Below are 54,070 nucleotides of genomic sequence, written 5' to 3' on the forward strand. Positions count from 1 at the left end.
TATTTTCAATGCCAACTGAGAATCGAAGAAGACGATTGCATACGCCGTTTGCTGTTCTAATTTCTTCAGGAATATCAGCATGTGTTTGCGTTGCTGGATAAGTCATTAAACTTTCTACACCACCAAGACTTTCGGCAAATGTAATTAAGGATAAAGATTGTAAGAATGGATTAATCCAAGCTTCATCTTTAAGGCGGAATGAAATCATGCCGCCTCTTCCTGGATAAAATACATCTGTTACCCCGTCTTCATCGCTTAAATACGCAACAACTGCTTTCGCATTTTCTTCATGTTGTCTCATGCGAAGCGCTAACGTTTTCATACCGCGAATTAATAACCATGAGTCAAATGGGCTTAAAACTGCACCTGATGCATTATGATAATGAGCGATTTCCTCGCAAAGTTCCTTTCCTTTTGCAACGACAAGCCCGCTTAGTACATCGTTATGTCCCCCTAAATATTTCGTTGCGCTATGAAGTACAATGTCAGCACCTTCTGTTAATGGTTGCTGTATATAAGGTGTGTAGAATGTGTTGTCTACAATAAGAAGTAGTCCGTGCCTTTTCGCTACAGTTGCGACAGCAGCAATATCAGTAACTTGCATTAATGGATTAGTTGGAGTTTCTATGAAAATAGCCTTCGTTTCAGTTGTGATAGCTTGCTCAATTTGTTTAATAGACTGTGTATTTACGTATCTACATCGAACATTCCACTTTTTTTCATGCTCAGAAAATAATCGATACGTTCCCCCGTATAAATCTTCAGATACAATAAGTTCGTCTCCAGAGCGGAATAGAGAAAGGACGAGGAGAACAGCCGCCATCCCTGAACTACAGGCATAACCTTGTTCGCCATATTCTAAGTCTGCAATCGCCTGTTCTAAAAGACCGCGAGTTGGATTGCCAGTTCGTGAATAGTCAAAGCCAGTAGATTTACCAATTCCTTCGTGACGATAAGCGGTTGAGAAATAAACTGGTGGATTAACCGTTCCAGTTGTAGTTTCACTACGATTTCCGATTTGTGCTAGTTTGGTTTCGATTGTTGACATGTGAAAATTCCTCCTTTTTAAATTGAAACATTAAGTGAATATAAAATAAAAAAAGCCTTCTAAGAAGAAGGCTTTCGGTTTGAATAGAGTCTTCTTCTCATCTGTCAAATCTTTCACAATTTGCTGGAATTAGCACCTTATTAACAAAATGTTAATGGTTGCTGAGGCGTCACAGGGCCAGTCCCTCTACCTCTCTAGATAAGAATGTTCGTATGAAATTTTTATTATGTTTTTAACTTTACAATAAAAGATAATTGAATTGCAACTTTATTTTAAATAATTTTTATTTTTCCGCAAGTGTCATTGACTTTTACTTTTGTGCATGCTAAATTTATTAAAAAATTAACAAACATTGTTAAAAGGGGAACGCATTTCCTTTTAGCTACATAAATAAAATAATAAAGACAACTCTTATTGAGAGCGGTGGAGGGAAAGGCCCTGTGAAACCCGGCAACCTTCAAACGAAATGTTTGAAACGGTGCTAATACCTGCAAAACGAATGTTTTGCATAATAAGAGGAGGAACAATTATGTCCCCCTCTTCAAAGTGAAGAGGGGGTTTTTATATTGATAGAAATGAGGGAGATTCGTGAAATTACTAGATTTATTATCAAAAGGAATTGTAATAGGTGATGGTGCGGTTGGAACGTTATTGCATTCACATGGTTTGCAAAGTAGCTTTGAAGAATTGAACGTATCTGATCCAGATCTAATTATATCCATTCATAAACAATATGTAGCTGCTGGAGCAGATGTAATTCAAACGAATACGTATGGAGCAAATGAGGCGAAATTACGTATGTATGGTTTAGAAAATCAAGTTACAAAAATTAATAGAGCGGCAGTGAAATTGGCGAAAGCATCTGTGACAGATAAAAATGCAATTTTAGGAACAATTGGTGGTATGAAACATATCGGAGCTGTTACAACGACTGATATGGAAAGGGAGTTTATGTTACTTGAACAGGCGGGGGCTTTACTAGAAGAACAGGTTGATGGATTACTATTAGAAACTTTTTATGATGAATTTGAATTACTTCATGCTGTTAAAGTGTTGCGTAAGCAAACGAATATTCCGATTGTTGCGCAATTAGCGTTACATGAAGCAGGTACGACTCAAAATGGAAATGATGTCAATGAAATATTAAAGCAGTTTATAGATTACGGTGCAAATGTTGTTGGATTGAATTGTCAACTGGGGCCGCTTCATATGACGGAAGCTTTCAAAATGATATCGATTCCGCAAAATGGCTATTTATCAGCATACCCAAATGCAGGTCTCCCGAATTATGTAGAGGGACGTTACGTATATGAGGGAAGCCCAGCTTATTTTGAAGCGATGACACCGAAATTTATTGAGCAAGGTATTCGGTTATTGGGTGGCTGTTGTGGTACGACTCCAGAACATATTCAAAGTATGAAGCGCGCTGTTGCGAATATTACCCCTGTAATAGAAAAAGAAACGATTCAAAGGCCAAAAGTCGTTCATACGCATGAGAAACGTTCGAAGGCTCACGTCACTCTAGCAGAGAAAGCAAAAAAACAAACGACAGTTGTAGTGGAATTAGATCCACCGAAAACGTTAGATACACAGCGTTTTTTTGAAGGAGCAAGAGCGTTAAAAAGAGCGGGAGCAGATGCTATTACTCTAGCAGATAATTCATTAGCATCGCCTCGTGTCTCTAATATGGCGATGGGTGCGTTATTAACGAAGCATGATATCCCAGTATTGACGCATTTAACGTGTAGAGATCATAACGTCATTGGACTACAATCTCATTTGTTAGGTTTATCGGCGTTAGGGATGGAAGAAGTGTTAGCTTTAACTGGTGATCCAGCGCGCGTTGGTGATTTTCCCGGTGCCACTTCTGTATATGATTTATCCTCTATTGAGCTTATTAAAATGATTAAAGAAATGAACGATGGACGTTCAATTTTAGGGAAATCAATTGGACCGGCGACAAGGTTTTCTGTAGGCGGCGCATTTAATCCTCACGTGAGGCACTTAAAAGCAGCGGTTAAGCGAATGGAGCGAAAAATAGATGCTGGAGCGGAGTATTTTTTAACTCAGCCAATTTACGATATCAAGTTAATTGAAGAAGTGTATGAAGCGACAAAGCATTTGGAACAACCTATTTTTATTGGAATTATGCCGTTAGTAAGTAAGCGGAATGCAGATTTTCTTCATTTTGAGGTGCCGGGTATTACTCTTCCTGAAGAAATAAGAGAGAGAATGGATGGACATGAAACGAAAGAGGCAGCAATTGAGGAAGGGATTCGCATTTCACAAGAATTGATCGATGCGGCGATGAAATATTTTAATGGTATTTATCTTATTACACCATTTTTAAAGTATGAAATTACAGAACATCTTGTTAAATATGTAAGAGAAAAGCAAGAAGTGAAAGAAGGTATTAATTGATGAAGTGTATAGAAGAAAAATTGAAAAATAGCATTTTAATATTAGATGGTGCAATGGGGACAATGATTCAGCAAGAGGATTTAACTGCTGAAGATTTCGGAGGAGAAGAGTACGAGGGCTGTAATGAATATTTAGTGGAAACAAGACCAGACGTTATTTTAAAGATTCATAAAGCTTATATTGAAGCTGGAGCGGATATTATTGAAACAAATACATTTGGGGCAACGAATATTGTACTAAGTGATTATGAGCTGTCTCATTTAGATGAAGAACTAAATGAAAAGGCAGCACTTTTGGCGAAGCAAGCTGTTAAAGAAAGCGGGAAGGAAGTATATGTTGCGGGAGCGATGGGACCAACAACGAAAGCAATTAGTGTTACTGGTGGTGTGACTTTTGAAGAATTGATTGAGGCTTATACAAGGCAGGCACGAGGATTATTAAAAGGAGAAGTTGATGTATTACTCGTTGAGACGAGTCAAGATATGCGTAACGTGAAAGCAGCTTATATTGGAATTCAAGCCGCTTTTGAAGAACTAAAAAAAACGGTTCCTATTATGATTTCAGGTACGATTGAGCCAATGGGAACGACTCTGGCTGGGCAAACAATTGAAGCTTTTTATTTATCAGTAGAACATATGAAACCATTATCTGTTGGGTTAAACTGTGCGACTGGTCCGGAGTTTATGAGGGACCATATTCGTTCACTATCTGATTTATCGGAGTGTTACATTTCTTGTTATCCAAATGCAGGTCTTCCTGATGAAGATGGACATTACCATGAATCTCCATCTTCTCTTGCTGAAAAGGTGAAGCGATTTGCTGAAGAAGGATGGATTAATATTATTGGTGGTTGTTGTGGCACGACACCAGAACATATAAAAGCAATGAAATCCGCGCTAGCATCTCTTAAGCCTCGTGACCACCATGAGAGAGAAGGACATGGAATTAGTGGATTAGAAGCACTGCAATATGATGAGTCTATGAGACCGTTATTTGTAGGTGAAAGAACGAATGTTATTGGGTCACGTAAATTTAAACGATTAGTAGCAGAAGGGAAATTTGAAGAGGCTGCTGAAGTGGCAAGAGCGCAAGTGAAGAAAAATGCTCATATTATTGATATTTGTATGGCAGATCCTGATCGCGATGAAATAGAAGATATGGAAAACTTCTTAGCAGAAGTTACGAAAGTTTTAAAAGTACCGATTATGATTGATTCAACAGATGAAAATGTGATGGAACGAGCTCTTACTTATATTCAAGGAAAAGCTGTTATTAATTCAATTAATTTAGAAGATGGAGAAGAACGATTTAAAAAAGTGACACCGCTTCTTCAGAAGTATGGTGCTGCTATAGTTGTAGGAACAATTGATGAAGACGGTATGGCGGTTAGTGCGGAACGAAAGATAGAAATTGCGAAAAGAAGCTATGAATTACTTACAAAGAAGTATGGGATACGCCCGTCAGATATTATTTTTGATGCACTTGTGTTTCCGGTAGGGACAGGTGATGAAGAATATATTGGTTCAGCGGCAGCGACTATAGAAGGAATTCGCCTTATTAAAGAAGCGTTACCAGAGTGTTTAACGATTTTAGGGGTAAGTAACATATCATTTGGTTTACCACCGGCTGGACGTGAAGTATTAAATTCAGTCTTTTTATATCATGCTACGAAAGCAGGGTTAGATTACGCAATTGTGAATACGGAAAAATTAGAACGCTATGCGTCAATTCCACAGGAAGAAAAACGCCTTGCAGATGCATTACTGTTTGAAACGACGAAAGAGACGTTAGAAGAATTTACAAACTTTTACCGAGTTGCTAAAAAGAAAGATATCGTTGTGCAAGAAACGTTAACGCTTGATGAAAGACTAGCAAATTATATTGTAGAAGGTACGAAACAAGGATTACACGAGGATTTAAGTCTTGCGCTTGAAGAAGGAAGAAAACCTCTTGATATTATTAACGGTCCGCTTATGACAGGGATGGATGAGGTAGGACGACTATTTAATAATAATGAACTTATTGTTGCTGAAGTATTGCAAAGTGCTGAAAGTATGAAAGCTGCTGTAAGCTATTTAGAGCCACATATGGAATCTAGTGATAGTGCGAAAAAAGGGAAAGTATTATTAGCAACTGTAAAAGGTGACGTGCATGATATTGGGAAAAATCTCGTTGAAATTATTTTAGCAAATAACGGATATGAGATTATTAATTTAGGAATTAATGTACGTTCGGATCGAATTGTTCAAGAAGTACAAGAAAAGAAGCCGGATATTATAGGCCTTTCAGGTTTATTAGTAAAATCAGCGCAACAAATGGTAACGACTGCTGAAGATTTAAAAGCAGCAAATATTGATGTTCCCATTGTTGTAGGTGGTGCAGCGTTAACGAGAAAGTTTACAGATAATCGGATTTCACCATCATATAAAGGGCTCGTTTGTTATGCGAGTGATGCGATGACGGGGCTCGATATTATTAATAAGCTTCAAAAAGAAGAAGAGCGTGAGAAGATGAAACAGGATAAAAAAGAACGTCATCTTCATATCGTAAAAAAAGAGGAGAAGAAAGTAGAAATTCCAGCAGTAATTGAGCCATTACCGAAGGCTGAAGTTATCGTGCCTGATTCAACAAAACGAATTGTATTACGCGATATTCCGGCCCTTCATCTCGCTCCATTTTTAAATAGACAAATGCTACTTGGGCATCACCTTGGATTAAAAGGGAATGTGAAGAAGCTTTTGAAAGAGGGAGATAAGAGAGCACATGAATTAAATGATTTAATAGATGAATTATTGCAGGAAGGACAATCTTGGTTAAAGCCGAAAGCAGTGTATCAATTTTTCCCAGCGCAAAGCGACGGACAAAACATTGTAATATATGATCCAGAAGATCATATGCGTGTTATAGAGCGTTTCACATTCCCTAGACAAGGAAAGGCTCCCTATCGTACTTTAGGTGATTATTTGCGCCCAATAGGAGATGAGATGGACTATGTTGCTTTCTTATCTGTTACGGTTGGGGAAGGAGTTCGGGACATTGCAGAAGAGTGGAAGGCGAAAGGTGATTACCTACGTAGTCATGCCATTCAATCGTTAGCGCTTGAATTAGCGGAAGGACTTGCTGAAAAAACACATATGCTCATTCGTGACCGCTGGGGCATTCCGGACTCACCGGAACTGACGATGGAAGAACGTTTCCGTACGAAATATAGAGGAATACGAGTGTCATTTGGTTATCCGGCGTGTCCAGAACTTGCAGATCAAGAAAAGCTATTTCGCTTAATTCATCCAGAGGAAATAGGTATTTCATTAACAGAAGGATTCATGATGGAGCCAGAAGCGTCTGTAACGGCTATGGTATTTTCTCACCCTGAGGCAAGATATTTTAGTGTATTATAGTCTAGAAGGGGGAGACGTATGAAGAAAATAGTCTTTACAGGTGGCGGTTCGGCAGGACATGTAACACCTAATTTAGCCATTATCCCATATTTACAGGAAGACAACTGGGATATCTCTTATATTGGTTCTCATCAAGGTATTGAGAAAACGATTATAGAAAAGGAAGGCATTCCCTACTATAGTATTTCGAGTGGAAAGCTACGTCGTTATTTTGATTTGAAAAATATAAAAGATCCTTTTCTTGTAATGAAGGGTGTTATGGATGCGTATGTAAGGATTCGAAAACTAAAACCAGATGTGATTTTTTCAAAAGGCGGTTTCGTATCTGTACCAGTCGTAATTGGAGGATGGCTAAATAGAGTACCAGTTTTATTACATGAATCTGATATGACACCAGGACTAGCAAATAAAATTGCGCTTCGTTTTGCTTCGAAAATATTTGTTACGTTTGAAGAAGCAGCGAAACATTTACCGAAAGAAAAAGTAATATATACGGGATCTCCTGTACGTGAAGAAGTGCTGAAGGGAAATCGTGAAAAAGGTTTAGCGTTTTTAGGTTTTTCACGTAAAAAGCCAGTTATTACGATTATGGGAGGCAGCTTGGGCGCGAAAAAAATTAATGATACGGCTCGAGAAGCATTACCAGAACTTCTTAAAAAATATCAAATTGTTCACCTTTGCGGAAAAGGTAACCTTGACGAAAGTTTACAAAATAAAGAAGGATATAGACAATTTGAATATGTACATGGAGAACTGCCAGACATATTAGCGGTAACAGATTTTGTTATTTCACGCGCGGGCTCCAACGCAATTTTTGAATTTTTAACATTACAAAAGCCGATGGTTTTAATTCCATTATCGAAATTTGCAAGCCGTGGAGATCAAATATTAAATGCAGAGTCCTTTGAAAGGCAAGGGTATGCCTCCGTATTATATGAAGAAGATGTAACTGTAAAATCTCTTATAAAGTATGTCGAAGAATTGAATCAAAATAATGAAAAGTATAAAACAGCACTAAAAAAATATAATGGAAAAGAAGCAATTAAAACAATCATTCAAAATATTTCAGAGGCATGATGAAACAATCATGCCTCTTTTAGTAGGGTGAAAGATTCCAAGAATTGATATTTTTATGTTACAATAAAGTGAAACTTTAATCAGTTGGGTTCATCCCACATCTAACTTCTTTACTGTTACTGAATTTTGAGGAGGGAGTCTTACTGCCCTCAAATAGCGGGATAACAAATGGGTTAATAGGGAAATTCCAATTAATGAGGCGTGAAAATACGAATGGATTAGGAGTGACTGTGTTGGAGCTAAGTCTCTATGAAAATACTGCACTTATTATATGCTTTGTGTTGTACGTTGGTAGTGTTATTGTTTATATTTCAAGGAAATTTTCGCAAGAAAGAGAGCTTGAAAAGTCAGAGATAACAGCTGAACTAGAAATGTTAGCTGATGAAAGTTATAAAAAACAAAAAATAAAAGAAGACCATGAAGCATCCCATCATTTAAACGCAAATAAGTTTTAAAGATGGGGATTTTTTTTGAAGTTGTTCTTTATTATAGCTATAACAAATAACGCTAAAAAGGAGTTTCCCCATACATAATGAAGGAGTGTATATAAATGAATTTTTATATCGCCTCAGGTTTCCAAAATAAACATCTTGTACATTCCGTAGCAAATGAACTGAAACATGCAGGATGGCACCATACATATGATTGGACCAAAAACGAAAGAGCAGCGAATGAAGAACGATTAAGAGAAATTGGTCAGGCAGAACGAAATGCTGTAAAAGAAGCGGATGTATTTTTACTTATATTAGATGGTGGAAACGGGAGCCATACAGAGTTTGGAATGGCGATTGCACTAGAGAAAACGATATATGTATATCATGCAGGAAACCCGCTCCAAACAACGTTCTATCACTTGCCAGAAATAAATATTTTTGAAGGAGATGTAGCTGAGTTTGCATCTTATGTTATGAATCATGTGAAATAATAGTAACTACCTAAAAGGTTATAAAAGTGATCTTTTGGGTACAGTGATGATAAGAAACGTATATAAAGGAGTACATAATATGAAATTAGAAAATGGATGGGAAACGAGCTTTTTAGAAGTCGTACAAAATAGTGAATTTAAGAAAGAGGCACTTCTTAGTCAATTGCTTTGTCAGGATAGTGAAGAAGTAGAAGAGCTTGTGGATGATTACGGCTACGAAGAACTTGTTGAACGTGAACATGATGATGAGTTAGCTGAAATCTTAGGAGAAGAACTTTTTAGTGAGATGGAACGCCAAGTATTCTTATCTTCAAATCCAGAAGAAAAACTTATTTCATTCGTCAATGGATTAGGTTTTCATGTGCTAGATTGGATCGTTCTTCTTGAAACAGAATTTGGCATTGATAGTGCAAACTTTACATCAGATGCTGTGAAGGTGTTAGAAAAGCGTTTCAGACAGTTTCCATACATAGAGGACAAGACAATTTTTGATATGACATTTGGAGAATCGATGGATGTATTAGAATCTGTTACAGGATTACAACTAAAGGAAAAGATGAACGTATAATGAAAAAAGAACGTGATTGGATCACGTTCTTTTTTTACATAATAATAATTTTATCATCTAGTTTTGTCTGCCCGGTAAGAAGTGCGTTTAAATATTCCACTTTTCTTATACAAGCTTGTATATGTCTTTCAATCTCTTGTAACTCTGCTTGGTGATGCGTTTCAATCGGATGAATTTGTACGTTGAATTTTTCAAATTGACTACTATATGTTATTTCTGCATAGCCGCTCATAATATCGGTTTCGTTATGAAATAAAAATTGCTTCGTTTTGTCACAGAATGATACATCCTGAAAGCCATATACTTTTAATGCTTCAATTACTTTTTTAATCATTTTTGTATTCATTTTTTAACCCTCTTTACGAAGTTCTACTTATATATTATAACATAAAAAATTACATAGAAAGCGCTTCCAAGTGTATTTTATTATAAACTTTACGTTTCAATCACAAAAATGAAACAAAGAAAAAATAATTGTAAAGAAGGAAGGACTCTTTTATTGTTTCGTCATATATATAGAGAAATAGTGCAATGAAAGGAAATTTTCCGAGGTGGAGATCGTATTTCCAATTTGAGCGCAGTAAAAGAGGTGAGAATTTTGAACTTTGATATTGTAGGACAAAAAGCATATATAAAAGATGGACCGCATCGGAACCGAATTGGAATTGTAAAGAAAAACGAGACAAAATTAGCATCGCAGTTTGCTATTGTAATTGGAGAACAAATCATTGATGTAGAGCTCAAGGATATCGTGTTAGTTGGAGTAGACGTAGGACAATTTCATAAATGGTGCGAACAAAATGGTTATTTGTGAAAAGGACGGGCTGTGAGATAATGAAATATATTTGAGGAAAGAGGATATGTTATTATATTCTCTTTTTCTATGTTTAAGGAGGCGAAAATGAAATATAAAGAACAGGAGTTTACGTTGGAGTTAAAAGAGAACATTCAATGTATGGAGAAGGAAATAGAGCGAATATCACTTAAACTGCATAAAGAGTATGCGCATTTATACATAGAAAAACACATGGAATTAGATATGGGATTTGCAAGAGAAAAAGAGAATCCCTTTGAGGTGGGTTATTATTCATCAGTTGCCATAGCTATATTAGATGAAGAAAAAGAGATGATTGAATTTCACTATATTCCAATTTGGAAATGCGAAAGAATCTTGTTAGGAATGTCAATTCAATCAAACATTTTTGGGAGTAAGAAAGTAGGGGAACTTGTTGATGAATCTTGTTATGAGATTGAGGAGGAGTTAAAAGAGCAACTAGAAGAATACTTGGAGTAAGAATTCTCAAGATAAAATCTATAAAGAGGGAACGGAATAAAAAAGACGCTAACAATTGTATGTTAGCGTCTTTTTTTCATTATGAAGCAATTTCACCAGTTTTTGTATCATCTTGATTGTACGTATCTTGATCTAATTCACCAAGCCATTTACTTGAAATAAGACCTGCTGTCATAGAACCACTTACGTTAAGAGCTGTACGCCCCATATCGATTAATGGCTCAACCGAGATAACTAGAGCAACAATACCGATTGGTAAGTTCATTGTAGATAGTACGATTAAAGCTGCGAATGTTGCGCCGCCACCAACTCCGGCAACACCGAATGAGCTAATAGCGATAACAGCGATTAAAGTTAAAATAAATTGTGGTTGTAATGGATCAATTCCTACAGTTGGAGCGACCATCATTGCAAGCATTGCTGGATAAATACCTGCGCAACCGTTTTGTCCGATAGATACCCCAAATGAAGCTGCGAAGTTTGCAATTCCTTCGGAAATACCAAGCTTTTCTTTTTGAGCTTCAATATTTAATGGCATCGCACCAGCACTAGAGCGAGATGTGAATGCAAAAGTTAGTACAGGGAACACTTTTTTCAAATATTGAATTGGATTTAAACCAGACAATGCAATTAATAATAAGTGAATGATAAACATTACGATAAGTGCTACGTAAGAGGCTAACACGAAGTTACCAAGTTTTAAAATAGCATTTATATCGCTACCAGCAACTGTTTTTGCCATAAGAGCTAATACGCCGTATGGAGTAAGGCGTAAAATTAATGTTACCATACGCATTACGATTGCATATACAGCATCAAGCATTTTCTTAAATAGTTCTGCTTGTTCTGGATATTTTCGTTTTACACCTATAAAGGCAATGCCGATAAAGGCTGCAAATATTACGACAGAAATTGTTGATGTTGGACGAGCGCCTGTTAAATCAAGAAACGGATTTGTAGGTAATAGCTCTAATAATTTATCTGGAATTGTTGTCTTTTCAATAGAAGTAAATCTTTCTTCAACTAGTTTCAGACGAGCAGATTCTGCATCACCTTGTTGCAAGCCTGTTGCAGATACATCAAATCCTGCACTTGCAGCGATACCGACAGCTGCAGCGATTCCTGTAGTAAGAATTAAAATTCCGATAATAAGACCACTGATTTTACCAAGGTTTTTCGTTAACTGTAATTTTGTAAAGGCTGAAATAATAGATACTAAAATAAGTGGCATAACGATCATTTGAAGTAATTTCACATAACCGTTACCGATTAAGCCAAACCAAGTATTTGATTCAATAATTACTTTAGAAGTTGGTTCATAAATAAATTGTAATATAAGACCGAATATAATTCCGACTCCTAAAGCAGTAAATACACGTTTATTAAAAGATACATGCTTACGTTGCATATAATATAATACGCCAACTAAAATGAGCATGACTGCAACGTTAATTCCGACAAGCAGTGTATTCATGTTGATTCCCCCTAATTCCAATCTGTTATATAGAATATAAGGCAATAAAACCTATAAGTCAACTAGGAAATTCCGGAATTAAAAAAAGATGGCAAAATGCCATCTTTTAATGTCCAGCCCCAGGGACAAGTAAAAACGTCGTGTAGTATGTAAATCCTATGAAGAAAACAGTTAAATATGCCCCAAATACGTATATATACATACGCTCTGTTAATTTTAAATAGCTTAAAAGTACGAAGAAACCTGTTTGTCCTAAAAATAGTAGTGCGGTCTGTTGCATATCCCCTACGTAAAACATAACCGAGAAAATTCCAGTCCAAAAGCCGAGAACGCGAAACATGCGCTCCATGCCATCTCCCTCCTTTTCTAAAAAAAGTAAACCTCACCTCATTATAGTTTATTTTTCTTACTATTGTAAATATTCATTCATATAAAAAGAAGCCAATTATTATTGGCTTCTTTTTATATGAGAAATTAAATTGTTAGTTTATAATTACAAGATTTACATCCATCTAATAGACTATCATTTCGAGTTAATTCCATGTTAGGGAATAGGATTTCAAAAATTCCTTTCATCATATCTCCGTGCATGTTACAAATTTCAGTTGGATGATGAACAGCAACTTCTTTAAATGGACAATTGTGTACATCATAGAAAATTTTTGTTCCATCTGCACTTAATTCAAATGCAGGTGATAAGCCAGCTGTTGAGAAAGCTTCTTTTGCAATTTGAACTTTTTGTTCCACTGTTAAAGCATCTTCACTCACATTTAAACGTTGCATATGTTGTTGCATTAATTCAGCTCCGAATTGTTTTCCTGTTTCGTATAGCGCTTTCTCACCAGCAGCGCCAAGGCTAAGTAAAGAATTAAATGCGATTCTTGCTAACAATTGATAATCACGGAATGGAAATTGTAATTGGATAACATCTTCAGATAAGACATACAATCTGCTCGGTCTTCCGCCTTTTCCAGTTTTCTTCGTTTCCGATTTTAGCATATGAACATCTTCTAATTTAGATAAATGTAAACGCGCTACGTTTGGATGAATATCGAATTCATCTGCAATTTCTTGTACCGTTACGTAACTATGTTTTTGCGAAATATATTTATAAATGTAATAACGAGTTGGGTCAGATAATACACCTGTAATTTTTAAAGCTTGTTCCATGAGGATCTCCACCTTTATCACTTTATCCAAGATAATAACATTATAATACAGATAAACATTATTATAGGTAATTTCAGACAATAATTCGGAAATTGTTCATAATTTCACAAACATATTTTTCCTTTTTACTCTATTGAAAATACAAAAGTCCAAATTTTTATTGTGCATGTTTTCATGCTATATACATAGTGAGGAGGGAAAAGTGATGAATGGGATTGAAATTTTTGCGAATACAATTTTAAAAGAAGCGTGTAGGGTACAAGCGTCAGATTTACATATTGTGCCCCGGCAGAAGGATGTAGCAGTGCAACTACGTATAGGAAAAGATTTAATGACGAGCCAGTGTATTGAAAAGGAGTTTGGAGAAAAACTTGTCTCACATTTCAAATTTTTAGCATCTATGGACATAGGAGAGAAACGGAAGCCACAGAATGGTTCGTTGTATTTGCAAATTGATGGACAAGAAGTGTATTTACGCCTTTCAACACTTCCAACAGTATATCAAGAAAGTCTCGTTATTCGCCTTCATTTACAAGCATCTGTTCAGCCCTTATCACATCTTTCGTTATTTCCAAGTACGGCAGCAAAACTACTCTCGTTTTTACGATATTCACAGGGGCTACTCGTGTTTACTGGACCGACTGGATCTGGGAAGACGACGACAATGTATGCATTATTAGAAGTAATTAGAAGAAAGAAAACACGTCGCATCATTACACTTGAAGATCCTGTTGAAAAAAGAAGTGACGATGTATTACAAATTCAAATAAATGAAAAAGCGGGTCTCACATATGAAACAGGATTAAAGGCTATTTTACGTCATGATCCAGATATTATTTTAGTCGGTGAAATCCGGGATGAGGAAACAGCAAAAATAGCTATAAGAGCAAGTTTGACAGGACATTTAGTAATGACAACGCTGCATACGAATGATGCGAAAGGAGCAATCATTCGTTTCATGGATTATGGTATAACGAGGCAAGAGATCGAACAGTCTTTATTGGCTGTAGCTGCACAGCGACTTGTCGAATTGAAGTGTCCGTTTTGCAGAGGAAAGTGCTCAACTTTATGTAAATCAATGAGGCAAGTAAGGCAAGCAAGCATTTATGAGCTACTATATGGACATGAGTTAAAACAAGCACTTAAAGAAGCAGATGGAGAATGTGTTACTTACAAACATGAGACTTTAGAATCGTCAATACGAAAAGGATATGCTTTAGGTTTTTTAGAAGAAGATGTTTATGTTTAAGAAAACTTGGAGTTTAAGTGATCAAGTAGTATTGTTGAAACGTTTAGGAGAATTATTAGAAAAAGGCTACTCTCTTTTACAAGCATTAGAATTTTTACAGTTTCAATTACCTGTAGAAAAGAAAGTACAATTGCAGCGCATGATTGAGGGGTTAAAAGATGGGGAAAGTCTACACGATTCTTTTCATCAGTTAAAGTTTCATCAGGACATGTTAAGTTATCTATTTTATGCCGAGCAACATGGTGATATTTCTTTTGCTTTGCAACAAGGAAGTGCACTTCTTTATAAGAAAGATAAGTATAGGAGAGACATGATGAAAATAATGCAGTATCCTATGTTCTTGATGTTTTTTCTACTAATCATGCTTTTTATTTTTAACCTCATTTTATTACCTCAGGTTGAAATGGTTTATAGTTCGTTCGGTTCTAATACACCACTACTTACAGAACAAATTTTAAGTGCAATAAAACTGCTACCATACATTATTTTAACCGCTATTTTAACTATTATTATTGGATGTAGTTTATACATGTTGTATTTTAGGAAACTTCCACATATTAGACAGGTAAAAATCATGCTTCGTATTCCTCTCATCAAAACATTTCTTATTTTAAAGCATTCACATTATTTTGCTACTCAGTTGAGTGGTTTATTAAATGGTGGACTATCAGTATGCGAAGCTTTAACAATAATGATGGAGCAAAGATATCATCCGTTCTTTCAATATGAAGCGAATCGGATTGAAAGACAATTAATTGGAGGAGAACAGTTACAATCTATCATTGCTAAAAGTGGGTATTACGAGAAAGAACTTTCTTATGTTATTACGCATGGACAAGCAAATGGCAATTTAGGGATTGAATTAGGTGACTATAGCGATCTTATTATGGAAAAGATGGAACGAAAAATTAAACATATGTTAGTTATCATTCAGCCTATTTTATTTACATGTATTGGAGGAATCGTTGTCCTTATGTATTTAGCGATGATTATGCCGATGTTTCAAATGATGAATTCTATTTAGGGGGCATTTGTATGCAGAATGAGGAAGGATTTACTCTGTTAGAGATGCTATTAGTAATGGTTGTCATAACTATATTATTACTATTAATTATTCCAAATGTAGTTACACAGCGTTCATCGGTCCAAGGAAAAGGGTGTGCAGCTTACATGAAATCTATAGAAGCGCAAATACAAGTATATCAATTACAACATAATAAAATTCCATCGTTAAAAGAACTGGCAGATGAAAAGTATATTACAACTGATAAGTGTCCGAATGGCGAATCTATTCATATATCAGATGATGGCACAGTATCAATTAGGGCATTGTGAAACAACAAGGGTTTACTTTTTTAGAAATGTTACTCGTTTTATTTGTTATTTCTGTATTAAGTATAGTTACGTATTTTAGTGTTCATTCCTTATACGAGCGACAAAAAGTTGAACAATTTTTGAGACAGTTTTCAAATGATATTTTGTATATGCAGCAATTAGCGATAAACCGTCAAAAGCACTACACATTACGTTGGCATAAAGATAGAAATATGTATGCTATAAAAGAGTCAGGTACAAAGTATTATATCGTTAAGCGAGAGTATGAAGAAGATATACAAATTGATTTGCATACGTTTCCAAATCCGATGACATATAATCCAAGTGGAAATATTAATAGAGGTGGTACGATTATAATTTCGTATAGAAATTATAAATATGAAATTGTATTTCAGCTTGGAAGAGGGAGATTTACGTATCGTGAAATGTCAAAAAGGATCCATAATGGCTGAAATGATTGTATCGTTAAGTGTTTTAATGATGGCTGTATCGTTACTACTACCGCAAACAGTATTAGTTATGCAAGAAAGAAAAAATATACAAATTCGTTATAAGGCAACTGGATTATTAAAAAAAGAAGCAGCTATATATATGTATGGAAATGAAGAAAAGCGAATAATAGAAAAGAATATAAATGGAATTGTGTATTACACATATTGGGGAGGAAATGAAGTTTGTACCATGTGGAAAGATGTGAAAGACAGAATGATGGAACAATGCTTTTATGTAGGAGAAAAAATAAATTAGAATTTGGTTTTTCATTAATAGAAATGATTGTATGTCTGTTTCTATTATCAATATTTTTTTTGCTCTTTCCCCGCCTACATTTCATTGAAATGGAAAATAAACAGTCGAAAGGGTTAAATGATTGGGAGTGGGATGTGTATTTAGGGCAAATGCAATTGGAGTTTCGTGAAGTATCATCTGGAGAACAGCTAGCATTTGAAAATGGAGAAAGTATTTTACAATTCCGATCGCGTAATGGGAGTGAAGTATCGTATGAAAAAGAGAATAGTCGTCTTATAAGAAAGGTAAATAGGCGCGGGAGGGAAGTTGTTTTACAAAATATTGGAACGGTTTCTTACAAACTAACACCTCATGTACTCATTATAAATGTGAAAGATACTAGTGGGAAAATATATGAAGGTGTAGTTATGCGATATAGCGAAATAGGAATAAACGTATGAGAAAGCAAAAGGGATTTACAATGCCTGGAACGATTATCTTTCTTATTTTATTAACTTCTTTTTTTATATACGAAACAAATATGTTGTTTACAGATAAAAATTTTTATATAGGAATAGAACAAAAATTTTTATTGGATGAATTACTTAACCGATCTATTACAGATATAAAAAAAGACTTACAGCAAAAAGAAAAAGAAGATACATTTTTCTTTCAGTATGAAAAGGGAGAAGCGAGTGGAAATTATGTCTTTGAAAATGATTTAATTCTCGTTGCTTTGCAGTGTACACTCAAACAGGAAGCTTTCTATACGGTGAGTTTTCGGTATAGAAAAAAGGATGGGAAAATAGTCGATTGGATAGAAAGATAATATGTAAAATATATATATAGATAAACCAGGATTTCCTATTGTAAATTGAATTGATTTTTTAGAAGAAATGGATAAATATAATGATTAAAAGTTTAAATTTTCTCAAAAAAGAGAAAGGTAGAAAGAATATGATATATTCATGCTATCCAATCATTATTTTTAGGGAGAATAGGGAAATGACAAACAACAATCAAATAGGTGAAAATAAGGAACAAACTATTTTTGATCATAAAGGAAATACGATTATGACAGAAGATAGAGAAATACACATTATTTCAAAATTCGAAGAACCTCTTATTGTCGTATTAGCAAATGTACTAAGTAATGAAGAATGTGACGAATTGATTGAAATGTCTAAAAATAAAATGGAGCGTTCTAAAATTGGTTCATCACGTGATGTAAATGATATTCGAACAAGTAGCGGTGCATTTCTGGAAGACAATGAACTTACTTCAAAGATTGAAAAACGAATTTCATCTATCATGAATGTTCCGGTGGCGCACGGAGAAGGATTGCACATTTTAAATTATGAAGTGGATCAACAATATAAAGCACACTATGATTATTTTGCGGAACATAGTAGATCAGCTGCTAACAATCGTATTAGTACGCTTGTAATGTATTTAAATGATGTAGAAGAAGGCGGAGAAACGTACTTCCCAAAATTAAATCTTTCTGTACACCCTAGAAAGGGAATGGCAGTATACTTTGAGTATTTTTATCAAGATCAATCACTAAACGAGCTTACGTTACACGGAGGGGCACCTGTAACGAAAGGCGAGAAATGGATTGCAACGCAGTGGGTGAGAAGAGGTACTTATAAGTAAAAGCGAGTGTTACGTTTTGTTCTTTATAGTATAAGAACAAAACGTTTTTTTATTAAACAAAGTAGCATCTTTCGTTATAATAACAATTAATAAATGACGATTGAGAGGACAAGAAATGAAATCTATATACATAACCGGCTACATGGGAGCAGGGAAAACAACAATTGGAAAAGCGTTAAGTAAAGAACTTCAAATGGATGTTGTAGATACTGATCAAAAAATCGAAGAGAAGCAAGAGAAGGCAATTCGAAAAATTTTTGCCGAAGAAGGCGAAATGGCTTTTCGGGAATATGAAAGCGAAATGTTACGTGCGCTACCAATCCATAATGTTATTATTACAACTGGTGGGGGAATTATTGAACGAGCGGAAAATCGCAAGTGGATGAAAGAGAACGGAACTGTCGTGTATTTATATTGTGATCCGCATGTAATTGCAGAAAGGCTTCGGGAAGATACGACACGTCCACTATTTCAAAAGAAAGATATAGATGCATTCGTAAAGAAATTTGAATCACGCCGAGCTTATTATGAAGAGGCTCATATTCATATCGATACGACAAATAAGTCTGTAAAGCAAATTATGAATGAATTAAAGGAAAAGATTAATGTATAAAAAAGTGGACATACTAATCAAGTAGAGGTGATGATAATATGTCTACTAATGATTATGTTCGCTTTGTGACGCAGCAGTTTGTGTCGTATATGGATGCTCCAAAAGAAGATCGAAAACAAAAGAAAGAACAACGCCGTGCTGAAAAAGAGCCATTTATGAATAAGTGGTTTGGTGTTATGCCGCTGAGTGCTGCTTTGTTTTACCGAAATGTAAAAAGTAAAAGAAAAAAATCAAGTTAAATTTTAGTCATATGTTTAGCAAACCAAAAATCCCCTAGTGTCTTATTACACTAGGGGATTTTTATTTACTGCACGGATTCTTGTTCTTCCGTAACGGCATGTATTTTATTGTTCACCCATACGAATCCTATTCCGATACAAATAGAAATGCCCCAGCCGACAGCGGTCATAATCGCTCTCATTTCACCATAGCCATCTACACCAAAAACAGAGATGAAATAAATTTTTAAAAAGCTTTTTAATATAAATTGCAGTCCGAAAAATAACGTTAAATATTGCAGTGCTGGATATATACGACTATCACGATAAAGCTCACGACTTTTATCGCGGTCATGGCCTTGCAGCGCTGCAATATCCGCAGCGAAATATAACATAAGTGGTTTTTTTATGAAAATTGTACAGATGACGATAATACCGAGTACGATGTGATAATATGCATCATTCCACAACATTCGTTCAGCTGACCCAGATAATAAATCTACCGTTGTATTAGAAATGAGTGTAATTAAAATAAAGAACCCTGTCACGTTAAACTGTTTTTCTTTTTTAAAGGTATACAGTGTATAAATAATCCCCGGCACAGAGGAAAGTAACATCGCGTAATAAGGATCGATATAAGGTTTTGCAAATTTCCAAATGAGGAATGGGATTACGAGATAAAAGACAAGATCTAATATAGCTTTTTTATTTTGATTCATACAAAGCCTCCTTAAGTCATACATATATTTTATAATATAATTTCTGAAAATTGTATAAGGTTTAATGGGAAAAGAAAAAATATATCAATTTTCGAGGGGTTAGTAGATTGAAAAAAATTGCCCCTAGCGTAGTAAGTTTTTTTAATATATAATAAAGGAAACGCTTTCATTTTGATTTGTTCACAAAATGGACGGAAAATCACATATTTACTATCGATATGTTGCTTTATAATGAAACTAATTAAATATACATGCATACAATATTGTGAAATAAATAACATAAATAATCTATATAAATGTAAACGTTATCAAAAGAGAGAGGTGGAGACAATGAGTAAATTTTTCTTCAATCATAATCCAGCAACAGTAGAGGATGGAAGGCTTGTTAAATATGCTGAAATTATTTATGGAGAAGGTGGCCGTTCTGTATTAGAAAATTTAATGGTGAAGGCATCTATCAGATTGCGTGATCGTTATCCGAATAAATCTGACGAGCAGATCTCGAACCTAGTAAATAAAGGCATCCATGATATGTTTCAAAAATATGTGAGCGAGTAAGAGTGGCCAATGGCTGCTCTTATTTTTTTGTATAAGGATTGTAACTCTAGCTGAAAATAAACATGTATTCTGAAAAACGTAAAAAGGAGTGGGAAAGATGAGCAATGGAATTGGACGTTCGAAAGAAAATCTTCCAACTGATGCAAATCATGTGAGCGCGAAGGATCGTGCGCATCAAAAACGCATGGCAAAGCAAAAACAACAAGAGCGTAATGAGGATAGAGAATAACTCGAAATAAAGCTCCTTCTAAAGCAGAAGGAGCTTTATTTTGATAGAAAATGATTCGCGGTAACATAAAAGAGTCCACCGTTAATAATTTGCACTGTAATACGTGGTTCATACTGTTCTTGCAGAGCTTGTTTTTCAATTTCATAGCTCTCAGGAAGTTCGTCACTTTCTTCATAAAAACGGTTTAAAAGGTCTAAATCATGATTCCAACGCACTCTTGCTTCTTTTGCCCACGTATGGTCATCTTCTGCAATTATATTTTTTAAAGCGTCTTCTATACGTTGTAAACCACTTTGCGGTTTAATGATAGGCGAGAGCGTAAAACAAAAATCAGGTATTTTTGGTGTAAGTTTAATGTTTGTTAATGTTTCATGAAAGTTTGCCATCATTGTTCCAGAAATGAGATGAATACCAATCGAGTGAAGGATGTCTTTTTTTCGATCACATTGATAGGAAACTTTTATATTAATACCGAGCCAAGGGTGGAGCGGTGTATGTGTTGCCCCATTATGTCTTACATCCTCATATAAACGTATGTATGAGCCTAATTCTTTTGTCGTTTGGAAAATTTGATGTAGACGTGGTGAACCGTAGTGAATAAGCTCACCATCATTTTCTTCATTTTCTGGATTTGTAATAAGAGTAAGGCGCATCGGATTCGGTACGCCTCCTGTTTTCTCAAGATAGTGCCAATAAAAAGGGCGATTCATTAATAATTTATCCATCTCAATTGTTAACTGTACATCTAATAAATGAGGAGAACGTTCTAAAATTTCACAGTTATTCGCCTCAAAGAAATTGTATAAGTAATTATGAATTTCATGTTGCTGCATAGCCTTGCACCTCAGCTTCATTTCGTTTCGCAAAGTCGATAATAGATGTTAAGTTTTCCATCTTAATTCTAATTTCACCTTCGCTTTTTGATTGCGCGAAAATTTCTTGAATGTGCGCGTCGATGTTTTTCATATTAATTCTCGTTAAAATTTCATCGAGTTCACCAATAACACGCTCGAATAAGTTGATTTTTTCATATAACAGTTTCAGAATATGTTCTTCAACAGTATGCTTTGTAGCTAAGTTATAAATATGAACATCATTTTTTTGACCGAGACGGTGAATACGTCCGATTCTTTGCTCAAGACGCATTGGATTCCATGGCAAATCATAATTGATCATATGGCTACAAAACTGTAAGTTAATCCCTTCACCACCAGCTTCAGTTGCAATTAATACTTGTGCGTGGTTTTGGAAAAGCTCCTTCATCCAATCTTTCTTCCCGCGTTTAAACCCGCCGCGGAATGGAACGGAAGAAATACCGTGTTGTTGTAAAAACCATTGTAAGTACATTTGTGACGCTCGATATTCTGTGAAGATAACGACTTTATCGTCAATTTCTTTTATAAGCTCAAGAGCTTTATTTGCTTTTGAGTTGAAAGGAATATGATTAATTTTGTCCATTAGCACATCGATATGTGGATCTTTTATATAATGTTCGTTTTCTTTCTGTCTTTTTTCTACATGCTTTTTCAATGAATAGTAAACAGCCTCACGACTACTACACGCTTCCCGTTTTAAAGTTAACGATGAGAAAGCAGATGTGAAGGCGTCTTGTCCTCGCCAATTCTCGATATCATTATATAGAGCTTGTTCTTGTTCATTAAACTCAACAAAAATTGTACGTACATGTCTCTTCGGCCAATCGATACCGGTATTATGTCGTCTATTTCGCACCATTACTTTATTAATGAGAGCTTTTAAGTCTTCATCTGATTCGGCTGAACGATTTTTGGAAGCGTAATATTCTTCAAAGTTGGATTGATTGCCTAAATGTCCTGGCTTTAATAAAGAAACAAGGTTAAAAATTTCATCAATCTTATTTTGAACAGGAGTAGCGGTTAGTAATAAACAAAACTTCTTTTTTAATCGTTGTGCAAATTCATAGTTTTTTGTTTTATTATTTTTCAGTTTATGTGCTTCATCGATAATAATAAGGTCATATTCTAAGTTCAAAACGATATCGCGATGTGGTGAACGTTTCGCAGTATCAATTGATGATACGATTACGTCAGCTTGTTCCCACGAGTAGCTTTTCTTTTGTGCTACAGCGGGAATGAAAAACTTTGTATTCAGTTCGTATGCCCATTGTGATACGAGAGAGGCTGGGACAAGTATAAGTACCTTTTTCACAAGCCCGCGGACCATGTATTCTTTCAAAATAAGTCCAGCTTCAATAGTTTTTCCAAGGCCTACTTCATCTGCTAGAATCGCTTTACCGTTCATTTGTTCAATCACATTTTGAGCGACTTCTAATTGATGCGGAAGCGGCGTGAAATGGGATAAATGTTTCGGTGCTTGTAGTCCATCAAAAGTAGGAACAAGTAACGATTTTTCTGTTTCATAAGCTAAGTGATATAAATCCCAGTTTGTCCAAGGACCATCTTCGTCAATTCTATTCAAAAAATTGTTTTGCCACGTCCGATCTACGGAAATATCGACATTCATTACGACTCTCCCACCTTTTATAAACTAAAGTAATTATTTTTTAATGTATGATGATTTGCCTTAAAAGAAGGCATAATTATCGTTATTAAAGGCTATATGATAGACAATAATAAAGTATTAAATCTCAAAAGCTGTATTTATTGTGTTTTAACATAAAAAATTCTAAATTATTTTTTATGCTAGAATATTGATGAAATATAGCGAATGATGTTAGGATAATGGTGTGAAATGTGTGGAATCTTTCGTATTTTATCCAAGAAAGTGATTTTTTATTTACGCTTTCATAAAAAAATATAATGAGATTCCGTATATCCTATCTTTTCAGAATGAAAATGTTTAGAAAAGGGAAGCAACTTTTATTGATTTGTCAAAGCATAAGGGGGAGAGAGCATGATTACATTACAACGTACACCGTTATTTGATGTATACGCGAAGTATGGTGGGAAAACAATCGACTTCGGTGGTTGGGAATTACCAGTTCAATTTTCAAGCATTAAAGAAGAACACGAAGCTGTACGTACAGCTGCAGGTTTGTTCGATGTATCTCATATGGGAGAAGTTGAAGTAAAAGGTGTAGATAGTTTAGCATTTTTACAACGTGTTGTTACAAATGACGTATCTACCTTAAAGGTAGGGGGCGCACAATATACAGCTATGTGCTACGAAAATGGTGGTACAGTAGATGATTTATTAATCTACAAACGTGGTGAAGAAGACTATTTATTAGTAATCAATGCATCAAATATCGAGAAAGATTACGAATGGCTAGCAAGTCATGTAATTGGCGATGCGACAGTAGTCAATGTTTCTAGTGAAGTTGCACAGCTTGCAATTCAAGGACCAAAAGCAGAAGGCATTTTACAAAAAGTTGTGTCAGAAGATTTGAAAGAAATTAAGTTCTTTAAATTTAAAAACGATATTCTTGTAGATGGAATTCCAGCACTTGTATCTCGTACAGGTTACACAGGTGAAGATGGATTCGAAATTTACTGTAAGAGTGAAGATGCTGCAAAACTTTGGGAGAAACTTCTTGAAGTTGGAGCAGAAGAGGGCTTAAAAGCATGTGGTTTAGGTGCTCGTGATACACTTCGATTCGAAGCAACATTACCACTTTATGGACAAGAATTATCAAAAGATATTACACCGATTGAGGCTGGAATTGGCTTTGCGGTAAAAACAAATAAAGAAGCAGACTTCTTTGGAAAAGCAACGTTAAAAGAGCAAAAAGAAAACGGTGCGCCTCGTAAATTAGTCGGCATCGAAGTAATCGAACGTGGAATTCCTCGTACGCATTACCCTGTATTTATTGGTGAAGAAAAAATTGGGGAAGTAACGAGTGGTACACAATCTCCAACGTTAAAGAAAAGCATTGGTTTAGCACTAATTGATGTAAAATACGCAGCAGTTGATACAGAAGTAGAAATTGAAATTCGTAATAAACGCGTCAAAGCAGTAGTTGTTCCAACACCATTTTACAAACGTTCAAAGTAACGGGGAGAGGGGTAGATTTCATGTTGCATCGTTATCTTCCAATGACAGAAGAAGACAAAAAAGAAATGTTACAAACGATCGGCGTTCAAACGATCGATGAATTATTCTCTGATATTCCAGAGAGTGTTCGTTTTAAAGGGGATTTAAAAATTAAAGAAGCAAAATCAGAGCCAGAGCTTTTAAAAGAGCTATCTCAAATGGCTAGTAAAAATGCTAACTTAAAAGAATACGCTTCTTTCTTAGGAGCAGGCGTATACGATCATTATGCTCCAGTAATTGTAGATCATGTTATTTCTCGCTCAGAATTTTATACAGCTTACACACCATACCAACCGGAAATTTCACAAGGGGAATTACAAGCAATCTTTGAATTCCAAACAATGATTTGTGAATTAACAGGAATGGATGTAGCAAACTCTTCTATGTATGACGGGGGGACAGCTTTAGCTGAAGCGGCAATGTTAGCAGCTGGCCATACTCGCAAAAAGAAAATTCTTGTATCTAGCGCGGTTCATCCAGAATCAAGAGCAGTGCTTGAAACGTATGCAAAAGGTCAAAATCTTGAAGTTGTTGAAATTAATCATAAAGATGGTGTAACAGATTTAGACGTATTACAAAGTGAAGTAGATGATACAGTTGCTTGTGTAATCGTTCAATATCCAAACTTCTTCGGACAAGTTGAAAAATTAGCTGATATTGAAAAAATCGTTCATCAACAAAAATCATTATTTATCGTTTCTTCAAATCCATTATCATTAGGTGCATTAACACCACCAGGGAAATTTGGTGCTGATATTGTAATCGGTGATGCACAACCATTCGGTATTCCAACGCAGTTTGGTGGACCGCACTGTGGTTACTTTGCAACAACGAAAGCATTTATGCGTAAAATTCCAGGACGTCTTGTTGGACAAACTGTAGATTCAGATGGTAAACGTGGATTTGTATTAACGTTACAAGCACGTGAACAGCATATTCGTCGTGATAAAGCGACATCTAACATTTGTTCAAACCAAGCGTTAAATGCATTAGCAGCTTCTGTTGCAATGACGGCACTTGGCAAACAAGGTGTGAAAGAAATGGCACGTCAAAACATTTCTAAAGCACAATATGCAAAACGTCAATTTGAAGCGAAAGGCTTCACAGTAACATTTGCTGGACCATTCTTCAATGAGTTTGTTGTAGATTGCAAACGTCCAGTGAAAGAAGTAAACGATGCATTATTACAAAAGAATATTATCGGCGGTTACGATCTAGGCCGTGATTATAAAGAGCATGAAAACCATATGCTTGTAGCAGTAACTGAGCTTCGTACAAAAGAGGAAATTGACACACTTGTAAACGAAATGGGGGCTATCCAATGAAGAACCAAGACCAAGCACTTATCTTTGAAGTGAGTAAAGAAGGACGCATAGGATATAGCTTACCCAAATTAGATGTAGAAGAAGTGAAACTAGAAGATGTGTTTGAGAGCGATTATATTCGAGTAGAAGATGCAGAGCTACCAGAAGTATCTGAACTTGATATTATGCGCCACTATACAGCACTTTCAAACCGTAACCACGGTGTGGATTCTGGATTCTATCCACTTGGATCTTGTACGATGAAATATAATCCGAAAATTAATGAGAGTGTAGCTCGTTTCGCAGGATTTGCAAATATTCATCCGTTGCAAGATGAAAAGACAGTACAAGGTGCAATGGAATTAATGTACGACTTACAAGAGCATTTAATTGAAATTACAGGTATGGATACTGTTACTTTACAACCAGCAGCTGGTGCACACGGAGAATGGACAGGTTTAATGTTAATTCGTGCATACCATGAAGCGAATGGTGACTTTAACCGTACGAAAGTAATTGTGCCTGACTCTGCTCACGGAACGAACCCAGCATCTGCAACTGTAGCTGGTTTTGAAACAATTACAGTAAAATCAAATGAAAATGGCCTTGTTGACTTAGAAGACTTAAAACGTGTTGTAAACGAAGAAACAGCAGCACTTATGTTAACAAATCCTAATACATTAGGTCTATTCGAAGAAAATATTTTAGAAATGGCAGAAATCGTCCATAATGCAGGCGGTAAATTATACTATGATGGTGCAAACTTAAATGCGGTATTAAGCCAAGCACGCCCAGGAGATATGGGATTTGACGTTGTGCATTTAAACCTTCATAAAACATTTACAGGTCCTCACGGCGGTGGTGGCCCAGGTTCTGGTCCAGTAGGTGTGAAAGCTGATTTAATTCCGTACTTACCAAAACCGATTTTAGAGAAAACCGAAAATGGTTATCACTTCAACTACGACCGTCCAGAAGCAATTGGTCGTGTGAAACCATTCTATGGTAACTTCGGAATTAACGTTCGTGCATACACGTATATTCGCTCTATGGGGCCAGATGGATTGCGTGCAGTAACTGAGTATGCGGTATTAAATGCGAACTATATGATGAGAAGATTAGCGCCATTCTACGATCTTCCATTCGATAGACATTGTAAACATGAATTTGTATTATCAGGTCGTCGTCAAAAGAAACTTGGTGTACGTACATTAGATATTGCAAAACGTCTGCTTGATTTCGGTTATCATCCACCAACAATTTACTTCCCATTAAATGTGGAAGAATGTATTATGATTGAGCCGACAGAAACAGAATCAAAAGAAACATTAGATGGTTTCATTGATAAGATGATTCAAATCGCTAAAGAAGTAGAAGAAAATCCAGAAGTTGTACAAGAAGCACCGCATACGACAGTCATTAAACGTTTAGACGAAACGATGGCTGCACGTAAACCAGTTTTACGTTATGCGAAGCCAGCTCCTGTACAAGTTTGATTAAAATAACAAAGGAAGAACTCGCTGAGGCGGGTTCTTTTTTTGTATGGATAATTTGTCCCGCATTAACGGACAGTAAACTCCCAACTCAAAACTTAGCTGGTGCAAAGAAGCCAGGTGGGAGATAAACTGTCCGTAAATCCCCACTGATTAAAGTTTCACTTTATGCAGAAATAGTGAAGAAAATGTTAAAAAAATATGTTTTTTGTTTCCTAATGGTGTAAAGGTGTAGTTTTATAGGTAGTTTTGTTGAAAAAGTCGGTTTGATAAAAGTATTTATTTTTGTTAGAATTTTATTGAAATTAAGAAGATGTGATGAGGCAAAGATTACTCATTTTTATGTATATGTGAAAAAACGAACAAGACGGGGGTGAAATTTTGGGATATCGATGTTATAGAATGGTATACCATTTAGAAAATGGAGAAACAATTAAAGATGTAAAAGAATTTTGCTATCGAGACCAAGGAAAAGTGTTAGAAAGAGTAGCAAATCGTGTAATGGATAATAGAGAAGTGACGGCGATTGATAAACAAGGAACAATCATTTCAATAGCATGTGAGGACATTGTAAAGGTGGAACTTGATTACATAACAGAAAGTTAACCTTGAGTCATATCGAATTATTCGATAAAATAAACTGTTGAATGGTGAAGTGAGAAGAGAGGAGTTTATCATGGGTAGTACAAGACACTTTTATATGTTTATCTTAGCGTTTGTTCTTGTTGTGGCATTAACGATTTACTTAATCGTTGACAGCAGCTGGTACAACACAGTTCATCCGGCATTCCTTCTGTTTATGTATATAGGAATTGCAGTAGTAAGTTTCGGAATGAGAGACGAGATGTTAGATCGCTTTGAAAAGTGATACATATACGAAAGACCAACAGGAAAATGTTGGTCTTTTTTTCTTGCTAAAAATAGGATTGTGTGTATATACTGTATATATAAGGTATATACAGTATATACACAAACTGGAGGAAAACATGAATATTATTATTTCGAATTCTTCCCAAGACCCTATTTATGTGCAAATAAGAAAACAATTAAGCCAGCTTATTTTAAATGGCGGTTTAAAGGGTGGAGATCAATTACCGTCTATTCGTAGCTTAGCGAAGGAATTACAAATTAGTGTCATTACAACGAAGCGTGCATACGAGGAGCTTGAAAAAGAAGGATATATAGAAACTGTTGCTGGGAAGGGGACTTATGTTTCACGTAAAAATAATGAACTATTAAAAGAACAAAGGCTTCGCCTATTGGAAAGTAAAGCGGAAGAGATTGTGAATGAAAGTAAAGCGTTGCAGCTTTCACTTGAAGAATTACAGCAGATGATTGCGTTTTTATATAAGGGGGAATGAGAGAGATGTTAGAGTTAAAAAACGTTTGTAAAAGTTATGAAGGTTTCGCAGTGAAAAATATAAGTTTTACGTTACCACGCGGATATATTATGGGGTTTGTCGGACCGAATGGGGCCGGGAAAAGTACGACGATCAAAATGATTATGAATTTAATTAAAAAAGATAACGGAGATATAAAAATTTTTGGCAAGGACAATAAGAAAGCTGAAAAGGAAATAAAACAAAATATCGGCTTTGTATATGATGAAAATCATTATTACGAAGATTTAACGTGTGAACAAATGAAGCGTATTATTGCACCGTTATATAAAAAGTGGGACGAAGAGCAGTATCAATCGTATATGCATAGATTACAAGTTCCAAAGTATAAAAAAATTAAAGAATTATCAAAAGGAATGAAAATGAAATTTGCGATTGCAATCGCACTTTCGCACCACGCAGAGTTTATTATTATGGACGAACCGACAGCAGGGTTAGATCCAGTTGTTCGAAGTGAATTACTTGATATGTTGCAAGAAATTGTAATGGAAGATGAAGTATCCGTATTATTCTCAACGCACATTACAACAGATTTAGAGCGCATTGCAGATTATGTTACGTTCATCAATGATGGAGAAATTATATTTACTGGTGAAAAAGAAGACTTAATGGAGAACTACGTAATCGTAAAAGGAAGTAATGATTTATTAGACCGAGAAGGAAAAGAACTATTTGTTGGATTACGAAAAAATAAGTTTGGTTTTGAAGGTTTAGCGAAGGATAAACAAGGAATTATCGATTGGTTTGGAAATGAGGTTGTACTAGAAAAGCCTACATTAGATGACATTATCGTTTACACTGCGAAAGGGAGAGGTGCCTATGCGTCAGCTAATCTATAAAGATTTGTTCTTTTTTCGGGTTATGTGGTTAGTGTATTTTATTATGCCTCTTGTTTTCTTTGGATTAGATCCAGATGGTGAATTGTTATTTCCAATGAGTTGCTTACTCATAACGATATCATCTTCTATGATACTAATAGCGATGGATGAAAAAAATAAAAGTGATGTTATTATAAATAGTTTACCTGTTGGACGAAAGGATATCATTATTGCTAGATATATTTCGGGTGTAATATTTATTGTAGGTGGCATGATTTCTACTACGCTAGTTGTTTTTCTTATAAGAGGTATCGCTGTCATTGGTGATATTGGAGCTTATCATCCCAATTTGTATATTGAAATTCCTTGGTATGTAGTAGTCAGAGGTGCTGTATATTCTTTAGTTTATATTACAGCATTATTCCCGAGTTATTATGGGACAAAATCAAAAGTAGTACGTGGAATATTTACAGGTGGAGCCGCTGGAATAGGTGTTATTGTTGGAATGTTTATTGGTGACGGAGAAAGTGCTACGGCATCATTCATTAATTGGATTATGAATCCATTACATTTTGGCATATTTATAGTTGGATTAATCACACTAGCTAGTGTCTATATCGTTTCTATGCTTCTTACAATTAAAATTTATGAAACGCGTGATTTATAGAGAGGAGAATTCATATGCAACAGTTGATTTTGAAGGAGTTTTTTTTACAGAAGAAGATGTTTCCTTTCTATTTTTTAATCCCTATTTTATCTATTTTTAAGAATTCTGTCGAACCAATGGGGATTGCAATAGGAGTATTTATAACATGTAGTACGATTATATATATTTCTTTTTATTATGACGAGAAAAGTAAAGCAGAAAAAGTATTAGTGAGTTTGCCTATAACGAGAAAAGAGATAATTATAGCTAAATATATTTCAAGCACATTATTTATTATGGCTGGTTTGAGTGTAACTTTTATAGTCGTAATATTAGGGAATATTTTATTGAACAGAGATATAGTTATGCCTGGATATGCAATATTTTCAGCAATAGTAGCAACTTTGATTTATTGTGCAGTAACGATACCGACTAATTACATTGGGGGATATAAAGTTATTACTGTCTTGAATTTGATTATGCTTTTTCCTTTAATGGGTATGATTGGTCTTATGTGCAATATTTTTGGTGATAAAACAATTATGTTAAAAGTACTTCACTCTCAAGAGGCTACACAAGCAATGGGTGTTCTTAGTATCGGAGTATTAGTGAGTATATTCGTATCCATGTTCCTCTCAATGAAAATGTTTCAGGAGGCAGAGTTATAGAAGGGACATTTTCATATTAGGAGGTGTAATACATGATCAAGCAACTAATTTTAAAAGATTTCATCATTCAATGGAAATTTTTAATTTGGTACATACTGTATCCTGTTTTCTTTTATATGGCCTTAACAGATACGGAAAATTTATTCATCATTATGTCAGTAATTATTACAATTGGGGCAACAGTAAAAACATTTGAAGCAGATAGTAAAAATGAGAGTGAAGTTATAGTAAATAGTTTACCAATATTGAGAAAACAAATTGTGTATGCGAAATATATAGTAGCAATAATTATTCTTTTTATAAGTGTAACGGTCGGTTGTTTCACGATAGGAATGAAGAGCGAGGTTAACTTATTTGAATTTATTGAAACGACAATGGTTGCTAGTATTAGCTTTATTTTAGTGTATTTAAGCTTTGTTCTACCAATATCTTTTTGGTTAGGATATAAAAAAACTATTCTTATTACAATAGTAATATTCATGGCGCCGATTGTTATTTTAGAAACTTTGTTTCAAATCAACTTGGAACAAATTCAATTATATAACAGCATGTTATTCGTTAGTTCAATATGCATGTTCATAATATCTATCTTTGTTTCAGTAAAAATATATAAAAAAAGAGAATTTTAAAAGGTGCCTTAAAAAAAGGCACCTTCTTCAATAACGACAATACGAGAGCAGTAGTTTATAAAAAGAAACGCTATTTGGTACATCTTTTGGAGTATGTAATATAAAGCTGAAAACGATGATGAGAATAAGAAATAGGAAAAATAAAAATAGGATTTGCTTATGTATAGAATTTTGCATATTATCCACTCCTTTTTTAGGGTAGTATGTCCAAAAGAAAGGAGTGTATGAAAAATTTTAGGAGGGGAGAATGATGAACAAAAGAAAATGGTTATATAGAATAGGAATATTTTTATTTTCAATCGGTCTCATATTAGCAAATGTTTACTCGAATATACCACCGTTATTTCCAAGTTTACATAAAGGGGGTAGTATAAATATTGCCATAGTTGGTCTGTTTTGTCTTATCACATCTAACTTCTACAGAAAGTCTGAATGAATATAAAAAAGGACAGTTACTCTTTTTCAGAAGTACTGTCCTTTTTAAATAACTTATTCCATAGTTTGGCGATACTCCATATAATGACGATTGCAATGGAGGCGATAATAGACCAAACAATCGATATAATTTCAAGTGTCATGTTAGGAAGGAATGTGAGAATGGATAATACTTTATGAAACAATGATTCTATTATATGAAAACTTATTTGTAATAGAATGACGATACAAAGTGTGATCCATGCTAATATTTTCTTTCCTTGCTCTTTCCACATGACATTCACCTCACGTTAGCTTAATAGTTTTAAGCCAACAGCGCCGCATAAAATGCAGCTTAAGAAAGCAAGACGACGCCAATCCGCTGATTCTCGGAAAATAAGGATGCCTAGAAGTGCGCTTCCGGCAGTTCCAATTCCAGTCCAAATCGCGTAAGCAGTTCCCATCGGTAATGTGTTCATCGCAAGAGATAAGAAGAAGAAGCTTACGCCGAAGTTAGCGATCAAGATAACTTTTGGTGCCCAGCCTTTCTTTTCAGTGGCTACTTTCATAAAGAGTACACCAATAATTTCACAAATACCAGCTAGAATTAAAAATACCCAAGCCATTTTATGCAGCCTCCTTCGCTTCTTTTTCTTCTGTTACTCGTTTTAAACCAATTACTCCGAAGAAGATTAAACCGATTAATAAAACTTTTACGATAGAGAAAGGTTCTCCGAAAACGAAAATCTCAGTAAGAACGATTCCACCAGCTCCAATACCTGTAAAGACTGCGTATACAGTGCCGACAGGTAAATCTTTATAAGCTCTAAATAATAAGACGAAACTAATTGTAATTAATAGAGCAACACCAGCCCATTCAAGTGGTGCTTCCGCGTGTTTTAATCCAATCACCCAAAAGATTTCAATAATACCAGCTAAGATTACATAAATCCATGCCATTTGTCATTTCTCCTTCCTACCAGTCGTTAGGTAAAGGGCTTAAAAACGACGCATTGCAAAGGAGCAATCCGTCAGTTTGAAAGGCCTCGCCAAAATACTTGCCAAGAGGCGTTTAAACGAGTCTCAAAGCGATTTAAACCTGCGAATAGTAGTTCAACCATAAGTCCGTCCAGTAAGCATAGGAAAGCTTCTAGAGCGTCTTTCACTTCAATGTTATGCAGTTCACTTTGCTCGTTTGCCTGTTTAAATATAGGGAATAAAAGTTTTCCGACGTTTTCAATGTGCGCATTCGCTTTTTCGATAATTTGTTCGCGAAATGCATCAGGCGGAAAATAAGAAGTTCGTAACCAAAACATTGATTCTTCACTTTCACCAAATCGTTTTGCGTAGCCCTTTAGTAATTGTAAGAGCAATTCTTCAGTAGACGAATTTGAAAATTTTTCGATATCGTCAGTGAAGCTTTGTAAATCTTTTTGAAGAGCGGATTCTAAGCATATAAAATATAGCTCTTCTTTTCCTTTAAAGTGTGCGTAAATCGATGGCTTTTTAATCCCAACTTCTTGAGCAATATTTGCTAATGAAGTTCCTTCGTAGCCGTAGCGTGCGAAATGAGAAAGTGCTACAGCTTTAATGCGGTTTGCTGTCATTTTTATCCCCTACCTACCGTTCGTTAGGTTCATTATATGAGATGGAAAATATAAAGTCAATAGGTGAAGAGCTGAAAAAGAGCGTTATAGGTAACGCTCTTTTTAGACAGTCTCTCGCTCAATTAAATGGAATGAAAGCTCTTTTGCACTGCCGACAATTTGCTCGCTTTGAATCTGCTTATGAAATAAAGAAAAAGCATGTGAGCCCATTGCGAGACCGGGATGTTCAATTGTGGAAATTTCTAATGCCTTTGAAATTTCATGATTATCAAATCCAAGGATAGCAAGGTCTTCAGGTACTCGAATACCATGTTTTCGAGCCTCTGTTAATAAACCAGCTGCAACTTGATCGTTCGCTGTGAAAATAGCAGTTGGACGATTTGTCATATTTAAAATACGATGGAGTATTTGTGCTCCGTCCTGCATTGTATAGCATTGGTGGAAAATCCATTCAGGATGCAACGTTTTCCCTTCGTTACGAAGTGTATCGGCGAACGCTTTTTCTCGCTCTATGGAATTTACACTTGTTTTTCTTGCTAAACAAATTCCGATTTTTTCATGGCCTCTACTTAGTAAATAGGCAGTACCGAGACGGAAACCTTCATAATGATCTACGTAGATGGATGAAATGAGGGGATGCTTCATTTTTTCACATGAAATAATAGGGGCAAATTTTGCAAAAGGTTCGATTTGTTCCCAAGAGCTCGTTCGGGAGCAAATAATCATCCCATCAAATTGTTTCATTTTCATCATTTCAAGAACACGAATTTCTTCAATGCTATCGTAGTTCGTTTGACATAAATTAATGTGATAGCCAGCAGCTAACGCTTCGTTTCCGATTCCTTCAATAATGGTACTGAAGTAGGGGAGGTTAATGAAAGGAAGCATAACGCCAATTGTATATGTTTTCCCTCTTATTAAATGGACAGCATTTATATTTTTTGCGTAGTTTAATTCTTCAACAGCATCTAGAACACGCTTACGCTTTTCTTCTTTTACGTAAGGGTGATTATTCAGGACACGAGAAACAGTTGATATCGATACACCAGCAGTTTTAGCAATTTGTTTTATATTGGCCATATGTATCACCTCTTTCCCTTATTATAAAGGGAAAATAATAAGAAAGAAAAAATCTTGACCTGAAAAGCTTTTCACAAACTATGGTATTAATAAGACTTCTTTTTATTCGCGTAACCTTTTCACTTGGGCGTAAGAATGATAGGGGTCTTTTTTGTTTGCAAAAAGTGTTGTCAAAATGTGTGAGAATAACGTGGAAAGTTTTCAAAGGTGGAGTTTGGTGACAAAGCGAATATGAAGAGAATATCAACGCTTCGTTCGTTAAGAGAGCGGTATGAAAGGGCGGAAACAAATTGAAAAAAAGAATCATTTGTTTCGTGTTTTCTAGTTTCATGCTTAGTTCGTGTTCATTTCAACAAACGATGCAAGAAGAAAAACACTTTGTGGGAACAACAGGAGGAGCTATGGATCGTGTTACGGATCCTATTCCGCTAAAGGAACTCCCAAAATATTTTCCGGTGAAGTTTAAAGTTCCAACGTTTTTACCGTACGACATTACAAGTGATGTGAAGGGGGAAGTAAGAACGCTTGGGAAAAAGAACACTGTCTTAACGATTAAATATAAACAGAAGGAGTCAGGTAGAAATGAGTATATTGAGTTAAATGTCGCGAACTTTCCTTATAGTTTTCCGGATCTTGTGGAAGAGAAGCGATTTCAAGAACAAATGAAACTGAATAATGGAACGTCTGCTTATTTTAAAAATAAAGATGATTATGAACGTGGTGACGAATTTGCTACGCTTATATGGAAAGAGAAAGGAATTGAATATCAACTGCTGTATCGGAATGTAGAAGAGAACGATGAAAAGGTAATCAAGCAGAATTTATTATACATTGCGAATAAGATGAAATGAAAAAACTAGCTGATTTATTCAGCTAGTTTTTTGTATGTTATTATTTCTTTTTAATTTTGCCTGTCCAAGATTTAAATCCACCTTGTAATTGGTAGAAATCTTTGTAGCCTTGTTTTTTTAAGTATTGCGCTGCACGACCTGTACGGAATCCGCTTTGGCAATATAAGTAAACAGGTTGATCTTTACGAAGTTCTTTATGGCGAAGGCGAATTTGTGATAACGGAATGTTACGTGCACCTAAAATATGCCCTGCGTTATATTCGTCTGCTTCACGAATATCGATAAGCTGTGCTTTACGGTAGCCAGCGCGAAATTCTTCTTCTGTAAGAGTTTTAATTAATTTTTTCTGATAGAAGTACATCCATACAGTGTAGCCGATAAATGCTACGATTACGGCTAATAAAATAATCCAAGTTGTTGACACGATTCTATCGCTCCCTTTTTTCTTATCCTACTTTCAATATTATAATGCCCATATGTATTTATGCAACAGATTCATTTGCATATAAGAAGAAATTTCGTATTCTTTCACAAATTTTGTCGAATTTGGTAGACTAGAGAATGTGAAAAATAATTGGTTATATGAGGTGCAGGATGGGAAAAGAAAAATGGTGTTATATTAACTCTGGTCAATGTTCACCGGCATTTAATATGGCGTTAGATGAATGTTTATTAAATTGGCAAAGTGACAAGAAAATGCCACCAACAATTCGTTTTTATGAATGGGAAGTACCAACATTAACAGTTGGATATTTTCAACGTGTTGAAAAAGATATTAATATGGATGTAGTTAACGAAAAGAAATATGGATTCGTTCGTCGTCAAACAGGCGGCAGGGGTGTACTACATGACAAAGAGTTAACGTATAGTGTTATTGTGTCTGAAGATCATCCGAATATGCCGAAAACAGTTACAGAAGCGTATCGTGTTATTTCGCAAGGTTTATTAGATGGTTTTAAGGCATTAGGGTTAGAAGCCTATTATGCAGTTCCAAAAACAGAAGCAGATCGTGAAAATTTAAAAAATCCACGTTCAGGCGTATGTTTTGATGCACCATCTTGGTATGAAATTGTAGTGGAAGGACGAAAAATTGCTGGTAGTGCTCAAACACGTCAAAAAGGTGTTATTTTACAGCATGGATCGATTCCATTAGAAATTGATTTAGATGAACTATATGATCTATTTTTATTCCCAAATGAACGTGTGAAGGAACGTATGAAGAGTATGTTCTCTTCTAAAGCAGTAGCAATTAATGAATTAACAGACCGTACATTTACGATAGAGCAGTTAATTAAAGCGTTTGAAGTTGGCTTTGAAAAAGGATTAGATGTAGAACTTGTTCCATATGAATTAACAGAAGAACAGTTACATGAAGTTCAAACGTTAGCGAAAGAAAAGTATGAAAGTAATGAGTGGAATTATAAAAAATAAGAGATGGCGATAGCCACCTCTTATTTTTTTATAGTAAATTAAGTACTTTTTCTACTTTGATTCCTTTATCTTGTAAAGAACGAAGGCGACTTACAACGTCCATAATTTCTTTGTCAAATGTAACGCTAATACCTTGGCTTTGTAGTTCTTCTTTTAAGCTTTCAATAGAATCATCTATGTCGATGCCAAGCTCGTAATCTTGACAAACTTCAATTGTCTTTTTCACGAGTTTAACATAATTTTCTTGTAGTTTTGAATTTGTTTCAGTCAAAGCAGGCTGCTTCGGTTTTGCAGGAGCAACCGGTGCTGTCTCTTGCTTTGTAACTGGAGTAGGGACTGCTTTTTTCACAGGCGTTGGAGTAACTAGTTCTACAGCTGCTTCTACGCTTACTGGCTTCGGTGTCGGTACTGGAGTAGGCTTAGCCATAGCAGGTGTTTCCACACGCGTAACAGGCTTAGGAGCAGGTGTAATTGCTTTTGGAGCTTCTACAACTACTTCTTTTTTCGGTGCTGCTTCTACCTGTGTTTCTTCTTGCTCGGCAGCTTCTTTATTTTCTTTACTCCACATAACGCGTTCAATTTCTAGAGAAACATTGTTTTTGTTCATCGCTGTTAATGTAACTTTACCAACTTCAGCGTTTCCAGTGAAATCAACAATTTTATAAATAACACTCTTGTTCCAATCCACGTTTCCGCTCAAAAATAATTCTTCGTTACATTTCGGCGTTAAGCCCTCGATTTTAATTTCTGCGTTTACACCGTTTTCACTATATACCATAATTAGCGAAGCATTTACATCTTCGTCTGCTAACATTAGTTCACGTACCATTTTGCCGGTGCGTACTTGCGTTTTCTTCTTAACTGACATCTAATTTCTCCTCTCAAAAATTCAGTAATAATAAAAAAATCGTATAACGAAAAATAATTGCTCACGAAGATTTATGATACCGATAATAAAAGCATCACGTCAACAATTAACTTTAATTATTTTGCATTTTTCTTATTTTCTTTATGAAATTTTTCAATTTGTAAAATTAGACAGAAGAAAAAACAGCCTTTTGAAGGGCTGTTAAAAATTTGATTTTTTGTATAGTAGTTTATATAAAATAAAAAATAAGATTGCGATTAAGACGTTTTGCCAAAAGGTTAGATGATAAATGAGATAAGGTTGCTTTTGAAAATAAATATTTAAGAATACAGCGGAACAAAATGGAGTAGCAAATGCGAATCCAAATAGAATTTTTCTTTTCCAATTCATTTTCTGATCAAAGGAGTAACGCTTTAATAAATATAAAATAAATAATATACCTAGTATAATTATTGAAACAGACAAAGTAGTTCCAAGGATGCTAAAAGGCGGACTTGATAATGTATTATTTTTTTCAAAGAGAAACATAAAAAATGAAATAATTGCATTTATGCCAAACTGTATAGCAAGAAGTAAGCTAACAGAAAATCCAATTAAAGAAGTTTTTTCTAACTTTGTTTGGGTTGGTAAAGCTGATATAAGTTCATCACAATAAGATTGTAAGTCATCACCAAAAATGTCATAAGCATTTTTATTTTCTACTTGTGCTTCGATAAGATGATCTAATATTTCTAACAAAAGTTCTTCTACTTGATGTTCGGGTACATTAGATAACCGAAGATATACTAGCATATCACCATAAGCAATTTCGTTTTCGGAAGTTAGAAGCTCACGTTTTTTATTATTCAATTCAATCATGTCTTGTGCATTCATCCCTATCACTCCCCCTGTAATAAGTTATTTACCGTAGTAGAAACCATCCCCCAGCTTTGTTTAAATTCTTCAAGCTGTTCTAATCCTTTATCGGTTACGTGATAATATTTTCGCTTTGGACCGAGTGAGGAAGCTTTTAATGTTCCTTCAATCAACTTTTCTTTTTGCATACGTAACAATAATGGATATATGCTTCCTTCGCTTACAAATGTAAATCCGTGTTTATTTAATTTTGTACTCAGTTCATATCCGTACACTTCTTCTTGTGAAATGATGTATAGGATGCACCCTTCGAGCACGCCTTTTAACATTTGGCTGTGCATGATTTCACCACCTTTTATTCAGGTAACTTGCGTTGCAAGGTAGCTGGTATCCAAATTATAACATTCAGTAACTTGCAACGCAAGTTACTGGGGTGGAAAACTTTAATGTCCCCCATACTAACGAGAGGGCGAAAAGCATATGAGACCATTTATGCCAAAGCTCGTTTACTTTGAACGAAAGGCACTTGAATATCCACTTGGTTTTATAGTTGCGCCAATTTAAATGCATGAAGAATGGGAAGAAGGAACCGTAAACTATTTGAGCGACAAAGATATGACGATACCAAATTTAATGTTTGAATTGATTCAGCATCGTTTTCCAAAACCATCGGAAAATATGTATATAAAAAGGATGATGCAGCAGTATTAAAAGAAACGATAAGAGGTTATATAAATGAGTTTTTTCCTAATGCAGAAATACAATATTTTACTTAAGGGGGGTCTGTATGCAAATACAGATTCTTTTTTGTTTTATATATTTAGGCTCGTTTTCAACTTGTCACGTTATTCTTTCTGGTGTATCATTTTATTGATTGCTTCGTACGGAATAAGCAAAATGAACTTGGATGGAGGAAACCGATGCCTACCCCTAGTATGGAAGATTATATTGAACAAATTTATTTGTTGATTGATGAAAAGGGTTACGCCCGCGTATCTGATATTGCTGAAGCGCTTAGTGTACATCCATCCTCTGTAACAAAAATGGTGCAAAAATTAGACAAAGATGAATATCTAATTTATGAAAAATATAGAGGGCTTGTATTAACAACAAAAGGTAAAAAAATCGGAGAACGTCTCGTATATCGTCATGACTTGCTAGAGCAATTTATGCGTATTATCGGTGTGGATGAAAGTAAAATTTACAATGATGTAGAAGGAATTGAACATCATTTAAGTTGGGAAGCAATTGATCGCATTGGTGATTTAGTGGAATACTTTGAACAAGATGCAGTCCGAGTGGAAACACTTCGTGGTGTTCAAAGAGCAAATGAAGAGAAAAGTAATTAAGGGGAACGTATGGCGTTTCCTTTTTTATTTCAATTCGAAAAGGATGGGAGAATTATGAAAGCAATTATTTTTGATTTTGATGGATTAATTGTGGACACAGAAACGATATGGTTTCACTCTTTCAGAGATGCTGTTCGTGAATACGGCGGGGAACTACCTTTAGAGGAATTTGCGAAATGTATTGGAACAACAGATGAGGTACTTTATACATATTTAAATGATCAATTAAAAGAGAAGTTTAACAAAAGTGCATTAAAAGAAAAAGTGGCAACTTTACATAAAGAGAAAATGAGAATACCAGAAGCTCGTGACGGGGTAAAAGAATATTTAGAAGAAGCGAAAGAAATGGGATTGAAAATCGCACTGGCTTCTAGTTCGTCTAGAGAATGGGTTATTCATTTTTTAGAAGAGCTACAGATTCGAGAATATTTTGAAGTGATTAAAACGAGAGAAGATGTTGAGAAGGTAAAACCAGATCCAGCTCTTTATCGAGTTGCAATAGAAGAATTAGGAATTAAGCCGTCTGAAGCTGTTGTATTTGAAGATTCATTAAATGGATTGAGAGCAGCGGTTGCAGCGGGATTAACGTGCGTTGTTGTACCTAATGATGTGACACGGAATTTACCATTTGAAAATCATCATCTTCGAATTGAAAGTATGAGAGAGAAAAGTTTAAAAGAAGTGCTTCAAAGTATAAAAAAAGACCGTATTTCCTAAAAGGAAGCACGGTCTTTCTTTTTGCTTTTTTTGCCTTCAATGACAGTTAAATGAGACTGTTTTCTTTTTCGTTTCAAAGTGGGAGAATTCCCTTTTTTGCTTTTGTCATTAGAAGTATTTGACTTAAAGAAAGAATTGCCTAGGGGTGCTACATTTTGTTTCCCATGTTTGCGGTTCGATTGTTTTGCCGCACGCTTATATGAGCTTTGTGAATTTGCAGAACCATTGGAATTTGTAAACATCTTGTATAGCAAGTAAAAGATACCGACAACAAGTAACATGTACCCGATATTTCTTAATACACCCATGGGATTTGTAATAACAGATGAAACAAGGCCGAATATTGCCAATCCGATAATAAGCACAAATATAGCGAAAGTAAACGAACGACCGTTCATAAGGGACACCTCCTAAAAACGTATATTAAAATTAGTATATTAACGATGAGGAAAGGAGTTGAACACCATTTTTAAATAATTATTGTTTGTTCTCTAAACGTAATAATTCTTCAAACGATGCAATTGCTACTTCCACTTGATCATCTGTTGGTTCTTTCGTTGTTAATAGTTGTAGCCATAATCCAGGATATCCAAGTACGCGTAATACAGGAATATCTCGTAATCGATTTGTAAATTGCAATACTTCAAAAGAAATACCAAGTACAACTGGAATTAATAAAATTCGGTTTATAACTCGTGCCCAAAGAGGATCTGTAGGGACTAGGAAATAAACGAACATTCCAATAATGACTGTAAATATAATAAAGCTACTGCCGCATCTATAATGGAGACGAGTTTGCTTTTGAACGTTTTCTACAGTCAGAGGAAGGTTATTCTCGTAAGCATTGATTACCTTATGCTCTGCACCGTGATACTGAAATACCCGCTTAATAAGTGGGGTTAAAGAAATAAAGTATATATAGCTCAATAATAGCATGAGCTTAATGACACTTTCGACAATAATTTGCCCAGTATGAGATGGGAAAATCGGTCTCGTTAATTCAGCTAATAGTGCAGGAACTGCTGTGAAAATGACTTTACCGAATATAAAAGATAAAACGCCAACAGCTGCAACTCCTAATACCATCGTTAATTTTGATTGTTCTTCTTTTTTATTTGCAATTTGTTCATCATCTTCTGGGTGGACGTCAAATCGTTCTGAAGCGAAGTTTAAATGTTTTGCTCCATTCGCACTTGCATCCACAATAGCGGCAATCCCTCGTAAAAATGGAAATTTTTTTAGGGTAGATAGTACTTTATTACGAACGCGTGGTAATCGATAAAATTCAATCGATTTATCTTTACGACGAACCGCTGTAACAGTATATTCTCTACCGCCAAACATAACTCCTTCTATGACCGCTTGCCCGCCATATATTTGTTTTGACTCTTCTGTCATGTTAACACCAACCTGTATTTGTTTCTCTCTTATGTAGAAAAAGAGGCAATTGTCATACTGGGTTCTGTCGTTTTGAAATAAGACAATCACCGAGTTTCCTTTATTTTATCGGCAAATACAAGTAGATGACAAGGGAAAATGTTATGAGAGTCGGACATTTCTTATTCTTTTTATAGACAAATTTCGCAGGATTTAAACATGCTTCAAAATAGTTTCGGGCATACTATTGAGCGGAGGTGTCGATGTGAGTCAAGAACAATTAGGAACAAGGAATTTTGTGCAGATTGGTTTGTTTGGTGGAATCTTTTGGGGCGGGATATGGTATTTCCTTCATATATTTTCATTCACGGAGGCGGGCCCGAATTATTTCCTTTTACCATTTGCGTTTGGAAGTTGGAAAGAGGGTGTATGGGGCAATGTGTTCGGAATAGTGTGTATGGGACTTCTTTCAATTTTAATTGCCTTTTTGTATAAAGCATTTTTTGCAAAGTTTGAAGGGATTATAGCGGGAATTATTTATGGGCTATTTTGGTGGGCACTACTGTTTTTGGGGATGGGTTTAATGGCTCCTGTTATTAAAAGTGCGCTCCATTTACCAAAAGAGACAATTGTGACGACAATATGTATTTTTATATTGTATGGTGTGTTTATAGCATATTCTGTTTCTTACGCAGTAAATAGCAATAAAGCAGAACAAGAAGGGTAAGAGAAGACGAACTATTCAAATAAGTAACTCCTATGTTAAAATATTGTATAGATATTTAATATTAAGGAGTTTTAAGAATATGAAAAAGTTACTCCTCGTAAACGGTCCTAACCTAAATCGCCTCGGTGTTCGTGAGGTAAATGTATATGGAAAGGGCACGCTAACGACACTTGAAGCAGATATGAAGCAAGAAGCAGAAACAATGGGAGTGGAGTTAGAATGTTTCCAATCGAATCATGAAGGTGCCATTATCGACATTATTCATGAAGCGGAAGATATATATGAAGGGATCATTTTAAATCCGGGAGCATTTACGCATTATAGCTATGCGATTCGTGATGCCATTGCGAGCATTTCGATTCCTGTTATTGAAGTACATATTTCTAACATTCATCAGCGTGAATCGTTCCGTCATGAATCTGTGACGGCAGCTGTTTGTGCAGGTCAAATTGTAGGATTTGGTTTTTATGGCTATAAGTTAGCGTTATTTGCATTAATGGAGAAATTGAGGGAGGCATAAAGTAATGGAGAAAATTGAAAGATTACGAAGTGCATTTGATGAGGCTGGTATTGACGGTATTTTGTTAACAAATGAACATAGTCGTAGATATATGGCTAACTTCACAGGAACAGCAGGCGTTGTTCTTATTTCAAAAGGTCGTGCTCAATTTATTACAGATTTCCGTTACGTCGAGCAGGCAAGTAAACAAGCGGTTGGATATGAGGTTGTACAGCACGCAGGATTGATCATTGATGAAGTGGCAAAGCAAGTGAAAGAGCTTGGAATTCAAAAGCTTGGTTTTGAGCAAGATACTCTTACATATAGTTCTTATTCAGTGCATAAGGAAGCGATTGATGCTGAATTTATCCCGACTTCTGGACTTGTAGAAAAGTTACGCTTGATAAAGACTGATTCAGAGATTAAGATATTAAAGGAAGCTGCACAGATTGCAGATGCTGCCTTTGAGCATATTCTATCATTCATTCGCCCGGGAGTATCTGAAATTGAAGTGTCAAATGAACTTGAATTTTTCATGAGAAAACAAGGAGCAACATCTTCTTCGTTTGATATTATCGTTGCTTCAGGTCTTCGTTCGGCATTACCGCACGGCGTGGCATCTGAAAAAGTGATAGAAACAGGAGATTTCGTTACATTAGACTTCGGCGCTTATTACAAAGGATATTGCTCTGATATTACTCGTACGATTGCAGTCGGTGAACCATCTGATAAATTAAAAGAAATTTATAATATCGTTTTAGAAGCACAACTACGTGGTGTGAACGGTATTAAAGCTGGTTTAACAGGTCGCGAGGCTGATGCGCTAACGCGTGACTACATAACGGAAAAAGGATATGGTGAATACTTTGGACACTCTACTGGTCATGGAATAGGTCTTGAAATCCATGAAGCACCAGGTTTAGCATTCCGTTCTCATACAGTACTTGAACCAGGTATGGCTGTAACAGTAGAACCAGGTATTTATATTCCAGGTATTGGCGGCGTACGTATTGAAGATGATATCATTGTGACAAGTGAAGGTAATGAAGTAATTACGAAATCACCAAAAGAACTTATTATTTTGTAATACACAGGAGGATTTTTTTACATGATTTCAGTAAACGATTTTCGTACAGGTTTAACAATTTCAGTGGACAATGCCCTTTGGCAAGTACTTGATTTCCAACACGTAAAGCCAGGTAAAGGTGCTGCATTCGTTCGTTCTAAACTACGTAATCTTCGCACAGGTTCTGTTCAAGAGAAAACATTCCGTGCAGGTGAGAAAGTAGAAAAAGCACACATCGAAAACCGTCGTATGCAATACTTATACGCAAGCGGTGAGGCTCACGTATTTATGGATAACGGAACTTATGAGCAAATCGAACTTGGTGAAAAACAAATCGAGCGCGAGCTTAAATTCCTAAAAGAAAACATGGAAGTAGCAATCATGACTTACCAAGGCGAAGTACTTGGTGTTGAACTTCCAAACACAGTTGAATTACAAGTTACAGAAACAGAGCCTGGTATTAAAGGTGATACTGCTTCTAACGTAACAAAACCAGCTACATTGGAAACTGGTCTTGTTGTACAAGTACCAATCTTCATTAACGAAGGCGAAATGCTTATCATCAACACTGGTGAAGGTAAATACGTTTCTCGTGCATAGTAAAAAAGCACTCGTGATAATTCACGAGTGCTTTTTTATAGGAAATAGGGTAGATAGTAAATAGCTGTTATTATAAAACTGACTAAAACAAGTGAAAGAGTACCCATAATAGATGGAGTCAAAACAATTTGAAATGGTTTTATTTCGCCAGTCTCAACGCCAGTTAATGTTTTACTTATTGCGTGATCTGTAATGTTATTTCTATGGTTACTCATAATAATTAACCACATAATTGCAAATATTGCTAAACTACCAAGGAAAAAGGTCTCTATAAATGACCAACCGACCAATAATGAAAAAAGATAAATAAGAGCTAATTCTACTACAACGGTTAAACTAACTTTCAATGCCTTCATATTTTTCCCCCTCATTCTTTAATTTCAACCAGTTTAAAAAATTTTCACGTGACACGACATGCAGAGAGCAAGGTGACTTTACTTCTTTCTCTAGTGCAGCGTGTTCGTCTGGAAACTTGTTTTCCACATGCAATGAAATATAAGGTAGTTTTTCTTGTGCTTTTAAAGAGCGGATATTATTCGTTTTAGCACCAGCAAATACGTAGGAAAGTTGTAAGTCTAAAAAGGCGATTTTAAAGATTTCTTTTTTAGCAGCCTCGTTATAGCCTTTTCCCCAGTACGGATAGCCGAGCCAACTACCAATGTGAGATTGCTTTTTCTCATTATTAATATGTTTAAGTGTGGTGAGGCCAATTATTTCATTTTCTTCATTCACAATCATTCTCGATAAGGATTTCTTTTGACGCTCTTCTTCTATTGCGAAAAGAAGAAATGTTTTCGTGTCTTCGATATTTTCTACCGTTATCCCCAATGCATTTTTTATATGTGGATCACTTGATAGCTCGAAAATCACATTTGTATAGCATAAATCTAGTGGTAATAAAGTGACGTGCTGCATGGTTTAAACCTCTTTTAAACTAAATATACCATAATATACCGTTAAACAATATGAATATTCAGATTTTAATTCAGACTTTAGAGAAAAATTATGTTTTTACTTCTGAAATAGACAACCTCTGCATATGGTTGTACAAATATATTCTTTTTTAGAATACGAAGTTAGTAACTGTTACGGGAGAAGGTGGAAGAATGAAACAGTGGCTAGCGGCAATGGAAACATCCGTGCTTGTTATGGGGGCACTTCGATTATTTTCAGGTAGTGCGGAGATATTTGCTGCTTTGCTTATGCTTTATGTGAATGATGCGAAGAAAGCGTTGTTTATAAATGGTATGTTGGCGTTTGTTGGACCTACCGTATTAATTTTAACAATGACAATTGGGATAGCGAGTGTAGCAAGTGAAATTTCTTTCTTGAAGCTCTTTTTTCTAGCGCTTGGAATTTGCTGTATTTTTATCGCATTACTGAAATAGTAAGTCGAGTATAGTGGGGAGAAGCCGATGAAAGAGGTATTAGAAGTTTTACCAAAAACGATGAAGTACTTAATTGAAGAATGTAAGCAATACGATGCTTTAGAGGAAATTCGTGTTCGAATTGGAAGGCCGCTAGAGTGTATTGCACACGGAAAGGTGTTTTTTTATGACTATATCACTACTGCAGAGGATGCTATTTACTTATTGAATAAGTTAAGTCAATTCTCAATTTATACGATGGAAGAGGAATTAAAACGTGGGTATGTGACGCTTCGCGGAGGGCATAGAATCGGGTTAGCAGGAAAAGTCATTACAGAAAAAAGCGCAGTGAAAATGATTCGTGATGTCTCTTCCTTTAATATTCGTATTGCTCGTCAAAAAATAGGGATTGCTGAACCGCTTTTGCCATATTTGTATGAAAAAAGGTGGTTAAACACGATGGTAATTGGCCCTCCCCAAACGGGAAAAACGACACTCTTAAGAGATGTAGCACGTTGCATGAGTCAAGGGGTAAGTGCTTCGGAAATTCCTTCCTGTAAAGTGGGGATCGTTGATGAACGGTCAGAAATTGCTGGTTGTGTGAAAGGGATCCCGCAATATGATTTTGGTACCCGAGTCGATGTGTTAGACGCATGTCCAAAGGCAGAAGGAATGATGATGATGATTCGTTCTATGAGTCCTGATATTTTGATCGTAGATGAAATTGGCCGTAAAGAAGATAGTGAAGCAATTATGGAGGCAGTGCATGCAGGTGTCCAGCTTTTTATAAGCGCACACGGATTTTCCTATGAGGATGTTGTGAGACGTCCATCGCTCAAGGCAGTGCTAGAGCTTGGTATATTTGATAGGTTTGTGGAGTTGTCAAAAGCGAGGGGTCCAGGAACGGTTATGCAGGTGAAAGATAAATATGGAAAACCAGTGTTATCAAATAGAAAGGCTGAGGGCGTATGGTGAAAATATTTGGTGCAGTGTTAATCGTTGCGGTCAGCACCTTTTTCGGGTTTTCGTACGCTAAAAGATACAGTGAGAGACCGAGGCAACTTAGGTTATTAAAATCAGCACTTCAATCATTAGAGGCAGAAATTATGTATGGACACACACCTTTATCTGAGGCTGCCGAGCGATTAGTTAAACAAATGCCAAAGCCATTAAATTGGATATTTCAAAGTTTCGCTAAAAAACTAGAAAGTGGAGAACAAACAGTAAGGGAAGCTTGGATAGGTAGTTTGAAAGAGAATTGGAAGTTGACGGCTTTTCAACAAACCGAGTATGAAATACTGCAGCAATTTGGTGAAACGCTCGGGCAACATGATCGTGAATCACAACAAAAACATATTCGCTTATGTATTACACATTTGGAGAGAGAAGAAGAGGAAGCGAAAGCTTTACAACTGCAATACGAAAAAATGATTAAGAGCTTAGGGGTACTAGCAGGGCTACTTATTGTAATTTTACTGCTATAGGGGGGAGAAAGGCGATGTCCATTGATGTTGGATTAATATTTCAAATCGCCGGAATCGGCATTGTTTTAGCTTTCATTCATACTGTACTAAAAGAATTGAAGCGTGAGGATATTGCAAATTGGGTTATCCTTGTCGGTTTTGTCGTCATTTTATTTCATGTTGCATTTTTAATTAATACGCTATTCGACAAGATTAAAAGTGTCTTTCTCTTCCAGTAAAGGAGGCGGTTCGAATCGAAATTATACAAATTGTCGGATTAGGCCTCGTTGCTACGTTTTTAGCTGCTGTTTTGAACCAGCATAAATCTAGTATTACATCTTTATTTATTGTGTTCGTAGGTAGCGTGATGTTTCTTATTTTAATCGATCAAATTCATTCTATTTTACAAATGATTGAGAGAGTAGCGAGTGAAGCGAAAGTTAGCAACGTCTACGTGGAAACGTTACTAAAAATTATTGGAATTGCTTATATTGCCGAGTTTGGAGCTCAAATTACAAAAGATGCTGGTCAAGGTGCCATCGCTTCGAAAATTGAACTTGCTGGGAAAATCTTAATTCTCGTTATGGCAATTCCTATTTTGACGGTTGTAATTGAAACTATTCTCGGATTTTTACCGACGGGATAAGGGGGAGTGAATGTTGAGGAGGTTTGGAGCTAAGCTGCTATTTGCTTGCTTCCTTTTCTTTTCTTTACCGGTTGTTGTACAAGCTTCTCCTGTAGAAACAAACGTCGTTGATCAACAATTGGATAAGCTCGGAATTGAAGATGTGAAGCAATTTTGGGACGGGCTTGTTACAAAATATGGTGGCTATTTGCCAGAGAGTCAAAAAGGGAGTTTTATGGAGTTTGTAAAGGGAGAAAAAGAATTCTCTCTAAAAGAGTGGATGATAGGGTTATTAAAATATTTATTTCATGAGCTTGCAGCTAATGGAAAACTGCTTGGCACACTCATTATGCTCACAATCTTTAGTGCATTGTTGCAATCACTGCAATCCGCTTTTTCAAAAAGTAGTGTAAGTAAAATTGCTGATGCTGTTGTATATATGGTACTTATTATTTTTGCTTTAAATAGTTTTTATGTCGTTATGACATATGCAAGAGAAACGATACAAACAATGGTAGATTTCATATTAGCGCTATTGCCAATTTTATTGGCGCTTATAGCGACTGGTGGCGGGGTTGTATCTGTATCTTTCTTTCATCCGATTATCATTTTCTTAATGAATACAAGCGGGCTTCTTATGAATTATATCGTTCTACCGCTTTTATTACTGGCAACGATATTAAGTATTGTAAGTACAATGAGTGATCAATATAAAGTTACAAAATTGTCCAAGCTTCTGCAAAACGTTAGCGTTGGGATTATCGGTATCTTCTTAACGATTTTTTTAGGGGTATTATCTGTACAAGGAACAGCGACAGCCGTTGCTGATGGCATAGCTGTGAAAACTGCTAAATTTGTAACAGGAAACTTCATTCCAGTAGTTGGAAGAATGTTTACGGAAGCGGCAGATACTGTTATTAGCGCATCAGGATTATTGAAAAACACAGTCGGAATTATTGGGCTCGTCATTTTATGCTTAATTGTTGCTTTTCCTGCGATTCAAATTTTCTGTATTGCATTTATTTATAAATTCGCAGCAGCAGTATTACAACCGGTTGGCGGCGGAGCAATTATTCAATGTTTAGACATTATTGGAAGAAGCATCATTTACGTATTTGCTTGCTTAGCTATCGTATCATTTATGTTCTTTTTAAGTATTACAATTATTATTGCTGCGGGGAATATTACACTTATGATGCGGTAGGAGGTGAAGAGTATGCAATTTGTTACAGAGTGGATCAGAAATATTATCGTTTTTTTGCTCTTAGCGACAATGCTTCATCTTATTCTTCCAAATTCGAATTTGCAAAAATACGTTAAATTTGTTGTAAGTCTTTTGTTAGTCGTATTAATTTTAACACCCCTTTTTAAACTATTGCAGACAGATGTAAATGAAGTAATTGCAAATTTTAATAAAGAAAAGTACGTAGCAGAAGGATCTGTAAAAAATTCAATAGATTCGAAGAAAAAAGAAATACAAGCTCTAACACGTGCATATAGTTTAGAAGAGATGGCTACCAAAATGAAAAAAGAAGTAGGAAAAGAGTTTGAGAAAAAGTATGGTATGACTGTCTCTGAAATACAAATAGTCGCAGCAGAAAATATAGAAGAAGTAAAGTCAGCGAAAGATATTCAATCTGTTGTTGTGACGTTGAAAGAAAAAGAACGTAGTAAAAATGATGCAATCGAAACAGTAAAGCCAATTGAAATTAACACGAAAGAGCCTCCAAAAAAAGTGGAAGAAACGAATGGAGAAATGAAAGATTTCTTTTCAAGCAGGTGGCAACTAGAGGGTAAACAAATCCAAGTTCAAGTGGAAGGGAGGACAGGTAGAGTAAATGGACAATAAAGATAAAAATTCGAAGTTCTCATTTTTCCGAAACTTATTGAATGGGGATCAAAAAGAAAGCAACGAGAAGGGTAAAAAGGTAACACCTAAGTTTTTACTTGTCCTACTCATACTTGGAATTTTGCTTATGTTTTCTAGTAGTCTCTTTTCAAGTAAAAAAGAAGAAGTACCTGTATTTAAAGAACAAAAAACTCAAAACCAAGAAAAAGACGTACCAACTTTCGGACAAAAAAGTAATGATAGTATGTCAAATGTAGAAAAATATGAAAAAGCGTATGAACAAGAATTAAAAACTGCTTTAGAAGAAATAGCAGGAGTAAAAGACGTAACGATTAAAGTGAATTTAGATTCATCTGAAGAAAAAATTTTAGAAAAAAATACAGTGAAACGCTCACAAACAACAGGTGAAACAGATAAAACAGGCGGTAAGAGAGAAGTAGAGGACGAGTCTCTTGATGAAAAGACTGTCATTATACGTGAAGGGGATAAAGAAACTCCTGTTGTTTTACGAACAGAGAAGCCGAAAGTACGTGGTGTTCTTGTAGTAGCAAAGGGAGTGGATAATATACAAGTTAAAGCAATGGTAAAAGAAGCTGTGATAAGGCTGCTAGATGTACCGGCCCATCGCGTTTCAGTTTCACCGAAAAATTGATAGGGAGGAAATAAAGTGTTAAAAAAACAAACAGTTTGGTTATTAACGATGTTAAGTTTAGTTGTTGTACTATCTGTGTATTACGTGACAACTCCTGACAAAATGAATACAGCATCGCCAGCAACAGGTGAAAAGATTGGACAAGAAAAACAAGGTACTGATAAAGCAGTAACAAACGAAGCGCCTAAAGAAACTCCGAAAAAAGAAAATACAAGCAAAGAAACAACAAATAAAGAAACAGACAAAAAAGAAAATGCAAAAAAAGAAACAAGTAAAAAAGAGGGCAATGTATCAGTTCAATCAAGTGATGAGAATTTCACAGCTTTACGTATGCAAATGGAAGATCAGCGTAGTGAACAAAAAGCAAAATTACAAGAAGTGATGAGTTCAACAAAAGCTTCAGCAACAGAAAAGAATAAAGCGAAAGAAAATTTTGATGCCATTACGACAATGGAAACGAAGCAAGAATTACTTGAGACAGTAATTAAATCTCAAGGAGGATATCCAGATGCTCTTGTAAGAGCTGATGGTACTGATATTAGAGTAACGGTTAAAGCGGCAAAACATTCACAGAAAGAAGCAAATAAAATTATTCAACTTGTAAGAAGTGAAGGCGGATCAAAAGATGTAGGTGTGAAATTTGATCCACCAGCGAAATAAGTGAAACCTTAATCCGTAGGGATTTCCCTACGGATTATTATCTTTTACTAAGCAAAGGGTATGCAAATAGTAAAATAGAGTATGTAAGTAAACGTGTGTATAGAAAAAAGCTATCATTTTCGATAGCTTTTTTCTATTTCGTCTTTGTAATTATTTTTACTATGTTCAACTCGGAATGGAGAAACACGTTGTGAGTAAAAGATTAATGGTTCATGGTACTGATGATTACTTTTTCCGGATTTGACGTGGATGCAAAGAACGCATGCCCAAACGATTACGGCAGGTAAAAAGAGAATGAGCCATATCATATTTCCACACCTCGACACAATATATTTTCTACACTTTGAACATACTATTCTTATATGAAGGAATGATGAATGGCGTGTAAACAAAAAAATAATATTTGGTAAAAATATGTTGTTGACTATAGATGTGTGAAGAGTGTAGAGGGGATGGCATGTTTGCTGTGTAACGTTTTGAAAAAGTAGTGAATGTTTTTTAAGAAGTGGTCTTGCCAATTTCGTGTGAAACTTGGTATTATTACTAGGTATTAAATTTTTGTTGGAATAATATTTTTACAGGAGTTTCGATTTATTATAAAGAAATATAAATTGGAATGTTTAAAAAATTTATCGTAAGATGGAAATAGTAAATATTTCTATTAGTTAATGAAATATATTTTCTAATAGAATACATCGTATTTTTACAGTCAATCTAGTTTTCGTGACGAGAATCTGTAAAAACGGGACAAACAAGAGTATGGGAGTGGATTTTACATGTTTAAAATTCAAGAAGTTCGCGAATTAATTAAATTAATTGATAGCTCTAATATTGATGAATTTGAATACAAAAAAGACGGTACAACAATCAAAATGAAAAAGCGTGGTAATGAAGTTGTTGCTGTGCAAGCACCTGCAGCAAAACAAGCTATGCAACCAGTAGCGCCTGTTGAAGTTGAAACGAAAGTAGCAGCAGCACAAGCAGAAGCGCCAAAACAAGAAGAGAAGAAGGTTGTTCAAAATGAAAACCTACATAAAATCACATCACCGATGGTAGGTACATTCTATTCTTCTTCTTCGCCTGATACACCTCCATATGTAAGTGTTGGGGATAGAGTATCGAAAGATTCTATCGTATGTATTGTCGAGGCTATGAAGTTATTTAACGAAATTGATGCTGATGTAGAGGGCGAAATTGTTGAAATTCTTGTTAATAACGGACAGCTTGTTGAGTATGGACAACCGCTATTTCTTGTAAAAGCGTAATAAGGGAGTCTTTGTGATGATAAAAAAAGTATTAATAGCCAATCGTGGGGAAATTGCTGTACGAATTATTCGTGCTTGTAAAGAAATGGATATTGAAACAGTTGCAATTTATTCAGAAGCAGATAAAGAGTCACTTCACGTACAGATTGCAGACGAGGCGTATTGTGTAGGACCAACGATTTCGAAAGAAAGCTATTTAAATTTGACAAACATTATTAGCGTTGCGAAGTTAACAGGCTGCGATGCTATTCATCCGGGATACGGATTTTTAGCAGAGAATGCAGATTTCGCAGAGTTATGCCGTGAATGTAACTTGATTTTTATCGGTCCAAGTCCAGAAGCTATTTCAAAGATGGGCACAAAAGACGTTGCTCGTGATACAATGAAAGAAGCAGGGGTTCCGATTGTACCAGGTTCACAAGGGATTATTAAAAATACCGAAGAAGCGATCGAGCTTGCTAATCAAATTGGATATCCAGTTATTATTAAAGCGACTGCAGGTGGCGGTGGAAAAGGTATTCGTGTTGCACGCCATGAAGAAGAGCTTATAAAAGGAATTCAAATTACACAGCAAGAAGCTAGTACCGCTTTTGGGAACCCTGGTGTATACTTAGAAAAGTACGTTGAAGATTTCCGCCATGTTGAGATTCAAATAATGGCAGATACACACGGAAATGCCATTCATTTAGGAGAGCGTGATTGTACAATTCAGCGCCGTTTGCAAAAACTATTAGAAGAAAGTCCATCACCTGCACTTGATGAAGATATTCGCAAGCAGATGGGTGAAGCGGCAGTTAAAGCGGCGGTAGCGGTTGATTATACAGGTGCTGGTACGGTTGAGTTTATTTATGAATATAAAACGAAAACCTTTTATTTCATGGAGATGAATACGAGAATTCAGGTTGAGCATCCGGTTACTGAAATGGTAACGGGAATGGACTTAATTAAAGAGCAAATTCTTGTTGCTTCAGGAGAAAAGTTATCGTTACAGCAAGAAGAAGTACAATTTAATGGTTGGGCAATTGAATGTCGAATTAATGCGGAAAACCCTGCCAAAAAATTTATGCCATCTCCAGGTAAAGT

The 54,070-nt window shown here is 35.5% G+C and carries 72 protein-coding genes, 2 pseudogenes and 2 riboswitches (2 of these 76 cut by a window edge); of the genes and pseudogenes, 51 read left to right on the top strand and 23 right to left on the bottom strand.

The window, feature by feature from the left end:
* Positions 1–1,048, bottom strand: partial view of a cystathionine gamma-synthase/O-acetylhomoserine thiolyase gene (gene metI / locus ACTFRY_RS03105; protein ID WP_000103892.1) — the 5' portion only. It extends 65 nt beyond the left edge of the window; only the first 1,048 of its 1,113 coding nucleotides appear in the window; it begins with the start codon at positions 1,046–1,048; its stop codon lies off the left edge, out of view.
* Between the two features lie 94 nt (positions 1,049–1,142).
* Positions 1,143–1,253, bottom strand: a riboswitch (SAM riboswitch).
* Positions 1,254–1,456: 203 nt separating this feature from the next.
* Positions 1,457–1,566, top strand: a riboswitch (SAM riboswitch).
* A gap of 70 nt (positions 1,567–1,636) precedes the next feature.
* On the opposite strand from metI, the gene ACTFRY_RS03110 reads away from it, so the two are divergent.
* From ACTFRY_RS03110 to ACTFRY_RS03135, 6 genes are all read left to right on the top strand, one after another.
* A complete protein-coding gene (locus ACTFRY_RS03110) occupies positions 1,637–3,469 on the top strand; it encodes a bifunctional homocysteine S-methyltransferase/methylenetetrahydrofolate reductase (RefSeq protein WP_016118630.1) in 1,833 nt (610 codons plus the stop codon).
* On the top strand, positions 3,469–6,867 hold the full coding sequence (gene metH, locus ACTFRY_RS03115; protein WP_044795899.1) for a methionine synthase: 3,399 nt from the start codon (positions 3,469–3,471) through the stop codon (positions 6,865–6,867). Before ACTFRY_RS03110 ends, metH begins: the two co-directional genes overlap by 1 nt.
* 18 nt (positions 6,868–6,885) lie before the next feature.
* Positions 6,886–7,944: an undecaprenyldiphospho-muramoylpentapeptide beta-N-acetylglucosaminyltransferase gene (gene murG / locus ACTFRY_RS03120; protein ID WP_000724777.1), complete on the top strand. Its 1,059-nt coding sequence runs from the start codon at positions 6,886–6,888 to the stop codon at positions 7,942–7,944.
* A gap of 194 nt (positions 7,945–8,138) precedes the next feature.
* The gene (locus ACTFRY_RS03125; protein WP_001250699.1) at positions 8,139–8,399 is read left to right on the top strand and encodes a DUF3966 domain-containing protein; all 261 of its coding nucleotides are present in this window, start codon (positions 8,139–8,141) and stop codon (positions 8,397–8,399) included.
* Between the two features lie 95 nt (positions 8,400–8,494).
* Complete coding sequence (locus ACTFRY_RS03130; protein WP_016118628.1) at positions 8,495–8,869, top strand: nucleoside 2-deoxyribosyltransferase; 375 nt, start codon at positions 8,495–8,497, stop codon at positions 8,867–8,869.
* 79 nt (positions 8,870–8,948) lie between these two features.
* Entirely contained in the window at positions 8,949–9,437 is a 489-nt protein-coding gene (locus ACTFRY_RS03135) for a hypothetical protein (protein WP_000764267.1), read from the top strand.
* 34 nt (positions 9,438–9,471) lie between these two features.
* On the opposite strand, the gene ACTFRY_RS03140 is transcribed toward ACTFRY_RS03135, so the two are convergent.
* Positions 9,472–9,783, bottom strand: coding sequence for a hypothetical protein (locus tag ACTFRY_RS03140; RefSeq protein WP_001093237.1), 312 nt, complete (start codon positions 9,781–9,783; stop codon positions 9,472–9,474).
* A gap of 252 nt (positions 9,784–10,035) precedes the next feature.
* On the opposite strand from ACTFRY_RS03140, the gene ACTFRY_RS03145 reads away from it, so the two are divergent.
* The gene (locus ACTFRY_RS03145) at positions 10,036–10,251 is read left to right on the top strand and encodes a DUF3912 family protein (RefSeq protein ID WP_001008326.1); all 216 of its coding nucleotides are present in this window, start codon (positions 10,036–10,038) and stop codon (positions 10,249–10,251) included.
* Between the two features lie 87 nt (positions 10,252–10,338).
* Positions 10,339–10,731: a hypothetical protein gene (locus ACTFRY_RS03150; protein WP_044795900.1), complete on the top strand. Its 393-nt coding sequence runs from the start codon at positions 10,339–10,341 to the stop codon at positions 10,729–10,731.
* A gap of 79 nt (positions 10,732–10,810) precedes the next feature.
* On the opposite strand, the gene ACTFRY_RS03155 is transcribed toward ACTFRY_RS03150, so the two are convergent.
* The 3 genes from ACTFRY_RS03155 to ACTFRY_RS03165 form a co-directional block, all read right to left on the bottom strand.
* On the bottom strand, positions 10,811–12,205 hold the full coding sequence (locus ACTFRY_RS03155; protein WP_001094336.1) for an L-cystine transporter: 1,395 nt from the start codon (positions 12,203–12,205) through the stop codon (positions 10,811–10,813).
* Between the two features lie 106 nt (positions 12,206–12,311).
* A complete protein-coding gene (locus tag ACTFRY_RS03160; RefSeq protein WP_000440721.1) occupies positions 12,312–12,554 on the bottom strand; it encodes a DUF2626 domain-containing protein in 243 nt (80 codons plus the stop codon).
* Positions 12,555–12,679: 125 nt separating this feature from the next.
* On the bottom strand, positions 12,680–13,375 hold the full coding sequence (locus tag ACTFRY_RS03165) for a helix-turn-helix transcriptional regulator (protein WP_000434125.1): 696 nt from the start codon (positions 13,373–13,375) through the stop codon (positions 12,680–12,682).
* A 205-nt stretch (positions 13,376–13,580) separates the two neighbouring features.
* On the opposite strand from ACTFRY_RS03165, the gene comGA reads away from it, so the two are divergent.
* The 10 genes from comGA (at position 13,581) to ACTFRY_RS03215 (ending at position 19,193) form a co-directional block, all read left to right on the top strand.
* Positions 13,581–14,624: a competence type IV pilus ATPase ComGA gene (gene comGA, locus ACTFRY_RS03170; RefSeq protein WP_098616193.1), complete on the top strand. Its 1,044-nt coding sequence runs from the start codon at positions 13,581–13,583 to the stop codon at positions 14,622–14,624.
* On the top strand, positions 14,617–15,648 hold the full coding sequence (comGB, locus tag ACTFRY_RS03175; RefSeq protein WP_052660079.1) for a competence type IV pilus assembly protein ComGB: 1,032 nt from the start codon (positions 14,617–14,619) through the stop codon (positions 15,646–15,648). Before comGA ends, comGB begins: the two co-directional genes overlap by 8 nt.
* An 11-nt stretch (positions 15,649–15,659) precedes the next feature.
* Entirely contained in the window at positions 15,660–15,959 is a 300-nt protein-coding gene (comGC, locus tag ACTFRY_RS03180; protein WP_001178683.1) for a competence type IV pilus major pilin ComGC, read from the top strand.
* Positions 15,956–16,411, top strand: coding sequence for a competence type IV pilus minor pilin ComGD (gene comGD / locus ACTFRY_RS03185; RefSeq protein ID WP_000813143.1), 456 nt, complete (start codon positions 15,956–15,958; stop codon positions 16,409–16,411). The genes comGC and comGD overlap by 4 nt, the downstream gene beginning before the upstream one ends.
* Complete coding sequence (locus ACTFRY_RS03190; protein WP_000829473.1) at positions 16,404–16,706, top strand: hypothetical protein; 303 nt, start codon at positions 16,404–16,406, stop codon at positions 16,704–16,706. Before comGD ends, ACTFRY_RS03190 begins: the two co-directional genes overlap by 8 nt.
* A complete protein-coding gene (gene comGF / locus ACTFRY_RS03195; RefSeq protein ID WP_000923099.1) occupies positions 16,676–17,146 on the top strand; it encodes a competence type IV pilus minor pilin ComGF in 471 nt (156 codons plus the stop codon). The genes ACTFRY_RS03190 and comGF overlap by 31 nt, the downstream gene beginning before the upstream one ends.
* Positions 17,143–17,514: a competence type IV pilus minor pilin ComGG gene (comGG, locus tag ACTFRY_RS03200; protein WP_044795904.1), complete on the top strand. Its 372-nt coding sequence runs from the start codon at positions 17,143–17,145 to the stop codon at positions 17,512–17,514. Before comGF ends, comGG begins: the two co-directional genes overlap by 4 nt.
* 176 nt (positions 17,515–17,690) lie before the next feature.
* A complete protein-coding gene (locus tag ACTFRY_RS03205) occupies positions 17,691–18,341 on the top strand; it encodes a 2OG-Fe(II) oxygenase (RefSeq protein ID WP_141541448.1) in 651 nt (216 codons plus the stop codon).
* Positions 18,342–18,456: 115 nt separating this feature from the next.
* On the top strand, positions 18,457–18,954 hold the full coding sequence (locus ACTFRY_RS03210) for a shikimate kinase (RefSeq protein ID WP_044795907.1): 498 nt from the start codon (positions 18,457–18,459) through the stop codon (positions 18,952–18,954).
* A gap of 38 nt (positions 18,955–18,992) precedes the next feature.
* The gene (locus ACTFRY_RS03215; protein ID WP_000106083.1) at positions 18,993–19,193 is read left to right on the top strand and encodes a YqzE family protein; all 201 of its coding nucleotides are present in this window, start codon (positions 18,993–18,995) and stop codon (positions 19,191–19,193) included.
* A gap of 65 nt (positions 19,194–19,258) precedes the next feature.
* Here the strand turns inward: ACTFRY_RS03215 and ACTFRY_RS03220 are convergent, their stop codons facing one another.
* Together ACTFRY_RS03220 and ACTFRY_RS03225 are read right to left on the bottom strand one after the other, a co-directional pair.
* Positions 19,259–19,891, bottom strand: a complete 633-nt coding sequence (locus ACTFRY_RS03220) for a VC0807 family protein (protein ID WP_001073111.1) — start codon at positions 19,889–19,891, stop codon at positions 19,259–19,261.
* Positions 19,892–20,032: 141 nt separating this feature from the next.
* A pseudogene (locus ACTFRY_RS03225) lies at positions 20,033–20,148 on the bottom strand (GTP pyrophosphokinase).
* A 73-nt stretch (positions 20,149–20,221) separates the two neighbouring features.
* Between ACTFRY_RS03225 and ACTFRY_RS03230 the strand changes: the two are divergent.
* Positions 20,222–20,449, top strand: a complete 228-nt coding sequence (locus tag ACTFRY_RS03230; protein WP_000032702.1) for a hypothetical protein — start codon at positions 20,222–20,224, stop codon at positions 20,447–20,449.
* Between the two features lie 97 nt (positions 20,450–20,546).
* Positions 20,547–20,678, top strand: coding sequence for a hypothetical protein (locus tag ACTFRY_RS03235; RefSeq protein ID WP_044795910.1), 132 nt, complete (start codon positions 20,547–20,549; stop codon positions 20,676–20,678).
* A 35-nt stretch (positions 20,679–20,713) separates the two neighbouring features.
* On the opposite strand, the gene ACTFRY_RS03240 is transcribed toward ACTFRY_RS03235, so the two are convergent.
* Both ACTFRY_RS03240 and ACTFRY_RS03245 read right to left on the bottom strand, forming a co-directional pair.
* Complete coding sequence (locus ACTFRY_RS03240; protein ID WP_001183964.1) at positions 20,714–21,511, bottom strand: YqhG family protein; 798 nt, start codon at positions 21,509–21,511, stop codon at positions 20,714–20,716.
* Positions 21,498–23,180, bottom strand: coding sequence for a DEAD/DEAH box helicase (locus ACTFRY_RS03245; RefSeq protein ID WP_001100037.1), 1,683 nt, complete (start codon positions 23,178–23,180; stop codon positions 21,498–21,500). The genes ACTFRY_RS03240 and ACTFRY_RS03245 overlap by 14 nt, the downstream gene beginning before the upstream one ends.
* A 390-nt stretch (positions 23,181–23,570) precedes the next feature.
* Between ACTFRY_RS03245 and gcvT the strand changes: the two genes are divergently transcribed.
* The 11 genes from gcvT (at position 23,571) to ACTFRY_RS03300 (ending at position 32,101) form a co-directional block, all read left to right on the top strand.
* Complete coding sequence (gcvT, locus tag ACTFRY_RS03250; RefSeq protein WP_000631769.1) at positions 23,571–24,671, top strand: glycine cleavage system aminomethyltransferase GcvT; 1,101 nt, start codon at positions 23,571–23,573, stop codon at positions 24,669–24,671.
* 20 nt (positions 24,672–24,691) lie between these two features.
* Positions 24,692–26,035: an aminomethyl-transferring glycine dehydrogenase subunit 1 gene (gene gcvPA, locus ACTFRY_RS03255; protein WP_000903240.1), complete on the top strand. Its 1,344-nt coding sequence runs from the start codon at positions 24,692–24,694 to the stop codon at positions 26,033–26,035.
* Positions 26,032–27,507, top strand: a complete 1,476-nt coding sequence (gene gcvPB / locus ACTFRY_RS03260) for an aminomethyl-transferring glycine dehydrogenase subunit 2 (RefSeq protein WP_000795702.1) — start codon at positions 26,032–26,034, stop codon at positions 27,505–27,507. Before gcvPA ends, gcvPB begins: the two co-directional genes overlap by 4 nt.
* A gap of 399 nt (positions 27,508–27,906) precedes the next feature.
* Positions 27,907–28,110: a DUF3929 family protein gene (locus ACTFRY_RS03265; protein ID WP_000262496.1), complete on the top strand. Its 204-nt coding sequence runs from the start codon at positions 27,907–27,909 to the stop codon at positions 28,108–28,110.
* 70 nt (positions 28,111–28,180) lie between these two features.
* Positions 28,181–28,372: a hypothetical protein gene (locus tag ACTFRY_RS03270; RefSeq protein WP_000535933.1), complete on the top strand. Its 192-nt coding sequence runs from the start codon at positions 28,181–28,183 to the stop codon at positions 28,370–28,372.
* A 118-nt stretch (positions 28,373–28,490) separates the two neighbouring features.
* Positions 28,491–28,865 carry a GntR family transcriptional regulator gene (locus ACTFRY_RS03275; protein WP_001021353.1) on the top strand — a complete coding sequence of 125 codons (375 nt, stop codon included), beginning with the start codon at positions 28,491–28,493 and terminating at the stop codon, positions 28,863–28,865.
* Between the two features lie 5 nt (positions 28,866–28,870).
* The gene (locus ACTFRY_RS03280; RefSeq protein ID WP_044795912.1) at positions 28,871–29,743 is read left to right on the top strand and encodes an ABC transporter ATP-binding protein; all 873 of its coding nucleotides are present in this window, start codon (positions 28,871–28,873) and stop codon (positions 29,741–29,743) included.
* Positions 29,724–30,389, top strand: coding sequence for an ABC-2 transporter permease (locus tag ACTFRY_RS03285; RefSeq protein ID WP_044795913.1), 666 nt, complete (start codon positions 29,724–29,726; stop codon positions 30,387–30,389). Before ACTFRY_RS03280 ends, ACTFRY_RS03285 begins: the two co-directional genes overlap by 20 nt.
* 14 nt (positions 30,390–30,403) lie before the next feature.
* The gene (locus ACTFRY_RS03290) at positions 30,404–31,036 is read left to right on the top strand and encodes an ABC-2 transporter permease (protein ID WP_001186566.1); all 633 of its coding nucleotides are present in this window, start codon (positions 30,404–30,406) and stop codon (positions 31,034–31,036) included.
* Between the two features lie 32 nt (positions 31,037–31,068).
* Entirely contained in the window at positions 31,069–31,665 is a 597-nt protein-coding gene (locus ACTFRY_RS03295) for an ABC-2 transporter permease (RefSeq protein WP_000595338.1), read from the top strand.
* 247 nt (positions 31,666–31,912) lie between these two features.
* Positions 31,913–32,101, top strand: coding sequence for a hypothetical protein (locus ACTFRY_RS03300; protein WP_044795914.1), 189 nt, complete (start codon positions 31,913–31,915; stop codon positions 32,099–32,101).
* Between the two features lie 16 nt (positions 32,102–32,117).
* Here ACTFRY_RS03300 and ACTFRY_RS03305 read toward each other — a convergent pair whose 3' ends face one another.
* From ACTFRY_RS03305 to ACTFRY_RS03325, 5 genes are all read right to left on the bottom strand, one after another.
* Positions 32,118–32,375: a DUF3975 family protein gene (locus ACTFRY_RS03305; RefSeq protein WP_000265427.1), complete on the bottom strand. Its 258-nt coding sequence runs from the start codon at positions 32,373–32,375 to the stop codon at positions 32,118–32,120.
* Between the two features lie 15 nt (positions 32,376–32,390).
* On the bottom strand, positions 32,391–32,705 hold the full coding sequence (locus ACTFRY_RS03310) for a DMT family transporter (RefSeq protein ID WP_000312623.1): 315 nt from the start codon (positions 32,703–32,705) through the stop codon (positions 32,391–32,393).
* 1 nt (position 32,706) lies between these two features.
* On the bottom strand, positions 32,707–33,039 hold the full coding sequence (locus tag ACTFRY_RS03315; protein ID WP_000312349.1) for a DMT family transporter: 333 nt from the start codon (positions 33,037–33,039) through the stop codon (positions 32,707–32,709).
* Positions 33,040–33,110: 71 nt separating this feature from the next.
* Complete coding sequence (locus ACTFRY_RS03320) at positions 33,111–33,692, bottom strand: TetR/AcrR family transcriptional regulator (protein WP_002181118.1); 582 nt, start codon at positions 33,690–33,692, stop codon at positions 33,111–33,113.
* A 96-nt stretch (positions 33,693–33,788) separates the two neighbouring features.
* Positions 33,789–34,766, bottom strand: a complete 978-nt coding sequence (locus ACTFRY_RS03325; protein WP_044795916.1) for a LacI family DNA-binding transcriptional regulator — start codon at positions 34,764–34,766, stop codon at positions 33,789–33,791.
* Positions 34,767–35,080: 314 nt separating this feature from the next.
* Here ACTFRY_RS03325 and ACTFRY_RS03330 point away from each other — a divergent pair, with 314 nt between their 5' ends.
* Positions 35,081–35,617 carry a hypothetical protein gene (locus tag ACTFRY_RS03330; protein WP_025966335.1) on the top strand — a complete coding sequence of 179 codons (537 nt, stop codon included), beginning with the start codon at positions 35,081–35,083 and terminating at the stop codon, positions 35,615–35,617.
* Between the two features lie 40 nt (positions 35,618–35,657).
* Here the strand turns inward: ACTFRY_RS03330 and ACTFRY_RS03335 are convergent, their stop codons facing one another.
* Positions 35,658–36,041 carry a rhodanese-like domain-containing protein gene (locus ACTFRY_RS03335; RefSeq protein ID WP_044795917.1) on the bottom strand — a complete coding sequence of 128 codons (384 nt, stop codon included), beginning with the start codon at positions 36,039–36,041 and terminating at the stop codon, positions 35,658–35,660.
* Positions 36,042–36,211: 170 nt separating this feature from the next.
* Between ACTFRY_RS03335 and ACTFRY_RS03340 the strand changes: the two genes are divergently transcribed.
* On the top strand, positions 36,212–37,048 hold the full coding sequence (locus ACTFRY_RS03340; RefSeq protein ID WP_000514067.1) for a lipoate--protein ligase family protein: 837 nt from the start codon (positions 36,212–36,214) through the stop codon (positions 37,046–37,048).
* Between the two features lie 28 nt (positions 37,049–37,076).
* On the opposite strand, the gene ACTFRY_RS03345 is transcribed toward ACTFRY_RS03340, so the two are convergent.
* The 3 genes from ACTFRY_RS03345 to ACTFRY_RS03355 all read right to left on the bottom strand — a co-directional run bounded on the left by ACTFRY_RS03345 (position 37,077) and on the right by ACTFRY_RS03355 (position 39,112).
* Positions 37,077–37,916, bottom strand: a complete 840-nt coding sequence (locus ACTFRY_RS03345; RefSeq protein WP_044795918.1) for a hypothetical protein — start codon at positions 37,914–37,916, stop codon at positions 37,077–37,079.
* A 201-nt stretch (positions 37,917–38,117) separates the two neighbouring features.
* Positions 38,118–38,789, bottom strand: a complete 672-nt coding sequence (locus ACTFRY_RS03350; RefSeq protein ID WP_044795919.1) for a DUF1129 family protein — start codon at positions 38,787–38,789, stop codon at positions 38,118–38,120.
* 5 nt (positions 38,790–38,794) lie between these two features.
* On the bottom strand, positions 38,795–39,112 hold the full coding sequence (locus ACTFRY_RS03355; protein WP_000556083.1) for a PadR family transcriptional regulator: 318 nt from the start codon (positions 39,110–39,112) through the stop codon (positions 38,795–38,797).
* A 190-nt stretch (positions 39,113–39,302) separates the two neighbouring features.
* Here ACTFRY_RS03355 and ACTFRY_RS03360 point away from each other — a divergent pair.
* From ACTFRY_RS03360 to ACTFRY_RS03370, 3 genes and pseudogenes are all read left to right on the top strand, one after another.
* Positions 39,303–39,547 (top strand): annotated as a pseudogene (locus ACTFRY_RS03360) (spore photoproduct lyase family protein); the annotation flags it as partial.
* A gap of 144 nt (positions 39,548–39,691) precedes the next feature.
* The gene (gene mntR / locus ACTFRY_RS03365) at positions 39,692–40,120 is read left to right on the top strand and encodes a transcriptional regulator MntR (protein ID WP_001143083.1); all 429 of its coding nucleotides are present in this window, start codon (positions 39,692–39,694) and stop codon (positions 40,118–40,120) included.
* Between the two features lie 54 nt (positions 40,121–40,174).
* Positions 40,175–40,837: an HAD family hydrolase gene (locus tag ACTFRY_RS03370; RefSeq protein ID WP_025966333.1), complete on the top strand. Its 663-nt coding sequence runs from the start codon at positions 40,175–40,177 to the stop codon at positions 40,835–40,837.
* Here the strand turns inward: ACTFRY_RS03370 and ACTFRY_RS03375 are convergent.
* Positions 40,834–41,235: an SA1362 family protein gene (locus ACTFRY_RS03375; RefSeq protein WP_001014459.1), complete on the bottom strand. Its 402-nt coding sequence runs from the start codon at positions 41,233–41,235 to the stop codon at positions 40,834–40,836. The two genes, ACTFRY_RS03370 and ACTFRY_RS03375, sit on opposite strands and share 4 nt — an antisense overlap.
* Before the next feature lie 79 nt (positions 41,236–41,314).
* Entirely contained in the window at positions 41,315–42,235 is a 921-nt protein-coding gene (locus ACTFRY_RS03380; protein WP_098616194.1) for a DUF1385 domain-containing protein, read from the bottom strand.
* Positions 42,236–42,479: 244 nt separating this feature from the next.
* Here ACTFRY_RS03380 and ACTFRY_RS03385 point away from each other — a divergent pair, with 244 nt between their 5' ends.
* From ACTFRY_RS03385 to efp, 4 genes are all read left to right on the top strand, one after another.
* The gene (locus tag ACTFRY_RS03385; protein WP_000076880.1) at positions 42,480–42,941 is read left to right on the top strand and encodes a YqhR family membrane protein; all 462 of its coding nucleotides are present in this window, start codon (positions 42,480–42,482) and stop codon (positions 42,939–42,941) included.
* Positions 42,942–43,020: 79 nt separating this feature from the next.
* On the top strand, positions 43,021–43,461 hold the full coding sequence (gene aroQ / locus ACTFRY_RS03390; protein WP_000735147.1) for a type II 3-dehydroquinate dehydratase: 441 nt from the start codon (positions 43,021–43,023) through the stop codon (positions 43,459–43,461).
* A gap of 4 nt (positions 43,462–43,465) precedes the next feature.
* Complete coding sequence (gene pepQ / locus ACTFRY_RS03395; protein ID WP_044795923.1) at positions 43,466–44,527, top strand: Xaa-Pro dipeptidase; 1,062 nt, start codon at positions 43,466–43,468, stop codon at positions 44,525–44,527.
* A 21-nt stretch (positions 44,528–44,548) separates the two neighbouring features.
* Positions 44,549–45,106 carry an elongation factor P gene (gene efp, locus ACTFRY_RS03400; RefSeq protein ID WP_000626516.1) on the top strand — a complete coding sequence of 186 codons (558 nt, stop codon included), beginning with the start codon at positions 44,549–44,551 and terminating at the stop codon, positions 45,104–45,106.
* A gap of 35 nt (positions 45,107–45,141) precedes the next feature.
* Here the strand turns inward: efp and ACTFRY_RS03405 are convergent, their stop codons facing one another.
* The gene (locus tag ACTFRY_RS03405) at positions 45,142–45,462 is read right to left on the bottom strand and encodes a hypothetical protein (protein WP_000645695.1); all 321 of its coding nucleotides are present in this window, start codon (positions 45,460–45,462) and stop codon (positions 45,142–45,144) included.
* Complete coding sequence (locus ACTFRY_RS03410) at positions 45,443–46,021, bottom strand: GNAT family N-acetyltransferase (protein ID WP_016118619.1); 579 nt, start codon at positions 46,019–46,021, stop codon at positions 45,443–45,445. Before ACTFRY_RS03410 ends, ACTFRY_RS03405 begins: the two co-directional genes overlap by 20 nt.
* A 191-nt stretch (positions 46,022–46,212) precedes the next feature.
* Between ACTFRY_RS03410 and ACTFRY_RS03415 the strand changes: the two genes are divergently transcribed.
* From ACTFRY_RS03415 to ACTFRY_RS03455, 9 genes are read left to right on the top strand one after another with little or no spacing between them, the layout of a single operon-like run.
* Complete coding sequence (locus ACTFRY_RS03415; protein ID WP_000816050.1) at positions 46,213–46,494, top strand: YqhV family protein; 282 nt, start codon at positions 46,213–46,215, stop codon at positions 46,492–46,494.
* Positions 46,495–46,521: 27 nt separating this feature from the next.
* Positions 46,522–47,448 carry a stage III sporulation protein AA gene (gene spoIIIAA, locus ACTFRY_RS03420; RefSeq protein ID WP_000665905.1) on the top strand — a complete coding sequence of 309 codons (927 nt, stop codon included), beginning with the start codon at positions 46,522–46,524 and terminating at the stop codon, positions 47,446–47,448.
* Positions 47,442–47,957, top strand: coding sequence for a stage III sporulation protein SpoIIIAB (gene spoIIIAB, locus ACTFRY_RS03425; RefSeq protein ID WP_098616195.1), 516 nt, complete (start codon positions 47,442–47,444; stop codon positions 47,955–47,957). The genes spoIIIAA and spoIIIAB overlap by 7 nt, the downstream gene beginning before the upstream one ends.
* Before the next feature lie 14 nt (positions 47,958–47,971).
* Positions 47,972–48,175: a stage III sporulation protein AC gene (gene spoIIIAC / locus ACTFRY_RS03430; protein ID WP_000020914.1), complete on the top strand. Its 204-nt coding sequence runs from the start codon at positions 47,972–47,974 to the stop codon at positions 48,173–48,175.
* A 23-nt stretch (positions 48,176–48,198) separates the two neighbouring features.
* The gene (gene spoIIIAD / locus ACTFRY_RS03435; RefSeq protein WP_077393170.1) at positions 48,199–48,582 is read left to right on the top strand and encodes a stage III sporulation protein AD; all 384 of its coding nucleotides are present in this window, start codon (positions 48,199–48,201) and stop codon (positions 48,580–48,582) included.
* A 10-nt stretch (positions 48,583–48,592) separates the two neighbouring features.
* Positions 48,593–49,765, top strand: coding sequence for a stage III sporulation protein AE (gene spoIIIAE, locus ACTFRY_RS03440; protein ID WP_000946110.1), 1,173 nt, complete (start codon positions 48,593–48,595; stop codon positions 49,763–49,765).
* Between the two features lie 12 nt (positions 49,766–49,777).
* Positions 49,778–50,410 carry a stage III sporulation protein AF gene (gene spoIIIAF, locus ACTFRY_RS03445; RefSeq protein ID WP_044795925.1) on the top strand — a complete coding sequence of 211 codons (633 nt, stop codon included), beginning with the start codon at positions 49,778–49,780 and terminating at the stop codon, positions 50,408–50,410.
* Positions 50,400–51,062 (top strand): stage III sporulation protein AG, encoded by a 663-nt coding sequence (spoIIIAG, locus tag ACTFRY_RS03450; protein WP_000368890.1) that lies wholly within the window; start codon positions 50,400–50,402, stop codon positions 51,060–51,062. The genes spoIIIAF and spoIIIAG overlap by 11 nt, the downstream gene beginning before the upstream one ends.
* A 15-nt stretch (positions 51,063–51,077) precedes the next feature.
* Positions 51,078–51,722 carry a SpoIIIAH-like family protein gene (locus ACTFRY_RS03455; protein ID WP_000914710.1) on the top strand — a complete coding sequence of 215 codons (645 nt, stop codon included), beginning with the start codon at positions 51,078–51,080 and terminating at the stop codon, positions 51,720–51,722.
* A 113-nt stretch (positions 51,723–51,835) separates the two neighbouring features.
* Here ACTFRY_RS03455 and ACTFRY_RS03460 read toward each other — a convergent pair whose 3' ends face one another.
* Positions 51,836–52,030 carry a hypothetical protein gene (locus ACTFRY_RS03460; protein WP_002000935.1) on the bottom strand — a complete coding sequence of 65 codons (195 nt, stop codon included), beginning with the start codon at positions 52,028–52,030 and terminating at the stop codon, positions 51,836–51,838.
* Between the two features lie 468 nt (positions 52,031–52,498).
* Here ACTFRY_RS03460 and accB point away from each other — a divergent pair, with 468 nt between their 5' ends.
* Positions 52,499–52,987 (top strand): acetyl-CoA carboxylase biotin carboxyl carrier protein, encoded by a 489-nt coding sequence (accB, locus tag ACTFRY_RS03465; RefSeq protein ID WP_000472861.1) that lies wholly within the window; start codon positions 52,499–52,501, stop codon positions 52,985–52,987.
* Between the two features lie 16 nt (positions 52,988–53,003).
* Positions 53,004–54,070: the 5' portion of an acetyl-CoA carboxylase biotin carboxylase subunit gene (gene accC, locus ACTFRY_RS03470; protein ID WP_000592870.1), read on the top strand. Its footprint extends 286 nt past the window's final position; 1,067 of the gene's 1,353 nt are visible here — the first part of the coding sequence; its start codon is at positions 53,004–53,006; the stop codon falls past the right edge of the window.

It is taken from the genome of Bacillus cereus group sp. MYBK195-1 (assembly GCF_051916605.1).
In the GTDB taxonomy this organism is placed as follows: domain Bacteria; phylum Bacillota; class Bacilli; order Bacillales; family Bacillaceae_G; genus Bacillus_A; species Bacillus_A cereus.

Coding starts and splice junctions, on each gene's coding strand:
- metH (WP_044795899.1), top strand. CDS start 3,469: ATGAAGTGTATAGAAGAAAAATTGAAAAATAGCATTTTAATATTAGAT.
- murG (WP_000724777.1), top strand. CDS start 6,886: ATGAAGAAAATAGTCTTTACAGGTGGCGGTTCGGCAGGACATGTAACA.
- ACTFRY_RS03125 (WP_001250699.1), top strand. CDS start 8,139: ATGAGGCGTGAAAATACGAATGGATTAGGAGTGACTGTGTTGGAGCTA.
- ACTFRY_RS03130 (WP_016118628.1), top strand. CDS start 8,495: ATGAATTTTTATATCGCCTCAGGTTTCCAAAATAAACATCTTGTACAT.
- ACTFRY_RS03135 (WP_000764267.1), top strand. CDS start 8,949: ATGAAATTAGAAAATGGATGGGAAACGAGCTTTTTAGAAGTCGTACAA.
- ACTFRY_RS03140 (WP_001093237.1), bottom strand. CDS start 9,783: ATGAATACAAAAATGATTAAAAAAGTAATTGAAGCATTAAAAGTATAT.
- ACTFRY_RS03150 (WP_044795900.1), top strand. CDS start 10,339: ATGAAATATAAAGAACAGGAGTTTACGTTGGAGTTAAAAGAGAACATT.
- ACTFRY_RS03155 (WP_001094336.1), bottom strand. CDS start 12,205: ATGAATACACTGCTTGTCGGAATTAACGTTGCAGTCATGCTCATTTTA.
- ACTFRY_RS03160 (WP_000440721.1), bottom strand. CDS start 12,554: ATGGAGCGCATGTTTCGCGTTCTCGGCTTTTGGACTGGAATTTTCTCG.
- ACTFRY_RS03165 (WP_000434125.1), bottom strand. CDS start 13,375: ATGGAACAAGCTTTAAAAATTACAGGTGTATTATCTGACCCAACTCGT.
- comGA (WP_098616193.1), top strand. CDS start 13,581: ATGAATGGGATTGAAATTTTTGCGAATACAATTTTAAAAGAAGCGTGT.
- comGB (WP_052660079.1), top strand. CDS start 14,617: ATGTTTAAGAAAACTTGGAGTTTAAGTGATCAAGTAGTATTGTTGAAA.
- comGC (WP_001178683.1), top strand. CDS start 15,660: ATGCAGAATGAGGAAGGATTTACTCTGTTAGAGATGCTATTAGTAATG.
- ACTFRY_RS03190 (WP_000829473.1), top strand. CDS start 16,404: ATGGCTGAAATGATTGTATCGTTAAGTGTTTTAATGATGGCTGTATCG.
- comGF (WP_000923099.1), top strand. CDS start 16,676: ATGCTTTTATGTAGGAGAAAAAATAAATTAGAATTTGGTTTTTCATTA.
- comGG (WP_044795904.1), top strand. CDS start 17,143: ATGAGAAAGCAAAAGGGATTTACAATGCCTGGAACGATTATCTTTCTT.
- ACTFRY_RS03205 (WP_141541448.1), top strand. CDS start 17,691: ATGACAAACAACAATCAAATAGGTGAAAATAAGGAACAAACTATTTTT.
- ACTFRY_RS03210 (WP_044795907.1), top strand. CDS start 18,457: ATGAAATCTATATACATAACCGGCTACATGGGAGCAGGGAAAACAACA.
- ACTFRY_RS03215 (WP_000106083.1), top strand. CDS start 18,993: ATGTCTACTAATGATTATGTTCGCTTTGTGACGCAGCAGTTTGTGTCG.
- ACTFRY_RS03220 (WP_001073111.1), bottom strand. CDS start 19,891: ATGAATCAAAATAAAAAAGCTATATTAGATCTTGTCTTTTATCTCGTA.
- ACTFRY_RS03230 (WP_000032702.1), top strand. CDS start 20,222: ATGAGTAAATTTTTCTTCAATCATAATCCAGCAACAGTAGAGGATGGA.
- ACTFRY_RS03235 (WP_044795910.1), top strand. CDS start 20,547: ATGAGCAATGGAATTGGACGTTCGAAAGAAAATCTTCCAACTGATGCA.
- ACTFRY_RS03240 (WP_001183964.1), bottom strand. CDS start 21,511: ATGCAGCAACATGAAATTCATAATTACTTATACAATTTCTTTGAGGCG.
- ACTFRY_RS03245 (WP_001100037.1), bottom strand. CDS start 23,180: ATGAATGTCGATATTTCCGTAGATCGGACGTGGCAAAACAATTTTTTG.
- gcvT (WP_000631769.1), top strand. CDS start 23,571: ATGATTACATTACAACGTACACCGTTATTTGATGTATACGCGAAGTAT.
- gcvPA (WP_000903240.1), top strand. CDS start 24,692: ATGTTGCATCGTTATCTTCCAATGACAGAAGAAGACAAAAAAGAAATG.
- gcvPB (WP_000795702.1), top strand. CDS start 26,032: ATGAAGAACCAAGACCAAGCACTTATCTTTGAAGTGAGTAAAGAAGGA.
- ACTFRY_RS03265 (WP_000262496.1), top strand. CDS start 27,907: ATGGTATACCATTTAGAAAATGGAGAAACAATTAAAGATGTAAAAGAA.
- ACTFRY_RS03270 (WP_000535933.1), top strand. CDS start 28,181: ATGGGTAGTACAAGACACTTTTATATGTTTATCTTAGCGTTTGTTCTT.
- ACTFRY_RS03275 (WP_001021353.1), top strand. CDS start 28,491: ATGAATATTATTATTTCGAATTCTTCCCAAGACCCTATTTATGTGCAA.
- ACTFRY_RS03280 (WP_044795912.1), top strand. CDS start 28,871: ATGTTAGAGTTAAAAAACGTTTGTAAAAGTTATGAAGGTTTCGCAGTG.
- ACTFRY_RS03285 (WP_044795913.1), top strand. CDS start 29,724: ATGCGTCAGCTAATCTATAAAGATTTGTTCTTTTTTCGGGTTATGTGG.
- ACTFRY_RS03290 (WP_001186566.1), top strand. CDS start 30,404: ATGCAACAGTTGATTTTGAAGGAGTTTTTTTTACAGAAGAAGATGTTT.
- ACTFRY_RS03295 (WP_000595338.1), top strand. CDS start 31,069: ATGATCAAGCAACTAATTTTAAAAGATTTCATCATTCAATGGAAATTT.
- ACTFRY_RS03300 (WP_044795914.1), top strand. CDS start 31,913: ATGATGAACAAAAGAAAATGGTTATATAGAATAGGAATATTTTTATTT.
- ACTFRY_RS03305 (WP_000265427.1), bottom strand. CDS start 32,375: ATGTGGAAAGAGCAAGGAAAGAAAATATTAGCATGGATCACACTTTGT.
- ACTFRY_RS03310 (WP_000312623.1), bottom strand. CDS start 32,705: ATGGCTTGGGTATTTTTAATTCTAGCTGGTATTTGTGAAATTATTGGT.
- ACTFRY_RS03315 (WP_000312349.1), bottom strand. CDS start 33,039: ATGGCATGGATTTATGTAATCTTAGCTGGTATTATTGAAATCTTTTGG.
- ACTFRY_RS03325 (WP_044795916.1), bottom strand. CDS start 34,766: ATGGCCAATATAAAACAAATTGCTAAAACTGCTGGTGTATCGATATCA.
- ACTFRY_RS03340 (WP_000514067.1), top strand. CDS start 36,212: ATGGGAAAAGAAAAATGGTGTTATATTAACTCTGGTCAATGTTCACCG.
- ACTFRY_RS03345 (WP_044795918.1), bottom strand. CDS start 37,916: ATGTCAGTTAAGAAGAAAACGCAAGTACGCACCGGCAAAATGGTACGT.
- ACTFRY_RS03350 (WP_044795919.1), bottom strand. CDS start 38,789: ATGAATGCACAAGACATGATTGAATTGAATAATAAAAAACGTGAGCTT.
- ACTFRY_RS03355 (WP_000556083.1), bottom strand. CDS start 39,112: ATGCACAGCCAAATGTTAAAAGGCGTGCTCGAAGGGTGCATCCTATAC.
- mntR (WP_001143083.1), top strand. CDS start 39,692: ATGCCTACCCCTAGTATGGAAGATTATATTGAACAAATTTATTTGTTG.
- ACTFRY_RS03370 (WP_025966333.1), top strand. CDS start 40,175: ATGAAAGCAATTATTTTTGATTTTGATGGATTAATTGTGGACACAGAA.
- ACTFRY_RS03375 (WP_001014459.1), bottom strand. CDS start 41,235: ATGAACGGTCGTTCGTTTACTTTCGCTATATTTGTGCTTATTATCGGA.
- ACTFRY_RS03380 (WP_098616194.1), bottom strand. CDS start 42,235: ATGACAGAAGAGTCAAAACAAATATATGGCGGGCAAGCGGTCATAGAA.
- aroQ (WP_000735147.1), top strand. CDS start 43,021: ATGAAAAAGTTACTCCTCGTAAACGGTCCTAACCTAAATCGCCTCGGT.
- pepQ (WP_044795923.1), top strand. CDS start 43,466: ATGGAGAAAATTGAAAGATTACGAAGTGCATTTGATGAGGCTGGTATT.
- efp (WP_000626516.1), top strand. CDS start 44,549: ATGATTTCAGTAAACGATTTTCGTACAGGTTTAACAATTTCAGTGGAC.
- ACTFRY_RS03405 (WP_000645695.1), bottom strand. CDS start 45,462: ATGAAGGCATTGAAAGTTAGTTTAACCGTTGTAGTAGAATTAGCTCTT.
- ACTFRY_RS03410 (WP_016118619.1), bottom strand. CDS start 46,021: ATGCAGCACGTCACTTTATTACCACTAGATTTATGCTATACAAATGTG.
- ACTFRY_RS03415 (WP_000816050.1), top strand. CDS start 46,213: ATGAAACAGTGGCTAGCGGCAATGGAAACATCCGTGCTTGTTATGGGG.
- spoIIIAA (WP_000665905.1), top strand. CDS start 46,522: ATGAAAGAGGTATTAGAAGTTTTACCAAAAACGATGAAGTACTTAATT.
- spoIIIAB (WP_098616195.1), top strand. CDS start 47,442: ATGGTGAAAATATTTGGTGCAGTGTTAATCGTTGCGGTCAGCACCTTT.
- spoIIIAC (WP_000020914.1), top strand. CDS start 47,972: ATGTCCATTGATGTTGGATTAATATTTCAAATCGCCGGAATCGGCATT.
- spoIIIAE (WP_000946110.1), top strand. CDS start 48,593: ATGTTGAGGAGGTTTGGAGCTAAGCTGCTATTTGCTTGCTTCCTTTTC.
- spoIIIAF (WP_044795925.1), top strand. CDS start 49,778: ATGCAATTTGTTACAGAGTGGATCAGAAATATTATCGTTTTTTTGCTC.
- spoIIIAG (WP_000368890.1), top strand. CDS start 50,400: ATGGACAATAAAGATAAAAATTCGAAGTTCTCATTTTTCCGAAACTTA.
- ACTFRY_RS03460 (WP_002000935.1), bottom strand. CDS start 52,030: ATGATATGGCTCATTCTCTTTTTACCTGCCGTAATCGTTTGGGCATGC.
- accB (WP_000472861.1), top strand. CDS start 52,499: ATGTTTAAAATTCAAGAAGTTCGCGAATTAATTAAATTAATTGATAGC.